The sequence below is a fragment of the Candidatus Marivariicella framensis genome (genome assembly GCF_982709265.1).
The window spans coordinates 1-44862 of record NZ_CEXPNT010000008.1; the positions used below are offsets into that span (position 1 = coordinate 1).

39 protein-coding genes are annotated in these 44862 nt (G+C 30.9%); 15 read left to right on the top strand and 24 right to left on the bottom strand.

Annotated elements, in window-relative coordinates:
* Positions 1-179 precede the first annotated feature (179 nt).
* The 3 genes from AC34EU_RS04130 to AC34EU_RS04140 all read right to left on the bottom strand — a co-directional run bounded on the left by AC34EU_RS04130 (position 180) and on the right by AC34EU_RS04140 (position 4468).
* Positions 180-2618, bottom strand: coding sequence for a ribonucleoside-diphosphate reductase subunit alpha (locus AC34EU_RS04130; protein WP_489696077.1), 2439 nt, complete (start codon positions 2616-2618; stop codon positions 180-182).
* 80 nt (positions 2619-2698) lie between these two features.
* Complete coding sequence (locus AC34EU_RS04135) at positions 2699-3676, bottom strand: ribonucleotide-diphosphate reductase subunit beta (RefSeq protein ID WP_487533823.1); 978 nt, start codon at positions 3674-3676, stop codon at positions 2699-2701.
* Between the two features lie 210 nt (positions 3677-3886).
* A complete protein-coding gene (locus AC34EU_RS04140; RefSeq protein ID WP_487533824.1) occupies positions 3887-4468 on the bottom strand; it encodes a DUF3109 family protein in 582 nt (193 codons plus the stop codon).
* Between the two features lie 83 nt (positions 4469-4551).
* On the opposite strand from AC34EU_RS04140, the gene AC34EU_RS04145 reads away from it, so the two are divergent.
* Both AC34EU_RS04145 and AC34EU_RS04150 read left to right on the top strand, forming a co-directional pair.
* The gene (locus AC34EU_RS04145; RefSeq protein WP_487533825.1) at positions 4552-5127 is read left to right on the top strand and encodes a MarC family protein; all 576 of its coding nucleotides are present in this window, start codon (positions 4552-4554) and stop codon (positions 5125-5127) included.
* Positions 5128-5131: 4 nt separating this feature from the next.
* The gene (locus tag AC34EU_RS04150; protein WP_487533826.1) at positions 5132-5326 is read left to right on the top strand and encodes a hypothetical protein; all 195 of its coding nucleotides are present in this window, start codon (positions 5132-5134) and stop codon (positions 5324-5326) included.
* A 4-nt stretch (positions 5327-5330) separates the two neighbouring features.
* Here AC34EU_RS04150 and AC34EU_RS04155 read toward each other — a convergent pair whose 3' ends face one another.
* Genes AC34EU_RS04155 through AC34EU_RS04165 form a run of 3 tightly spaced genes read right to left on the bottom strand, consistent with a single transcriptional unit; the run spans position 5331 to position 7089 of the window.
* The gene (locus tag AC34EU_RS04155; RefSeq protein WP_487533827.1) at positions 5331-5750 is read right to left on the bottom strand and encodes a deoxycytidylate deaminase; all 420 of its coding nucleotides are present in this window, start codon (positions 5748-5750) and stop codon (positions 5331-5333) included.
* Between the two features lie 34 nt (positions 5751-5784).
* Positions 5785-6363: a HupE/UreJ family protein gene (locus AC34EU_RS04160; protein WP_487533828.1), complete on the bottom strand. Its 579-nt coding sequence runs from the start codon at positions 6361-6363 to the stop codon at positions 5785-5787.
* A 3-nt stretch (positions 6364-6366) separates the two neighbouring features.
* Positions 6367-7089, bottom strand: a complete 723-nt coding sequence (locus AC34EU_RS04165; RefSeq protein ID WP_487533829.1) for a TerB family tellurite resistance protein — start codon at positions 7087-7089, stop codon at positions 6367-6369.
* 71 nt (positions 7090-7160) lie between these two features.
* Between AC34EU_RS04165 and AC34EU_RS04170 the strand changes: the two genes are divergently transcribed.
* The gene (locus AC34EU_RS04170; RefSeq protein WP_487533830.1) at positions 7161-7571 is read left to right on the top strand and encodes a BrxA/BrxB family bacilliredoxin; all 411 of its coding nucleotides are present in this window, start codon (positions 7161-7163) and stop codon (positions 7569-7571) included.
* On the opposite strand, the gene AC34EU_RS04175 is transcribed toward AC34EU_RS04170, so the two are convergent.
* The 6 genes from AC34EU_RS04175 to AC34EU_RS04200 all read right to left on the bottom strand — a co-directional run bounded on the left by AC34EU_RS04175 (position 7572) and on the right by AC34EU_RS04200 (position 16051).
* Positions 7572-9041, bottom strand: a complete 1470-nt coding sequence (locus AC34EU_RS04175; RefSeq protein ID WP_487533831.1) for a sensor histidine kinase — start codon at positions 9039-9041, stop codon at positions 7572-7574.
* On the bottom strand, positions 9028-9582 hold the full coding sequence (locus AC34EU_RS04180) for a CopD family protein (protein ID WP_487533832.1): 555 nt from the start codon (positions 9580-9582) through the stop codon (positions 9028-9030). Before AC34EU_RS04180 ends, AC34EU_RS04175 begins: the two co-directional genes overlap by 14 nt.
* 4 nt (positions 9583-9586) lie before the next feature.
* Complete coding sequence (locus AC34EU_RS04185) at positions 9587-12718, bottom strand: WD40/YVTN/BNR-like repeat-containing protein (RefSeq protein WP_487533833.1); 3132 nt, start codon at positions 12716-12718, stop codon at positions 9587-9589.
* Positions 12719-12786: 68 nt separating this feature from the next.
* The gene (locus AC34EU_RS04190) at positions 12787-14127 is read right to left on the bottom strand and encodes an MATE family efflux transporter (protein WP_487533834.1); all 1341 of its coding nucleotides are present in this window, start codon (positions 14125-14127) and stop codon (positions 12787-12789) included.
* Between the two features lies 1 nt (position 14128).
* Positions 14129-15160, bottom strand: coding sequence for a ferrochelatase (gene hemH / locus AC34EU_RS04195; protein WP_489666582.1), 1032 nt, complete (start codon positions 15158-15160; stop codon positions 14129-14131).
* A gap of 9 nt (positions 15161-15169) precedes the next feature.
* Positions 15170-16051, bottom strand: a complete 882-nt coding sequence (locus AC34EU_RS04200; RefSeq protein WP_489696078.1) for a helix-turn-helix domain-containing protein — start codon at positions 16049-16051, stop codon at positions 15170-15172.
* Between the two features lie 190 nt (positions 16052-16241).
* Between AC34EU_RS04200 and hemA the strand changes: the two genes are divergently transcribed.
* The 8 genes from hemA to AC34EU_RS04240 are packed head-to-tail and all read left to right on the top strand — an operon-like array spanning position 16242 to position 24373.
* Positions 16242-17429, top strand: coding sequence for a glutamyl-tRNA reductase (hemA, locus tag AC34EU_RS04205; RefSeq protein WP_487533837.1), 1188 nt, complete (start codon positions 16242-16244; stop codon positions 17427-17429).
* Positions 17416-18330 (top strand): hydroxymethylbilane synthase, encoded by a 915-nt coding sequence (gene hemC / locus AC34EU_RS04210; protein ID WP_487533838.1) that lies wholly within the window; start codon positions 17416-17418, stop codon positions 18328-18330. Before hemA ends, hemC begins: the two co-directional genes overlap by 14 nt.
* The gene (locus tag AC34EU_RS04215) at positions 18330-18986 is read left to right on the top strand and encodes a uroporphyrinogen-III synthase (RefSeq protein ID WP_487533839.1); all 657 of its coding nucleotides are present in this window, start codon (positions 18330-18332) and stop codon (positions 18984-18986) included. The genes hemC and AC34EU_RS04215 overlap by 1 nt, the downstream gene beginning before the upstream one ends.
* Positions 18987-20015 carry a uroporphyrinogen decarboxylase gene (gene hemE / locus AC34EU_RS04220; RefSeq protein ID WP_487533840.1) on the top strand — a complete coding sequence of 343 codons (1029 nt, stop codon included), beginning with the start codon at positions 18987-18989 and terminating at the stop codon, positions 20013-20015.
* Positions 20015-20920 carry an oxygen-dependent coproporphyrinogen oxidase gene (hemF, locus tag AC34EU_RS04225; RefSeq protein WP_487533841.1) on the top strand — a complete coding sequence of 302 codons (906 nt, stop codon included), beginning with the start codon at positions 20015-20017 and terminating at the stop codon, positions 20918-20920. The genes hemE and hemF overlap by 1 nt, the downstream gene beginning before the upstream one ends.
* A gap of 37 nt (positions 20921-20957) precedes the next feature.
* Positions 20958-22241, top strand: coding sequence for a cation:proton antiporter domain-containing protein (locus tag AC34EU_RS04230; RefSeq protein ID WP_487533842.1), 1284 nt, complete (start codon positions 20958-20960; stop codon positions 22239-22241).
* 3 nt (positions 22242-22244) lie between these two features.
* Positions 22245-23225, top strand: a complete 981-nt coding sequence (gene hemB, locus AC34EU_RS04235) for a porphobilinogen synthase (RefSeq protein WP_487533843.1) — start codon at positions 22245-22247, stop codon at positions 23223-23225.
* Positions 23225-24373: a serine hydrolase domain-containing protein gene (locus AC34EU_RS04240; protein ID WP_487533844.1), complete on the top strand. Its 1149-nt coding sequence runs from the start codon at positions 23225-23227 to the stop codon at positions 24371-24373. The genes hemB and AC34EU_RS04240 overlap by 1 nt, the downstream gene beginning before the upstream one ends.
* A gap of 6 nt (positions 24374-24379) precedes the next feature.
* Here the strand turns inward: AC34EU_RS04240 and AC34EU_RS04245 are convergent, their stop codons facing one another.
* The 4 genes from AC34EU_RS04245 to AC34EU_RS04260 form a co-directional block, all read right to left on the bottom strand.
* Positions 24380-25417: an aldo/keto reductase gene (locus tag AC34EU_RS04245; protein ID WP_487533845.1), complete on the bottom strand. Its 1038-nt coding sequence runs from the start codon at positions 25415-25417 to the stop codon at positions 24380-24382.
* A gap of 8 nt (positions 25418-25425) precedes the next feature.
* Positions 25426-26322, bottom strand: coding sequence for an OmpA/MotB family protein (locus tag AC34EU_RS04250; protein WP_487533846.1), 897 nt, complete (start codon positions 26320-26322; stop codon positions 25426-25428).
* 9 nt (positions 26323-26331) lie between these two features.
* A complete protein-coding gene (locus tag AC34EU_RS04255; protein WP_487533847.1) occupies positions 26332-27093 on the bottom strand; it encodes an exodeoxyribonuclease III in 762 nt (253 codons plus the stop codon).
* A gap of 103 nt (positions 27094-27196) precedes the next feature.
* Positions 27197-28738, bottom strand: a complete 1542-nt coding sequence (locus tag AC34EU_RS04260; RefSeq protein WP_487533848.1) for a glycine--tRNA ligase — start codon at positions 28736-28738, stop codon at positions 27197-27199.
* Between the two features lie 124 nt (positions 28739-28862).
* Between AC34EU_RS04260 and AC34EU_RS04265 the strand changes: the two genes are divergently transcribed.
* Complete coding sequence (locus AC34EU_RS04265) at positions 28863-30473, top strand: Ig-like domain-containing protein (RefSeq protein WP_487533849.1); 1611 nt, start codon at positions 28863-28865, stop codon at positions 30471-30473.
* On the opposite strand, the gene AC34EU_RS04270 is transcribed toward AC34EU_RS04265, so the two are convergent.
* The gene (locus AC34EU_RS04270; protein ID WP_487533850.1) at positions 30460-31236 is read right to left on the bottom strand and encodes a nitrilase family protein; all 777 of its coding nucleotides are present in this window, start codon (positions 31234-31236) and stop codon (positions 30460-30462) included. The genes AC34EU_RS04265 and AC34EU_RS04270 overlap by 14 nt on opposite strands.
* 31 nt (positions 31237-31267) lie before the next feature.
* Here AC34EU_RS04270 and AC34EU_RS04275 point away from each other — a divergent pair, with 31 nt between their 5' ends.
* Entirely contained in the window at positions 31268-32413 is a 1146-nt protein-coding gene (locus tag AC34EU_RS04275; RefSeq protein WP_487533851.1) for a serine hydrolase domain-containing protein, read from the top strand.
* 7 nt (positions 32414-32420) lie between these two features.
* Here the strand turns inward: AC34EU_RS04275 and AC34EU_RS04280 are convergent, their stop codons facing one another.
* The 4 genes from AC34EU_RS04280 to AC34EU_RS04295 form a co-directional block, all read right to left on the bottom strand.
* Entirely contained in the window at positions 32421-33167 is a 747-nt protein-coding gene (locus AC34EU_RS04280) for a succinate dehydrogenase/fumarate reductase iron-sulfur subunit (RefSeq protein WP_487533852.1), read from the bottom strand.
* 3 nt (positions 33168-33170) lie between these two features.
* Positions 33171-35174 carry a fumarate reductase/succinate dehydrogenase flavoprotein subunit gene (locus AC34EU_RS04285; protein WP_487533853.1) on the bottom strand — a complete coding sequence of 668 codons (2004 nt, stop codon included), beginning with the start codon at positions 35172-35174 and terminating at the stop codon, positions 33171-33173.
* A 3-nt stretch (positions 35175-35177) separates the two neighbouring features.
* Complete coding sequence (locus AC34EU_RS04290) at positions 35178-35828, bottom strand: succinate dehydrogenase cytochrome b subunit (protein WP_487533854.1); 651 nt, start codon at positions 35826-35828, stop codon at positions 35178-35180.
* Positions 35829-35957: 129 nt separating this feature from the next.
* Positions 35958-38786 (bottom strand): glycosyl hydrolase, encoded by a 2829-nt coding sequence (locus AC34EU_RS04295; RefSeq protein WP_487533855.1) that lies wholly within the window; start codon positions 38784-38786, stop codon positions 35958-35960.
* A gap of 92 nt (positions 38787-38878) precedes the next feature.
* Here AC34EU_RS04295 and AC34EU_RS04300 point away from each other — a divergent pair, with 92 nt between their 5' ends.
* Positions 38879-40174 carry an aminopeptidase P family protein gene (locus AC34EU_RS04300; RefSeq protein ID WP_487533856.1) on the top strand — a complete coding sequence of 432 codons (1296 nt, stop codon included), beginning with the start codon at positions 38879-38881 and terminating at the stop codon, positions 40172-40174.
* Positions 40175-40295: 121 nt separating this feature from the next.
* On the opposite strand, the gene feoB is transcribed toward AC34EU_RS04300, so the two are convergent.
* From feoB to AC34EU_RS04315, 3 genes are read right to left on the bottom strand one after another with little or no spacing between them, the layout of a single operon-like run.
* Positions 40296-42392, bottom strand: a complete 2097-nt coding sequence (feoB, locus tag AC34EU_RS04305; protein WP_487533857.1) for a ferrous iron transport protein B — start codon at positions 42390-42392, stop codon at positions 40296-40298.
* Positions 42385-42621, bottom strand: coding sequence for a FeoA family protein (locus AC34EU_RS04310; RefSeq protein ID WP_487533858.1), 237 nt, complete (start codon positions 42619-42621; stop codon positions 42385-42387). The genes feoB and AC34EU_RS04310 overlap by 8 nt, the downstream gene beginning before the upstream one ends.
* Before the next feature lie 56 nt (positions 42622-42677).
* Positions 42678-43355 (bottom strand): SCO family protein, encoded by a 678-nt coding sequence (locus AC34EU_RS04315; protein WP_487533859.1) that lies wholly within the window; start codon positions 43353-43355, stop codon positions 42678-42680.
* A gap of 127 nt (positions 43356-43482) precedes the next feature.
* On the opposite strand from AC34EU_RS04315, the gene rseP reads away from it, so the two are divergent.
* Positions 43483-44802 carry an RIP metalloprotease RseP gene (gene rseP / locus AC34EU_RS04320; protein ID WP_489696079.1) on the top strand — a complete coding sequence of 440 codons (1320 nt, stop codon included), beginning with the start codon at positions 43483-43485 and terminating at the stop codon, positions 44800-44802.
* Positions 44803-44862 lie beyond the last annotated feature (60 nt).

Sequence of the window (44862 nt, forward strand, 5' to 3'; positions counted from 1 at the left end):
ATACTCCTTAAATCAAAAGATATATATAAAATAAAAGTAAACTTAATCGAAGAGTTTTATAACACATACAAACAAATAAACAATCTATAACTGCATTTGTAATGGTTTAATTAGCGAATAGCTGGGCCTATAATTAGTTTATCACATATAAGATCAGCTCACTTTATGTATAAAGTGAGCTATGAACCACACATTAGGCAGTCGTCATCTTCAGAAGATTTAGATTGTGCAAGCATTTGTTTCAATTCTTCAGGAGATAAAGGTTCAACAGGAACAGGGTTCTTTCCGTCTACAGATATTGTAGCTTCAGTTGTTGGCAATTCAACTTTAACAGTTTCTACTTTTTTCTGTTTATTATCCAAAGTAAATTTAATTGCATCTACTGCTGATTTAGTCCTTAAATAATACATTCCTGTTTTTAAACCTGATTTCCATGCATAGAAATGCATTGATGTCAATTTAGCCATTGTAGCTCCTTCCATGAATAGGTTTAAAGACTGTGATTGATCTATGAAATATCCTCTATGACGAGACATATCAATAATATCTTTCATACTCATTTCCCAAACAGTTTTATATAATTCCTTTAAATCATCTGAAATACCTTCTATATTTTGAATTGAACCATTAGCTCTCATAAGTTCTTGTTTCATATCTTCATTCCATAAACCTCTATCTACAAGATCTTCTAATAAATGTTTATTTACAACAATGAATTCTCCAGACAATACTCTTCTTGTGTAAATATTTGAAGTGTAAGGCTCAAAACATTCATTATTTCCTAAAATTTGAGATGTAGAAGCTGTGGGCATTGGAGCTACTAATAGAGAGTTACGCACTCCATGTTTTGCAACTTGCTTACGAAGTTTTCCCCAATCCCATCTTCCACTAAGCTCCTTGTCCTTTATACCCCAAAGGTTATATTGAAACTCACCTTCTGAAATCGGAGAGCCTTTATAAGTTTCATAAGGACCATCTTTTTTTGCCTCTTCCATTGAAGCAGTAACAGCTGCAAAATATAATGTTTCAAATATTTCTTGATTTAATTGTTTAGCTTCTTCACAAGTAAAAGGTAGGCGAAGTTTAATAAAAGCATCTGCAAGACCTTGAACACCTATACCAATTGGCCTATGTCTGAAATTAGAGTTTTGAGCTTCTATAACAGGATAATAATTTCTATCAATAACTCTATTCAAGTTTTTTGTAACATGCTTAGTGACTTCAAAAAGATTTTCATGATCAAATGAGTTGTCTTTTATGAACATCGGAAGTGCAATAGATGCAAGATTACAAACTGCTATTTCGTCACTTGATGTGTATTCAATAATCTCTGTACATAAATTTGAAGACCTAATAGTACCTAAGTTTTTTTGATTAGACTTTCTATTAGCCGCATCTTTATATAGCATGTAGGGGGTTCCTGTTTCTATTTGAGATTCAAGTATTTTCTCCCATAGTTCGCGTGCTTTAATAGTTTTTCTTCCTTTACCCTCTTTTTCATATTTCAGATATAGTTTGTCAAACTCTTCGCCATGACAGTCATGAAGTCCAGGGCATTCACTTGGACACATTAGAGTCCACTTGGCATTATCCTCAACACGCTTTAAAAATAAATCTGGGTTCCACATTGCATAGAATAAATCTCGAGCACGCATTTCTTCTTTTCCATGATTTTTCTTTAAATCAAGAAAGTCAAAAATATCAGCATGCCAAGGCTCAACATAAATAGCAAAAGAGCCTTTTCTTTTACCTCCTCCTTGGTCAACATATCTAGCTGTACCATCAAATACTCTTAGCATAGGAACAATTCCATTTGAAGTTCCATTTGTTCCAGCAATATAAGATCCAGTTGCTCGAACATTATGTATTGAAAGACCTATTCCTCCAGCTGACTGAGAGATTTTAGCTGTATTTTTTAAAGTATCATAAATTCCATCTATACTATCCTCTTTCATACTTAATAAAAAACAAGAAGACATTTGAGGCTTGGGAGTTCCTGAATTAAAAAGAGTTGGTGTAGCGTGGGTGAAGAACTTTTTAGACATCAAATCATAAGTCTTTAAAGCAGAAGCAATATCATTCATATGGATACCAATCGAAACTCTCATAAGCATATGTTGAGGACGTTCTGCTATTTGACCGCTCAGCTTTAGCAGGTAAGAACGCTCTAAAGTTTTAAAACCGAAATAATCATAGTCAAAATCTCTGTTGTATAAAAGACTTGAGTCTAGTAAATCAGCATTTTTATTAATAATTTCATATACTTCATCAGATAGCAAAGGTGCCTTTTTACTGTTTCTAGGATTTACATATTCATATAAGTCTTTCATTGTCTCACTGAATGACTTTTTTGTGTTTTTGTGTAAATTAGAAACAGAGATTCTAGCTGCCAGTTGAGCATAATCCGGGTGGGTAGTAGTCATGGTTGCAGCAATTTCAGCAGCTAAATTATCTAATTCTGAAGTTGTTACACCATCATAAAGACCTTCAATTACTCTCATGGCAACTCTTACAGGATCCACTAATCCGTTTAATCCATAACAAAGTTGACTTATTCTTGAAGTAATTTTATCAAAAATTACAGGTTCTTTACGGCCGTTTCTTTTAACTACATCCATTTGTTTTTATGTTTATTTAAGTGCTTAGCTAAGCATTTACACTGGTTCTTAAATAGTTATCTATTATTCTAAAACAACAACTAGAAATCAGCGTCAAAGCTAATTTTAGTATCATCTTCTTTTGTTAAAACACCTGCTTTTTGATATTCAGAAACTCTTTTTTCAAAAAAATTAGTTTTTCCTTGTAAAGAAATCATATCCATAAAATCAAAAGGGTTAGTAACGTCAAACTGTTTTCCACAGTTGAGCTCAACCAATAAACGATCTGTTACAAACTCTAAATATTGAGTCATCAGTTTAGCATTCATTCCAATAAGACTTACAGGTAATGACTCAGTAACAAATTCTCTCTCAATATTAAGTGCGTCTAAAAGTATTTCTTCAATTCTTTCTTTGGAAACTTTATTTACAAGGTGCTTGTTGTGAAGATGAACTGCAAAATCACAATGTACTCCTTCATCTCTTGAGATAAGTTCATTAGAAAATGCTAAACCAGGCATCAAACCTCTTTTCTTTAGCCAAAAAATTGAACAAAATGCGCCAGAGAAAAAGATACCTTCAACTGCAGCAAAAGCAATTAACCTCTCTGCAAATGAATCAGAATCAATCCATTTAAGAGCCCAGTCTGCCTTCTTTTTAATTGCAGGAAATACTTCAATAGCTTTAAATAATCTATCCTTTTCAACTTCATCTTTTACGTAGGTATCTATTAATAATGAATATGTTTCGGAATGAATGTTTTCCATCATAATTTGAAAACCATAGAAAAATTTTGCTTCAGAATACTGTACCTCATTAACGAAATTTTCTGCTAAATTTTCATTAACAATGCCATCAGATGCAGCAAAAAATGCTAAAATATGTTTAACGAAATACCTTTCATCATCAGAAAGCTTATTATTCCAATCAGCAAGATCTTCACTTAAATCTATTTCTTCAGCAGTCCAGAAACTAGCCTCCATTTTTTTATACCATTCCCATATATCATGGTGTTGAATTGGAAATATTACAAATCTATTTGCATTTTCTTGGAGTATAGGTTCAATCGCTTTCGTCATTTTCTGCTTTTTAATAAATTAATTTTACTTTTCTTTTGCTTCTAACAAAGATTTAAAAATGTAATAACAATTGAAAGGGGTACTTATTCACAAAGAGGCTTAGTTTTTAACAAAAAGGATGATAAATCTTGTTTTGAATAAAAATCAATAAAGTTTTAAATACATGATCTTCAGTGTTTTAAAAATTAATTTCTCTGTTAAACCCCTTCTTTACTGAGAGCGCGACTTAAGCCATTTTTTGGCAGTTACTGATAATTTTCTGTACCAAGATTCTCCAAATTTTCTAATTAATGCGTTTTTAACAAACTTATAAACTGGAACCTTTAGCTCTGAACCCAAGCTACAAGCCGAATCACAAATAGACCATTCATGATAATTTACTGCTGTAAATTCAGAATAATTTTGAATTCTAATTGGATATAAGTGACACGAGATTGGCTTATACCAGTTGATAGCTCCAGCACTATAAGCTTTCTCAATTCCACATTGAGCTTGACCTCTAACATCAAAAACAGTATATGCACATTCTTTTCCCTCTATTAATGGAGTTTCCCACTCACCATCATCCCCTTTTACATAATTCCCTTGTTTTATTAATGACTTTCTACCCTTATCTGACAAAAAAGGAAGAATTTTTTCGTTTAAATCATCCAAAATTTTAGTCTCTTCTTTTTCAAGTGGAGCACCTGCAGACCCTGCAACGCAACACTCTCCTTTGCACTTTGCTATATTACAAACAAAGTCTTCAGAAATAATAGATTCTGAAACTATAGTGTTTTCTATCTGAAACATTTATAAAATTTCATTGTTTGAGGCTAAATTAACTATTATTATCTCTTTCAAATATTATTAAGTTGAGTACTTTTAAAAAAAAAATGAATTTTGATTCTAAAGAAATTTTCACGGCCAGTCTTGTTCTCTTTGCTGTAATTAATATGATTGGAAACATTCCAATAATTATTTCTCTCAGAGAGAAAGTAGGCCATATACAATCAGAAAAGGCATCGATAGTGGCTGGTGTGATAATGATTGGATTTTTATTTGTTGGTAAAAATATTTTAAATCTAATCGGTATTGATGTTAATTCATTTGCTGTAGCTGGTTCATTAATAATTTTCTTTATTGCGCTAGAGATGATAATGGGAATATCTATATATAAAAATGATGTTCCAGAAACAGCATCAATTGTTCCAATTGCATTTCCAATTATTGCTGGGCCTGGAAGTTTAACAACCTTACTTTCATTGAGAGCTGAGTTTGAACTTATCAATATAATTATGGCAGTAATATGTAATATTATAGTAGTTTATCTAATACTCAAGTCTACTAACTTAATGTCAAAAATTTTAGGAAAATCAGGGATTGCTGTTATCCAAAAAGTGTTTGGAATAATACTATTATCAATAGCCGTTAAGCTTTTTGCTACTAATGTTGGGCAAATAATTAATTGATATTATGAAAAAATCTATTTTAGTGTTTTTGGTATTAGCAATCAGCAGTATGCTTTTTAATTTATATAAAATTGATTGGAACAAGTCATTATTTGACGAAAACTCAATTGCACTAATAGGTGTTTTAGCATCAGGGTGTGCAATTTTACTCATCGTTATTTTAAGACTTTCTGTTAAAATTTCAGAAAAAGAAAAATGATTTTTTATGGAAGAAAATCTACCTGGACTCCTGCTCTTTTTAAAAAATTAACACCAGAAATATCTTTATATTCGACAGAATAAACTACTCTAACAATTCCCGATTGGTGTATAAGCTTACTACACTCTTTACATGGAGAAAGTGTTATGTATAAAGTTGAGCCTTTACATGACTGTGTTGATGAGGCAACTTTAAGAATTGCATTTGCTTCTGCATGTAACACATACCATTTTGTATAGTGTTCTTCATCTTCACAAATATTTTCAAAACCAGATGGAGTCCCATTGTATCCATCGGAAATGATCATTCTGTCTTTAACAATCAAAGCCCCAACTTGCTTTCTTTTACAATGAGACAATCTACCCCATCTATTCGCCATGTCTAGATAGGCCTCATCATATGTTTTTTGTTTTTTTTCTGTCATATTTAACGAAACTACAAAAATCTTAATCTAACACCTAAAGTCTTTCAAAAACCATTTTTAATGATAAAATTAAAATTATAAAAGAGCCTCCATAGATCCAAATTTTAAATTTATTGTTAAAAAATTTTATGATTAAAGCATTGAAAATTAGAACAGCAGAAACTATTGTCAATTGAGCAAATTCAATGCCAAAAGCAAACCCTAATAAAGAAATTAATGATGAGTCCTCTTGAACTATTAAACTAAAATATCTGCCAAATCCCATTCCATGAATTAAGCCAAAAAGAAAAGTTAATAGTGAGAAATATTTAAAAATATTTTGTTTCCAATTTCCATATTTCTTGAAAAAAAGCACCACACAACTATATACTATGGTTAGAGGAATTAATATTTCAATCCAATAATAGTCGACGGATAGTTTAAAATAATAATTTATAAAAAGTGTTAAACAATGTCCTAAGGTAAAAAGTGTTACCCATTTTAATAGCTTCAACCATTTGTCAAAAGTAAAAGGTAAGGCTATGGTAATAAAAAAATAAAAATGATCTAATCCATTAAAATCTAGAACGTGACGGGTACCTAATTCCAGAAAGAATAAAAATGTTTCTAGCATTAATCAAAATTTATGTTTGTTTTTCAAAGTCTCGTATGCATTCTGGACTTGTATAAACTTTTCTTCAGCTCCTTTTAAAAGATAAGGATCTTTAGTTTGAAGTTTATCAGGGTGGTATTTTTTCACCATTATACGGTATGCTTTTTTTATGTCTTCAATAGATGATTTTGGGCCTATCTCAAGTATTTTATAAGCACTGTTTTCTTCTTTAACAAACATAGCTTGAATACTTTCAAAATCGACAGAGTTGATTTTTAAGTTTGAAGCTATTTGACTTATTTTAATTAATTCTGGTTTAGATATACTGCCATCAGCTTTTGCAATACCAAATAAAAAGTGAATTAACTGAAGTCTTGTTTCGTATCTAGAATTTAGGGAGAAAGACCTAGTTATTTCTTCTAAAGATTGATTTTGATTTTTAATTTCTTTATTAAATATTTTAAAAATCTCATCAGACTGATGCTTTCCATAATGACTTATAAAAAACCGTCTAACATACTCAAGCTCCTTAGAATCAACTTTTCCGTCAGCTTTGATAACTATTGCTGCTAGTGTCAGTAATTTAACCTGCATTACGTTTTTATTAGAATAGGTGAATTTGTTTTGGCCATTAAAATTTGACTTATAAAAAACATTCTCTAAAAGTTTACCAATAACAAATCCTAAAATTGCTCCTGGAAAACGAAAATAACTAAAGCCAATAAAAGCAGAAATCCATTTTATCATAAAAGTTAAATTTGAGATCAAATATAACGATGTCAATAAGAGTTTCTTTATTATCTTTATAAAAAAATAGTATGTATCCAAAAGAAATTTATGAGCCTATGAAGGCCGAGTTAACTGTATTAGGCTTTGATGATTTAGCAACTACTTCTGATGTTGAAGATGCTTTAAAAAAAAGTGGCACAACTTTAGTGGTTGTAAATTCAGTCTGTGGGTGTGCGGCTGCGAATGCTAGGCCTGCAGTTCGTATATCATTATTAAATGAGGTAAAACCTAATAATTTAGTTACTGTTTTTGCAGGAGTAGACAATGAAGCCACAGATTTAGCTAGATCCCATATGGTGCCATTCCCACCGTCTTCTCCCAGTATTGCTCTTTTTAAAGATGGAAAATTAATCCATATGATCGAAAGACATCATATTGAAGGAAGACCTGCAGATGTTATCGCAGACAATCTTGTCTCGGCTTACAATGAATATTGCTAATCAAGTTTTATATTTTTTTAATTTCAACTCTATAATAAAAGTAGTTCCAAACTTATTGTCTGTTTGATAAGTTATCTTCCCTTTATGAGATTCAATTATATTTTTTACTATTCCCAAGCCTAATCCCATACCTTTAGTTTTAGTGGTGAATTTTGGTTCAAATATTTTTTCTTTCAAATTCGGTTCAACCCCTTGACCATTATCTTTGACAGATATAATTATTTTGTTGGAATCAGCTTTTAAATTGACTTCTATTTTAGCTTGTTTTTTTGAATTAACAGATTGTAATCCATTTTGAATAAGATTTGTCATCACACGAATCCACTGAGTTCTATCTAAAGGATATAAAATCTTATTTTTATTTGAAGAGAAACTTATATTCTCATATTTAAATATTTCTAAAGCTTTTTTAGTAGCGTCTACAATATCTGATGAAATTAATTGAGCTTTTGGAAGAGTTGCAAAATCTGAAAAAGCGCTTGCGACATTGCTCATTATATCTATTTGCTCAATTAATAATTTAGAAAATTCTTCAATCTTATTCTTGTTGTTTTCATCTAAAGGATCATATCTTCTTTGAAAATTTTGAATAGAAAGCCTCATGGGTGTTAAAGGATTTTTAATCTCATGAGCTACCTGCCTGGCCATTTCTTGCCAAGCCTGTTCACGTTCGGTTTTAGCAAGCTTCTGAGCGCTTTTTTCTAAGTCATCTATCATTTTATTATATGAATTAACCAAGCTATCAATTTCTCTTGAAGGATTTTTTAGATGAATTCTTTTATTACGCTTAAGCAATCCAGTTGAATTGATTTGAAGCCTCAAGGCCTCTAAGGATCTTGTTACATATTTAGAGATGAAATAAGCAATGCCAATTGATATGACAAGCATTAAAAGGTATACTTGATAAAGGCTCTGTAAAAAGGTGTTTAATTCGTTTTCAGAAAAGGAAACATCCTCAAAATATGGAAAAAATAAAATTGCATATTCTAAGCCTGATGAATCCACAAGATATCTATACGAAGATTGAAACTTTCCTATTTCATCAATATTATTCTCCACAAAACGATTTGAACTATTTAATTTTATGTTTTGAATAGTTTGTTTGTCAATTTTATAGTTATTAGCAATAATTTTTAATGGTAAAAAATTTATATATAAAGAGTTTCCTTCCAAGTCAAAAACAGAATAATCAACACTAAGAATAGTTCTTACTGCTTCAAAATCATTTTTAAAACTCATCCATTTTTCTTGAGAGGGAGCATTCAAATCATTTTTAGAAACCAAGTAATTTATCTGAGAAAGCAACTGTTTTTCTTTTCTTTGCATTCTGAATTGATTGTATGATTCAGATTCCGCATCATATTGAAAGTATGTTGCTCCTAAAATCATTAAACAAGCTGTAAACACTAAAAGGACCATGGCCAAGAAAAGCCGTGTTCTTAATGAGATTTTACCTTTAATTATTTGCATCGTTTTTATTATTTATATTTTTATAAAAACGTATTCCCAATACTAAAAGGATACCCAGTCCAACCAAGCCTAATACACCAAAAATCCAATTAAAACTATTTTTGATTGACACTAAAAAAACTATTGAAAAAAGAATTAAAGTAGCTCCCTCATTCCAGAATCGCATAAAAGTACCTGAGTAATTATATATTTCATTTTTAAAATCAACATACATTGAATGAGTTTTGAAATGATAAATTAATAATAATCCTGCAAAAATAATTTTCACAACCATCCACTGCTGAGTTAACCAGATGGGAACAAGAAAAATCAAAATTAGTGCAAAAAAAATGGCAAGAATCGCAGAAGGCCATGTAATAATGTACCATAATCTTTTTGTCATTATATTAAGCTGAGTAGTTAGGATTTTTTTTTCAATTTCTGACTTTTTTTGAGCTTCGATAATATATATAAATAGTCTTGGAATGTAAAACAAACCAGCAAACCATGTGATTATAAAAATCAAATGTAAAGCTTTAAAATAATCGTAATATTCTATCAAAATATTAATCTAGTTTTAAATAATCCAATTCAAGTTTTGCAAACTCTTTGTTGAAATCTTTAACATCATTTTTTATTAAAAAACTAAAAGTTTTTAATTGGGTTTCTACTTTCTCTGTAAGTTCTAATTTAACAACTTTATCCTGATCAGTTGGAGGAAAATCATTTAGTGTAACAAGTCTATTTAAATGTCCCAACTTATTGGTGAGCTTAATTGGAAAATTAAGTGGATCTTGATTACTTTGGTTTTGGGTTTGATATAATGTTTTTTCTATATTAGATAATTTCTCTCTAAGTCTTTTTGATTTTAAAATAAGATCAGCAACTAAATTCAATTTACTAAAGTTTGACTCAAATTCGTTTAGTTTTGAATTTATTGTTCTAATTTCTTTTATTGTTTTGTGAGCATCATCTACTGTCTTATTAATTGAATTAACAAAATCTAATTGCTTTTGAATATCTAATGCGTCAACCTCAGATCTAGGATCAATTAAAATTTTAAATGGCTTACTGCTTTTAATTCCGTTTTTACTTAATGTTACTTTATATTTTCCAGGGACAGATTTTGCTCCAGAAAACGAAGCCGACCAAAAAATCATTCCATCCAACACCTCTGCTCCATCATATTTTGTATCCCAGACAAATTTATTGCTTCCTTCTTTAGCTAATAAATTATTATTTTTGTCATTATTACTAAAGGTTTTAATTATTTTTCCATCTATATCTGAAAAACTAATTGAAATGGAATCTTTTGACGAATCATAATTTTTTAAATTGTAATAAACTATAACTCCATTTTCAATATTAGTCCCTTCAGTTTTACTTGTATTCCCGCCGTAACCCCTTGTTCTATAACTGTCTTTTGGTGAAAATAGGTTTACTTCATCATTTATATTTTCAGAGTTTAATTGATGTAATACTGTTAAATCATCAATCATCCAAATGCCTCTTCCTTGAGTAGCTACAATTAAGCTATTATCTTTAATTGTAATATCAGTGACCGGAACTATTGGTAAGTTTTTCTGAAATGAATTCCAAGAATCACCGTCATCATAAGAAATATAAATACCTGATTCAGTTCCAGCATAAAGCAATCCATCTTTAGCAGGATCTGACCTCAACACCCTGGTGAAATGTTCAGGCTTAATTCCGTTTACTATTTTTTTCCATGATTTCCCATAATCATTTGTTTTATAAAGATATGGATTAAAATCACCTGTCTTATATGAAGTTCCAGCTATATATGCTTTTCCAGAAACAAAATATGCTGTCTCTATACTGTTTATCATAAGTGACTTAGGTGCTTGAATTGGAGTTATATCATCCCAACTATCTCCACCATTTTTAGTTAAATGAACTAGCCCATCATCACTACCGACCCAAATCTCGCCATCACTTAGTTTTGATTCACTGGCTGCAAAAAGCGTACTATAGTATTCAACTCCTGTATTGTCTTGAGTAATTGGACCTCCTGAAGACTTTAATTTTTTAGGATCGTTTCTAGTTAGGTCTGGGCTTATAATTTTCCATGACTGACCTTCATTTTCCGAAACATGAACATGATTCGATAATGTAAATAATTTTTTAGTATTATGATGACTAAAGAAAATAGGAAAGTTCCATTGAAATCTATATTTCATTCCCTCAGCTCCATACCCCATTGGGTTATCTGGCCATACATTTATACCCCTTACACTTCCTGTTTTGTGATTAACTCTGGTTAAAAAGCCGCCATAACTTCCTCCATAAACTATATCATTATTTTCTGGATCTACAGCAATATGAGCAGATTCTCCTCCTGCCGTTGACTCCCAGTCATCTTCAGTAATGAACCTTCCGTCTGATCTATGTTTAACCCTGATGGTTGAGTTATCCTGCTGTGCTACATATATCCGATAAGGAAATGAATTGTCAGTAGTTACTCTATAAAACTGAGCAGTTGGTTGATTGTAATATGTACTCCAATCTAACCCTCCATTATTGCTAATTTGGGCTCCTCCATCATCAGCAATTATCATTCGTTGGTTATTTTCTGTAGCTATCCATAAATCATGGTGATCTCCATGGGGCGCTCTATTACTCTTAAATGTTTTTCCTCCATCAATTGATTTGTGATATGAAACGTTCATTATATAAACAATATCTTGATTTTGAGTGTCAGCATAAATTTTAGAATAGTACCATGCTCGTTGTCTTAAAGCTCTACTTGAGTTAACATATTTCCATGTTTTTCCTCCATCGTCAGACCTGTAAACACCACCTTTTTCTTTATTTTCAACAATCGCAAAAACTCTCTCAGGGTTAACAGGAGATACTGTAACACCAATAATTCCCAACACACCTTTAGCAAAACCTTTATTATCAGATATTTTGGACCAAGTATTTCCGCTATCTGTACTTTTCCACAACAAAGAGCCTGGACCGCCACTAACAAGACTATATGGGGTTCTTTTCAAATTCCAAGTTGAAGCATATAAAATTCTTGAATTCTTTGGATCCATTTGTAACTCAACAGCTCCAGATTGCTCATTAACAAATAATACTTTCTTCCATGTTTTTCCACCATTAATAGATTTATAAACTCCCCTTTCTTTTGTAGGCTTGTAAATATTCCCTAATACAGCAGCATAGACTATATTAGAGTTTTTTGAATCTATAACAATTCTTGGTACATGTCTTGATTCAGGAAGTCCTGAAAAACTCCATGTCTTTCCAGCATCAACCGATTTCCATATACCACTTCCAGAAGAAACATTTCCTCTAACTGTAACTTCTCCTCCTCCAACATATATAACATTAGAATCATTTGGAGCAATTGCTATAGAGCCTATGCTTCCTCCAAAATATCCATCTGAAATATTTTCATATGTTTTACCTGCATCTTCAGTCTTCCAAACTCCACCTCCAGTTGCTCCAAAATAATATAAATTGGGATTGTCTTTAACACCAGTTACAGCAGCTGACCGACCACCCCTAAAAGGTCCAATTTCTCGAAATTTAAGACTTTCGTGTATACTTGGGTTGTATGAAACTGTTCTTGAGTGTTGTTTTTTTCTCTGACCAAAAATATTTGCAACCAAAAGAAATATAAAAACCTGACTAATCCCTCTTAATATTAAATAACTAAAATTTTTCATTTATTATATTTTATTAGAACAAATTACAAAACAAATTTTGATCCTTCAAAATCAAAATTTATAATCGTTTAAATAATATCTTTTTTTAAGTTTTTAAATAAAAAGTATCCTGTAACTATTGTTGAAATTAGTTCTCCTAATGGGAATGCAATCCAAACTCCTATTACACCCATTTTATTTGATAAAATAAATAAAAAAGGAATGAAGAAAAACCCTTGACGTGTAAGAGTTAAAAGCAAAGCCGGTAATGCTTTACCAATAGCTTGAAAATATGCAGCTCCAATAAATTGAATTCCAATAATTGGAGTTGCTGCAAAAACCCACCTAAGAGCAATTGGGGTTTGGTTTAAAATATACAAATCGTTTGTAAAGACTTTAACGATATCTTCAGAGAAAATAAATATTAGAGCAAAAACAATACTCGCTAAAACAGTAGAAAATATAATTGCCTTAACAACTACATCATAAACTCTACCAGGATTATTAGCGCCATAATTAAATGCTGCAATTGGAATAAACCCTTGTGTTATTCCTATAACAGGAAAAAGAGCAAACATTAACATTCTGCTAATTATAGCATAAACAGCTACCGTCATTTCTCCTGCTGCACTAAATAAAATATTATTGACTAATAAGACAACAACACTAACCATTGCTTGTCTAGCAAGTGTAACTGAGCCTAAAGAAGATATTTCTTTAACCAAGGAGAATGATAAATAAAAATCATTTATTTTAAGCTTAAACTCTGATTTACTAGATGTAAAATAATATAAAATATAAATTGCTGTAACAGCATAAGAAATAGTAGTTGCCCATGCAGCTCCATACATGCCATAGTCTAAATAAAAAATTAAAATATAATCTAAAAACAAGTTAGTAATTGAGGGTATCATCATTGCATACATAGCATATTCCGGCTTTCCTTCAGCTCTCATTGTGTTGTTTCCCATCATACAAAAACCTAAAAGAGGAACCCCATAAAGAACTATTTCATAATATATTTTAGCTAATTCATATAAATCTCCTTTACCGCCAAATGCAGGTATTAAATATTCTAAAAATAATAGTCCTAAAAATACTAGAGATAATGTTACAATAAATGTTAGGGTAATTTGATTTCCAAAAGTTTGATTTGCTTTAGAAATATTTTTATCGCCAAGAGCTCTTGAAATAATTGAACCTCCGCCAATACCAATAGCCATTCCAAGAGCTGCAATGAAAAAAGAGACTGGTAATACAACATTTATTGCTGCAATTGCATTTGGACCAATCCATTGGCCAACAAAAACAGTGTCAATTAGGATATTCAAAGACATAACTAAGATTCCAATTGATGCAGGGACTCCCTGTCGAATTAGTAGTCTAAATATCGGGTCAGTACCTAAACGCCCAGATATATTGTTTCTCATATTATATTTCAACAGCAGTTAAAGCCCATTCATCAATCCACCTACTTAAAACTTTAACCCAATCATCACGATCATTTATACATGGAATCACATGAAGTTTTTTTCCTCCTTTTTCTTCAAAATCTTCAGCAGCTTCCATTCCGATTTCTTCTAAAGTTTCCAAACAGTCTGAAATAAAAGCTGGAGTTGCAATTGCAAGTTCTTTAGTTCCCTTTTTGGCAAAAGAAGAAACTGTCTTATCAGTATAAGGTTTTAGCCAAGATCCTATTATAGAAACCCTTGACTGAAAAGATGTAGAGTAGGTGCCTTTTTTTAAATCTAAATATTCTGCAACTTTTATAGAAGTAATTTCGCATTGATGTCTATAACAATATTGATGTGCAGGTGATTTTGTAAAACAGCATTTACCATCAATTTTACAATGTGATTTTGTTATATCTGATTTTCGAATATGTCTTTCTGGAACACCGTGATAGGAAAACAAAAGATGTTCCCAATTTTTTCCCTGCAAAGATTCTTGAATAGAATTTCCAAGAACTCTTATATAGTCTGGATGACCATAAAATGATGGTAGTGACGTAAATTTCATTTTAGGGAAAAAATTAATTCTTATTTTTTCAGCCAAAACCAAAATAGTTTCGGTGGTAGCCATAGCAAATTGAGGATACAGCGGAACAATTAAAACTTCACTGACCCCTTTTTTATTTAATAATTCAAGTCCACTTTTAATAGAGGGGTTTCCATATCGCATTGCAAGTACTATTGGTACAGATACATTTGTTTGTACTTTATCTTTTAATTTTTGAGAAAGAACAATTAAAGGTGAACCTTCTTTCCACCAGATTTTTTTATATGCTTCTGCAGATTTTTTTGGCCTCGTGTTTAAAATGATTCCTTTCACTAAAAACGTTCTAAGCCATTTAGGTAAATCAATTACTCTTTCGTCCATTAAAAACTGATCTAAATAACTCCTAACATCTTTAGTTTTTGGACTTTCAGGAGAGCCCAAATTAACTAAAAGTACACCCTTCATTATTTTTTTTTACGAAGATACTGACATTAAATATTTTTTTGGGGTTGTCCCATATTTCTTTTTAAAGGCAACTATAAAATGACTAGCTGTACTATAACCCAGTCTAAGTCCAACTTCATTTACATTATAACTTTTTGACTCTAGCATTCTTTGGGCTTCTGTCATTTTATGCTCAAGTAAATATCCATAAACAGTATCCCCATATAATTGTTTAAAGCCCTCTTTTAATTTCTTTAAACTTAAACCAATTTCTTGTGATAATTCATGTAAAGTTGGGGGTTCAGACATTCTTTCTAAAATAATTTCTTTAGCATGTCTAATTTTTCTTACATTTTCTTCGTCAACCAAAAAAGGACATTGCTCAAGGTCAGTATCATCACTTTTATTAAAATACAGACTGAGCAATTCGTATACCTTACCCTTAAAATAAAGGGCCCTCATGCTATCGTGAACTTTAGCTTGAAGAATTTGGCTTAAAACAACAGCTATATTAGGGGGGAAAATATTGTCATCATAAAACTTTCTTTTGCTGTTTTCTGGATTTAAAAAGAAAATATGATCAGCATCATTAGAAAATAAACTATGAAATTTAGAAATTGAAATTATAACACTTACAATCCAACTATTTGGCTCCAAATTTAAGTTAAGAGGAAGGTCCTGAGTTGGGTTATATAAAAGTACTGCATGTTCTTCTTTAATTTGAAATTCATAATTACCATTATTGAATAAAAGCTTTCCAGCTCCCTTTAAACAAAAATGAAATTGAATATATTCTCTAGTTATTAACATTTTTTTTTGTAAAACTTTTTTATTTTCGTTTTCATAACGAAGAACCATGAAGCCTTGTTCTATTAATGTGTTTTCCTTTGAACTTTTATCGATGTTTTCCATATTAATAATTGTGTTGTTATTTAGATAAGTTCTAAATTATAAAATCTTTTAAGCTCCCTAAAATTAATACATTTAATTAAAATAAAAATAAAATAAAATAAAAAACCGAAGTCGGTATTAATAATTCGTCTATCGTTATTTTTTCACTTTTCTCAAAATTACTTTTGCGTCAAAGTTTAGATACTCAAGTTTGGATTCAAAAAAATTTTTTACTGTAGGTGTTAGTCATAAAAAAGCCTTGCTTTCTGTAAGAGAGGCTTTCAGCCTTTCTTTACATTCTACCGAAGCATTATTAAATGATGCTAAAAAAAATGGTATCTCTGAGTTACTTGTAAATAGTACTTGTAATAGGACTGAGTTATATGGATTAGCTGAAAATTCAAATGATTTTATCAAGCTACTTTGTAAGTTTTCAAAAGGAAAAATAAATACATTTAATAAAATTGGATACACTTTAGAAGGCAAGAAAGCGATTAATCATATTTTCAGAGTTGGTGCAGGTCTTGAAAGTCAAATTCTTGGAGATTTTGAAATAATTGGACAATTAAAGAAATCATTTTACCAATCAAAAAAATTAGAGATGGCAAATGGATTTTTAGAAAGGCTAATTAACAATGTAATACAAGCAAGCAAACGTGTTAAAACTGAAACTAGAATTTCTTCTGGGGCAACATCAGTTTCGTATGCAGCTGTTCAATTTATTATTAAGAATGTTAAAAACATCTCTGACAAGAATATTCTTCTATTTGGAGCTGGTAAAATTGGTAAAAACACCTGTGAAAACCTTATTAAACATACCAAAAATGATCATATTGTTTTAATAAATCGCACAAAGGAAAGAGCTGAAAAAATTGCAGGTAAATTTAAAGTTAAAGTAAAACCTCATAGTGAACTTAATACTGAAATTAGAAAGGCAGATGTTTTAATTGTTGCTACTGGAGCTGAGCATCCAACAATCAACAAAGAACTTATCCACTGTTCAAGTCCTCTTTTAATTATAGATCTCTCATTACCAAGAAATGTAGTTCCTGAAGTAATTGAAATCGATCAAGTTTCACTTGTTCATTTAGATGAATTGTCAAAAATGACTGATGAGAATCTAATGAAAAGAAAAAAATATATAGGTAAGGCCCAAGAGATAATCAATGAGGTTGCTTCAGATTTTAACACATGGCTGTATCAAAGAAAATATGCCCCATTTTTAAATGCAATTAAAACACATCTTGAGAAACCAATTTCAGGCTCAGAAGAAACAGCATCAAAATTTACCGGTCAAATAGCTAGCTACCTAAAAGATAATCCTAAAAATGCGTCTGCTACAATGAATTTATTAGTAGATCTTTTTGAAATTGAATTAGAAGAAGATGTCAAAGCGTGATATTCGAATTGGGACCAGGAAAAGCAAGCTAGCGCTATGGCAAGCAAAAACTGTTGCAGATAAACTAAACAAAATAGGATATAACACTTCAATTGTTCCAATTAAAAGTGAAGGCGATATGAACCTAAATCAGCCTATTTATTCGATTGGTATTCAAGGAGTTTTTACAAGAACACTTGATACTGCTCTTTTAAATAAAAAAATTGATATAGCTGTACATAGCCTTAAAGACGTTCCAACAAAACTCCCTAAAGGAATTATTTTAAAGTCGACCATAGAAAGAGGTAACCCATATGATCTATTATTATTTGATGATAAAACTAAATTAATTAATGTGGGTAAAATTGGTACAGGAAGTCTAAGAAGAAGAGCTCAATGGTTAAAAAAATATCCGCAAGATGAAACTGAAGTAATTAGAGGAAATATTCAAACTCGTTTAGAAAAACTAAAAACCTCAAATTTAAAGGGAGTGATTTTAGCAAAAGCAGGAATAGATCGTCTCGGAATTATAAATCTAAAATTTGAAGTTTTAAAATGGATGATTCCAGCTCCAGCTCAAGGGGCAATTGGAATTACATCGCTAGAAGAAGATGAATCAATTAAAAAAATTTTATCACAAATAAATTGTTGTAAAACATTTTATTGCACAACTCTTGAAAGAGAGTTTTTAAAAATATTAGAGGGGGGTTGTTCTGCCCCTATAGGAGGCCTGGCTAGAATTAATGATGATTTTGTTGATTTCAAAGGAGGTCTTTTTAGCTTAACCGGAAAAGACTCTATTGTAAGTGATTACAGGTTTTCTTGTAATGAAGACCCTGTTTATTTAGGAAAAAAAATAGCCTTAGAGTTTTTAAATAAAGGCGGTAAGAGCATTATTGAAACAATAAAAAATAAGTTATAATGCATCTATTATCTACAAAGAAATTAAATTCAAAAATTAAATTAGCTTTATATCAAAGTGGAATATACACTTTTGAAGCTCCAATGATAAAAACAAGAATAATTGATTTTCAATGGCCAAAGATTGAGTACGGAGTAATCATTACAAGCTCAACAGCTTTAAAATCGATTTTAAAAAATAGTCAATATAAAAGTATAATTAAACTTCCATTTTTTTGTGTAGGAACTACTACTAAAATTAGATTAATTGAATTAGGCTTAAATGTTGTTGAATGTGAAAACTCTGCTAAAGATTTAGCAAATAAGATAATACAAAAATATTCCAATAAAACTTTCAACTATTTTTGCGGAAAACAAAGACTGAATATTACTGAGAATTTATTTAAAAAAAATAATGTGAATTTATTTTTATCTGAAGTATACGAAACAAAAGAAGCTTCAAAAAAAGTCGAAGACAATTTTGAGGGAGTTTTGTTTTTTAGTCCTTCTGCAGTAAAAAGTTATGCGCTAAACAACTCCTTTAATTCAAAAAAATGTTTTTCTTGGGGTCACACTACTGCAAAAGAAATTGCAAAACATACCGATAATTATTTTATTTCAAAAAAACCTGAAATAAAGTCACTGATTTTATTACTTAAAAAACATATTAAAAAATAGATGCTTAAAAATGATCTTTTCTTACGCGCACTAAAAGGTGAAATTGTTTCTAGACCTCCTGTATGGATGATGAGACAAGCTGGAAGATATCTTCCAGATTTTATGAAATTAAAAAATAAATATGATTTTTTCACAAGATGTCAAACTCCTGAACTTGCTACTGAAATCACATTAATGCCAATAAATCAGTTAGGTCCAGATGCGGCTATTTTATTTAGTGACATCTTAGTCGTTCTACAGGCAATGAATATTAATGTTGAAATGAAGGATGGAGTAGGTCCCTGGATTCCAAACCCAGTTAAAAATAAAAAAGATTTATCTAATATAGTCGTTCCAAATATTCATGAAAAACTAGGGTATGTTTTAGATGCTATAAAAATGACTCAAAAAGAATTAAACAGCAGCATTCCATTAATAGGTTTTGCCGGCTCTCCATGGACACTTCTTTGCTATGCTATTCAAGGTCAGGGTTCAAAAACGTTTGATAAAGCAAAAGCATTTTGTTTTGAACATCCTGAGCTAGCTCATGAATTTCTTCAAAAAATAACTGATACAACAATTTTATACTTAAAAGAAAAGGTGGCTTCAGGAGTAAACGCAGTTCAATTATTTGATTCATGGGGCGGGTTACTATCGCCTAAGGATTATGATGAATTTTCTTGGCAATATTTACAGCAAATTATATCAGAATTAAAAAAAATTAGCCCTGTTATTGTTTTCGGAAAAGGATGCTGGTTTGCATTAAGTAAAATGAGTAAATCTGGAGCATCTGCCCTGGGAGTAGACTGGACATGTTCTGCTCAAAATTCACGATATTTAAGTGGTGGAAATATAACCCTTCAAGGTAATTTTGACCCCTCAAGATTACTTTCATCTATTCCAGAAATAAAAAAACAAGTAACACAGATGATAAATGAGTTTGGGAAGGATAGGTATATCGTTAATCTAGGTCATGGAATTTTACCAAATATTCCTGTGAGTCATGCTCAAGCTTTCATTGACAGTGTAAAACAATATGAAAATATATAATGAAAAAGGCTTTTCTAGATTATATTCATAAACTTCAAGAAAAAATAACAACTTCCATTGAAGATATTGATGGAGGGGCAAGGTTCAAAGAGGATGTTTGGAAAAGACCTGAAGGTGGTGGAGGTAAATCAAGAATTCTGGAGAATGGTAAGGTTTTTGAAAAAGCTGGAGTGAATACTTCAGCGGTAAGCGGGGTTTTACCTAAAAGTCTAGAGGGTTACTTTAATGTTAAAGATTCAAAATTCTTTGCTTGTGGGCTGAGTTTAGTGTTTCATCCAAAAAACCCCATGATTCCAACTGTTCATGCGAATTATAGATACTTTGAACTTTATACTTCAGACGGAGATTTAAAAGATCAATGGTTTGGAGGAGGTCAAGATCTTACTCCTTTTTATTTAATTGAGGAAGATGCTAAACACTTTCATGAAGTATGTAAATCCGTTTGTGATAAACATTCCTCAAATTTGTATAAGGTTTATAAAGAAAAATGTGACTCATATTTCTGGAATCATCATAGAAATGAGTCGCGTGGAATTGGTGGTTTGTTTTTTGATTATTTAAAGTCAAACAATAATTATAAAATTGAAGACTGGTTTTCATTTGTTACAGATGTAGGTAATAGTTTTTTAAAAGCATATCTGCCAATTGTCAAAAATAGAAAAGATTATAAATACAGTTTAAATCAAAAAAACTGGCAAGAAATCAGAAGGGGTCGCTATGTTGAATTTAATTTAGTTCATGATAAAGGGACTCTATTTGGACTTAAAACCAATGGGAGAATTGAAAGTGTTTTGATGAGTCTTCCTCCCAAGGTTCAATGGGTTTACAATTATATTGCAAAAAAAAACTCAGAAGAAGAGAGGCTAATCAAAGTATTACAAAACCCTAGGGACTGGACTACATAATGTATTTTTGTACCTTTAAAAAACTCAAAGTTTTTTTATGAATACTGGATCTATTTTAATCCTACTACCTCTATTAATCATTTTTTCATATTTATTTGATTTAATAGCAAAGAAAACAAAGTTTCCTTCTGTCATTTTACTCATGATTACAGGAATTATCGCTCGAACTATTGCAAATAGTTATGGGTTTGATAATACTGTTTTGTTAAACTCATTAATTCCTGTTCTAGGAACCATTGGTTTAGTCCTTATTGTATTGGAAGGCGCACTTGAATTAGATATAAGAAAAGAAAAGCTAGGTCTAATTTTATCTGGTTTTTTTGCAGCTTTTATTGTCTTAACACTTAATATAATATTACTTAAAGTTTTTTTTACAACAATTTTGAAAATTCCAAATGATCCTGCTACGTTATATGCTATTCCTCTTTCTATAATAAGTAGTGCTGTAGTTATACCCTCAGCAAGTGGACTATTAACTAAAGATAAAGAGTTTGTAATTTATGAATCTACGTTTTCAGATATTTTAGGAGTTGTAATTTTTAATTATAGTATCCAACAAGTAGGTTTAAATGAGTCTTTGATTAGTTTGACACCGATAATTCAATTAGGCATACAAATTTTAGGTATAATTTTCCTTTCATTAGTGATAACTTACCTTCTGGCTAGACTAATTCAGGGTATTGATCATCATGTGAAATTTTTTCTAATTCTTGCTCTTTTGATTTTAGTCTATGCTATTGGAAAGTATTTTCATTTCCCATCTCTTTTAACAATTTTTATTTTTGGGATATTCCTCGGTAATGGAGGTGATTTATTACCAAATTTTATGACAAAATCTATAAATGCAGAAAAAACAAAAAAGAGCCTTCATGAATTTCACGTTTTGACATCCGAATCTACTTTTTTGGTCCGCACTTTTTTCTTTTTATTTTTTGGATTCTCAATTTCATTAAACAGTTTCATGTCGCCTGAACCATATTTCTATGCTATTACTGTTTTATTAATTATGTTTGGAGCAAGATATTTATATCTTTCATTTAGCACTTTCAGTTTTAATACCGCTCCTTTATTATATATGTCTCCCAGAGGGTTAATTAGTATTTTGCTTTTTCTTCAGCTTGGAACTTTAAAGGATCCTAGTCTTAAAACTAATATCATAGATGAAAGAGTTTTACTATTAGTTATTTTAATCTCAATGCTTGTTATGCTATTTGGAACTCTTAAAAATAATAAAATTAAAGAAAATATTCCTTTTGAAATTGAAATACCCAGAAATGAAGAAATTGATTCTGATTTTTCAAATAAAAAAATAAATGATTAATATATGTATCCATTAAATCGTAACCGTCGATTAAGAAGTTGCTCAGCTATTCGAGATCTTGTTAGAGAAAATCAACTTTCTAATAATGATTTCATAGTGCCTCTTTTTGTTGTTGAAGGCAAAAATATTAAGAAAGAAATTGTTTCAATGCCTAATTATTACCAATGGAGTCTAGACTTACTTGAAAAAGAAGTAAAAGAACTTTGGAAAATTGGATTAAAAGCAGTTTTAATTTTTACAAAAGTTGATGACAATCTTAAAGACAACAGGGGAACAGAGGCTTTGAATAAAGATGGTCTTATGCAAAGAGCAATTAAAACAATAAAAAATAGTGTGCCTGAAATGTTAGTCATGACTGATATAGCACTTGATCCTTATTCATCTTTTGGACATGATGGAATTGTAGAAAATTTTAAAATTTTAAATGATGCCACAATAGATGTGTTATCTGAAATGGCTGTTTCTCATGCAACGGCTGGGGCAAATTTTGTTGCTCCAAGTGACATGATGGATGGAAGGGTTTTGAAAATACGAGAGGCATTAGAAATTGAAGGGTTTTTTGAAACTGGAATAATGAGTTATAGTGTTAAGTATGCTTCATCATTTTATGGGCCATTTAGAAACGCCTTAGATTCAGCTCCAGGGTTTGGAGATAAAAAAACCTATCAAATGGACTTTGCAAACCAAAAAGAAGCTATTAATGAGGCAATGAAAGATCTTGAAGAAGGTGCTGATATAATAATGGTAAAACCTGGAATTACATACTTAGATATAATTAATTCATTGTCTAATAAAATTAATTCTCCTATAGCCGCTTATCAAGTCAGTGGAGAATATTCTATGTTAAAAATTGCTGAAGAAAAAGGATTTTTAGACTACAATCAGGTGATGATAGAACAACTATTTGCTTTTAAGCGAGCTGGAGCTTCTATGATAGCTAGTTATCATGCTAAAGAAGCTGTTAAGCTTTTAAATCAATATTAATGAAAAAAATATTAAAAATATTAATCTTTATAATTTTTGTAATCTTTGGAGGTATATATGTTTCCAATTATAGCTGGTTTTTAGAGGGAGTTGCTAAAATTTATTTTACTGGACATACAACAAGTTATTTATCGGATTATAAAGTTTTTGATAATAATGAAATTCCAGTATCCTCAAACCCACAACCTTGGCCAATTCATAAAAAATATAACACAACTAGTCCCTCAAGTTTTCTTGAATCACATAATAAAAAAAATAAAACAGTTGCTTATTTAGTTATAAAAAATGACAGTTTATACTATGAAAAGTATTATGATGGTTATGGATTAGACTCGAAAAGCAACTCTTTTTCCATGTCAAAAAGCATTGTGTCTGCCCTTTTAGGTAAAGCCATTATGGATGGTTATATTGAAAGTCTAGATCAACCTGTTTATCAATTCTTGCCAGAGATAAAAGGGTCTTATTCTAAAATAGTAACATTAGGGGATTTGTCTAGTATGTCTTCTGGATTAGACTGGCAGGAAGAATATTATTCTCCTGTTTCAATAACTGCTTCTTCTTACTTTATAAATGATCTTAAAAGTTTAATCTTAAATCAAGAAATTATTAATGAGCCGGGTAAAAGTTATAGTTATCTAAGTGGTGCAACTCAATTACTTGGAATGTCAATAGTAAATGCAACAGGACAAAGTCTCAGTGAATACTTATATAAAAGTTTTTGGGATCCTATGGGAGCTGAAAATTCTGCACTTTGGCAATTGGATAGTAAAAAGAATAATATTGAAAAAGCATTTTGCTGTATTGCTTCTAACGCAAGAGACTTTGCTAGGTTTGGAAAGCTCTATAAGGATTTTGGTCAATGGAATGGAAAAACTTTAATTGACTCAGCATTTGTAGTTAAATCTATTTCTCCACGTTTTCAAAAAAGTCCAGAATATGGATATTCATGGTGGTTAGAAAACTTCAACGGTCATAAAGTGTTTTTAATGAGAGGGCATCTGGGTCAATATGTTATTGTTTTACCTGACGAGAATATAATAGTTGTAAGACTTGGTCATTTAAAAGGCAAATCAACTCCAAATAACCCCAGGAGCGATGTTCATATCTATTTGGATGAGGCAATTAAAATGATTAATAATACTGATTAAATATTTTTATACTGCTGGGTTTGGAATTTTATTATGAATCTCATCAATTTCAGATAATATTTCTTTCGAAAGTTTCACTTTATGAGTTTCAATATTTTCCTTTAATTGTTCTAGTGAGGTTGCTCCAATAATATTACTTGTGACAAAACTTCTTTCACTGACAAAAGAAAGTGATAATTGCGTTAACGTTAGACCGTTATCTATTGCAAGTTGATGATAAAGTTTTGTTGCCTTTGCGCATTCATTACTTGTGTATCTTTTGTAATTCGGCATAACCTCTAATCTAGAACCCTTAGGTATTATACCATTCATGTATTTTCCAGTCAAGACACCAAAACCAAGAGGCGAATAGGCTAAAAGCCCTATGTTTTCACGATGACAAATTTCGGAATGACCTGTTTCAAATTCTCTACATAATAGAGAATATGCATTCTGAATTGACACCATTCTTGGGCGATTTGAATTTGATGCATTTAAAAATTTCATCATACCCCATGGATTTTCATTTGAAATTCCGACATGTCTAATTTTTCCAGAATTAATATGACCCTGTAAAACATCTAATACACTTTCAAAGTTTTCTAACCATGGATCGTCAGGCGCAAAGGTAAAACCTCTTTTTCCAAATTTATTTGTTTTTCTTTCTGGCCAATGGAGCTGGTACAGATCTATATAATCTGTTTTTAAACGCCTTAAACTGCTGTGTAAGGCTTCATCAATGTTGGTCTTGTCGAAGCTCATATTAGTTCTTATGTGAGAGCTAAATGCTTCAGGTCCAGCAATTTTTGAGGCTAATATGATTTGATCACGTTTTCCATTTTTACTAAACCAATTGCCTATAATTTCTTCTGTTGACCCATGGGTTTTTGATTCAGCTGGAACTGGATATAATTCTGCAGTATCCCAAAAATTAACTCCTTGATCTAAAGCATAATTCATTTGTTCTTGACCTTCAAAATCAGTGTTTTGTTTTCCCCAAGTCATTGTTCCCAGGCATATTTTACTTACATCCAAATCAGTATTTGGAAGCCTTTTATATTCCATTAATTTATTTAATTTAAATTCTCTAATAGCTCAGTAATAGCATCAAGCTGGGGAGTTAAAATAACTTCAATTCTTCTATTGGAAGATTTTCCTTTTTCGTTACTGTTTGGTCCAACTGGCAGAAACTCTCCTCTGCCTGCAGCAGTAATATTTTGAGGTAAAATTTGTTTGTTATTTAATAATAATTGAACTATAGAAGTTGCTCTTTTAGTTGAGAGATCCCAATTGTTTTTGATTGGCCCATCTCCTGAATAAGGCACGTTATCAGTATGACCTTCTATTAATACATTAATTTCAGGATTTTCAGCTAAAACATTAGACAATTGATTAATTGCTTTTTTTCCTTCATTACCCACTGTCCAGCTTCCTGATTTAAATAAAAGTTTGTTTTCCATTGATACATAAACTTTACCATTTCTTTGCTCTACCGTTAATCCTTTTCCTTTAAAACTTAAAAGAGCATCTGATAAGTTTTTTTTAAGAAGACTTAGGTTTTGTTCTTTTTCTATTACAAGTCTTTCTAACTCTCCTACTCGTTCAAGCCCTTTACTTAGTTCATATTGTTTAAGTGCTAAACTATCTAACAGCCCATTATTTTCATTAATTCTAGCCTTAATATCTGAATCACTTTTAGAAGATAAAAAAGTGTAATCATTTTGTAATTTTGATAGCTCTGACTTCTTTAAAGTCAAGCTTTCATTAGTTACCTTAAGTAAATTAATTTTTAATTCTAGTCCCTCAGAAAGAGAATCAATCTTAATACTAAGTAATTTGTTTTCATTTTGCGAGGTTCTATATTTCATTTTCTGGCTTGCATAAAGATCTTCAATATCATTAAAAGTTTTAAACGATACACATCCGTTAATTAAAAAGGAAAAAAATACTATTGGAAAAAATGTTTTCATATTATGAAATTAAAATTTTAAAATTAATCCGACTGGACAATGGTCAGAATGATAAGCTTCGGGCATTATAAAAGAATTTATAATATTAGATGATAATTCTTTACTGACTAAGTTATAATCAATTCTCCAACCTTTATTGTTCGACCTGGAGTTTGCCCTATAACTCCACCAGCTATAATTATGTGGTTCTTTATTTAAAAATCTATACGAATCAATAAATCCGTTATTTAAAAAATTATCAAGCCATAATCTTTCTTCAGGTAAAAATCCAGAAATAGTTTTATTTCTAACTGGATCATGAATATCAATTGGCTTGTGACATATATTATAGTCACCAGATATTACAATGCGAGGAAAATCTTTTTTCAATTTATTAATATATTCTTGAAACTCTTTCATGAATTTAAATTTAAAGTCAAGTCTTTCAGTATTTGTTCCAGAAGGAAGATATAGACTGACTACTGAAAGTTCATCAAAATCAAGACGAAGGGTTCTTCCTTCATAATCCATTGATGGTATTCCAGTTCCATAAATTATATTATTTGGTTTTTTTTTTGATAGAATTCCAACACCACTATATCCTTTTTTTTGAGCTGCAAACCAGAAATGGTTATACCCTAAATCTTCAAAAATATTTGTGTCAATCTGATCTTTTTGAGCTTTTATTTCTTGAATACAAACAATATCTGGATTTGAAGACTTTAACCATTGAGCAAAACCTTTTTTCAAAGCTGCTCGAATACCATTTACATTATATGAAATTATTTTCATTGGTTACCAAAATAATAATAACAGCAATTAAATTTACTAAAATTAATAAAAGTTACCATTGATATTTTTAACAGAGCTATCAATTTGTTGGTAAAAGACTAATTTAAATTTTTTGTAGCCAGTTTTTAATATTCAGTTTGTCTTCTAAAAAACCGGAAATCTCTTTAAATGAAATTCGTTCCTGATTCATTGTGTCTCGATCTCTTATAGTTACAGTTTTATCTTCTAAAGACTGATGATCAACTGTAATACAAAATGGAGTTCCTAAAGCATCTTGACGCCTGTACCTTCTTCCAACTGCATCTTTTTCGTCATAAGAAATATTATATTTCCATTTCAAATCCTCTAATATTTTCCTAGCCAATTCAGGTAGACCATCTTTTTTCAATAGAGGTAACACGGCTACTTTATAAGGCGCTAAAATAGCTGGTAGTTTAAGTACAGTTCTTGTGTTTCCTTCTTCAATTAACTCTTCTTTAAGAGCCCAGGAAAAAATAGCTAAAAACATACGATCTAACCCAATAGACGTTTCTACTACGTATGGGGTATAATTTTTATTTTTTTCAGGATCAAAAAATTTAAGTTTTTTTCCTGAAAATTCTTCGTGTTTTGAAAGATCAAAATCAGTTCGGGAATGAATTCCCTCTAACTCTTTAAATCCAAATGGAAATTTAAACTCAATGTCAGTTGCAGCATCTGCATAGTGAGCAAGTTTTTCATGATCATGAAAACGATAATTATCTTGACCCATGCCTAGAGACAAGTGCCAACTTAAACGTGTTTCTTTCCATTTGTTATACCATTTTTTTTGTTCTCCCGGAGAAACAAAAAACTGCATTTCCATCTGCTCAAATTCTCTCATTCTGAAAATAAATTGTCTAGCAACTATTTCATTTCTAAAAGCTTTTCCTGTCTGAGCTATTCCAAAAGGAAGTTTCATTCTCCCTGATTTTTGAACATTTAAAAAATTTACAAAAATACCTTGAGCAGTTTCAGGTCTTAAATATAAATCTATAGATGATTCCGAGGAAGCGCCAAGTTTTGTTCCAAACATTAAATTGAATTGCTTAACATCTGTCCAATTCCTTGATCCAGATTCTGGACAAGCAATTTTCAGCTCTTCAATTAAAGACTTTACATCGGAAAGGTCTTCTGCTTCTAATGATTTATTTAAACGACTGAGTATTAGAGATACCTTGTTTTTATAATCAATTATTCTTGGATTAGTTTCAATAAATTGTTCTTGATTAAATTGTTCTCCAAAACGTTTGGATGCTTTTGTAATTTCTTTTTCAATTTTTAGTTCAATTTTAGCAACATAATCTTCTACTAAAACGTCCGCTCGATAACGTTTATTTGAGTCTTTATTGTCAATTAAAGGGTCACTAAAAGCATCTAAATGTCCAGAGGCTTTCCAAATTGTAGGATGCATAAAAATAGCAGAGTCCAATCCCACAATGTTTTCATTTAATTGAACCATAGATTTCCACCAATATTCACGAATATTATTTTTTAACATCACTCCATTTTGACCATAGTCATATATTGCATTTAAACCGTCATATATTTCACTTGACGAAAAAACAAAACCATACTCTTTTGCATGAGATATAGTTTTTTTAAAATGATCTGATTGATATGTCATAAAGCAAAAATAAGTCTTTTTAATCTCTTTAGTAAATCGGCTAATATTAATTAATTAACAGTCTAGTTTGATTTAATCAAGACTTAATAAATTATTGTATTATTTTTATAGAATAATTTGTATTATGCTTCCTAAACAATTTTTATTTTTATTTCTTTTTGTTTTCCTATTGTTTAGTTGTGCTAAAAGAGGCAACCCTACTGGGGGTTATAAGGATACCATTCCGCCTATAATGGTAAATGCTTCTCCAAAAAATGAAACTACTTTTTTTAAAAGTAAAAAAATCACAATTACCTTTGATGAATATATAAAGCTTAAAGACCTTAATCAACAATTAATTATTTCTCCTCCCATAGAGACTGACGAATATACTGTAGAGCCTCAATCAGCAATATCTAAAAAAATAAAAATTGAGTTTTCTGACAGTTTAAGTCTTGCTCAAGAAACAACATATACATTTAATTTCGGAAGTAGTATCCAGGATAATAATGAAGAAAACATATTACCTTTTTTCTCATACACTCTTTCAACAGGCTCAATAATTGATTCACTTTTTTTAAGAGGGAAAGTTTCTGATGCGTTTGATGATCAAAGTGAAAGTTTTGTTTCATTATATTTATATCCTATTGATAGTACTTATAAAGATTCAACAGTCTATCTTAAGAAACCATTATACGCAACTAGCACTTTAGATACTGTTTTATATCATTTTCAAAATTTAAGAAAAGATAATTATAAATTAATTGCACTAAAAGACTATGGGAAAAACTATTTGTATGATCAAGGTATCGATAAAATAGGTTTTATTGATCAAGTAGTTTCATTGCCGGGTGACACATTATATAATTTTAGGATTTTTAAGGAAAAGACACAGTTTTTTTGGGATCCTCCAAAATACGTTAATGATCACCATATAATTTTTGGATATTATGGGGTTCCTGAGGACAATCCAATTGAATTAATTACTCCAGTCCCTTCTGGGTTTAAAACATTTATAACTCAAGAAAGGGGAAAAGACAGTTTAAACTTTTGGTTTCCTGAAATTGAAGCTGACTCTCTTCAATTTGCTCTCAAAACAAAAGACAGCACATATGCCTTAAGTGTTAAGTTTTATAAACCAGAGTTAGATTCACTAGTTGTTTTACCAGAACAAAATGGAGGTATTGATTTAAACGATACTCTTAGATTTAAAAGCTCACTGCCCATAACTGAATTGAATAAAGAATTTATAACCATTAGGAATAACGATTCCATTTCACTTCCATTTGATTTAATATTAGATAGAAATAAAGATTTTATTCAGGTCTACTTTGATCTTGAGCCAAACGATAAATACTCAGTATCAATTCTTCCAAACGCGTTTAAAGATTTCTGGGGAGAAACAAATGACACAATTAATTTAAGTCTTCCGACTAAGTCATTTGACTCATATGGTGAAATTACCTTAAGATTAAATTGGGAAATTAAGGAGCAAGATTTTATTTTAGAACTTTTAAATTTAAAAAACGAAGTTATTAGGAGAAAGTTAAAAGAAAATGACTTGAAAAAATATACTTTTAAACTTCTAAATCCTAAAAATTATAAAGCTCGAATTATTTTGGATGATAATAATAATGGAAAATGGGATACAGGAAGTTATTTAAAGAATATTCAGCCTGAAAGAGTTATATATTTTTCCGATACAATTGAGCTTAGAGCTAACTGGGAAATGAATGAGATTTTTATTCTAAAATAAAACTGTCTTTTTCATCTAAAAATGGCAGAAAAGTTCTTATTTTTTTTAAATGATTTTTATCTAATTCCGTGACATAAACTCCTGCTTTATTCTTTAAGTTTAATATTTTTTTACCCAAAGAATCTATCACAAGTGAATGACCTGGATAACTATTTTTGTTTTCATCTAACCCAATGCGATTAACACCAATACAGTAAGAAACATTTTCTATAGCTCTAGCAATTATTAAATTATCCCAAGCATTAATTCTAGGTGATGGCCAGTTAGCCACATAAATTAATAATTCATAATCATCAACATTTCTTGACCAAACAGGAAAACGAAGGTCGTAGCATATTCTCAATAGTATTTTCCATCCATTATATTCAATTAAACCAAAATTTGAGCCAGAACAATATGATTCTCCTTCTCCTGCCATTTTAAAAGTATGTCGTTTGTCATAAGAACTAATACAACCGTCAGGCTCAACAAAAACAAGTCTGTTATAAAAACATTTTTTCTCTCTGATCACTAAACTTCCGCAAATTGCAGCATTTTTAATTTTTGAAAGTTTTTTTAGCCAAATTATAGAGTCGCCTTGCATCGACTCTGCAACTGTTTTTGGATGCATCGTAAAACCAGAAGTAAACATTTCAGGTAGAATGAATAAATCTATTTTAGATTTTTCATTAAGTATTTTTTTTTCAATTAAACTTCTATTTAATACTGGATTTTCCCAGACTAAATCTGTTTGAACTAAAGCAACAGTTAGTTTATCTTTCATAACTTTATGAATAAATCAATTTTATAAAACTATGAAGAATTTAACTTTTTTATTTTTATTATTAACTTCTACATGTATAAATGCTCAAAATTTTTATTTTCCTGAAAAAAATGTTCAATGGAAAGAGGTTAGTCCCGAGTTATACAAAATTGACAATTTAAAAATACGTAATGCAATTGATTTTGCTACTTCTAATGAGTATTCTGGAGATCCTGATCTAAGAATAGCTATATTAAAAGGGTTTTCTAGAGAACCATTTCACAAAATTTTAGGCCCAACAAAAAAAAGAGGAGGACCTGCTGGGGTTATTTTAAAGAACGGATATATTATAGGCAAGTGGGGAGATCTCAAAAGAGTAGACATGACTTTTAGCGTAACAAAAAGTTATCTTTCAACAGTTGCTGGAATAGCTTATGATAAAGGCTTGATCCCTAATCTAGATGAAAAATTAAGTGAAAGAGTCTGGGATAAAACCTTTAAAGGAAATCATAATAATAAAATTACATGGACTCACTTGTTAAATCAGTCATCTGATTGGTCTGGCGAATTGTGGGAGACATTTGATTGGGGAGACAGACCAATTTCAAAATCCATTGATAGTATGCGATACAGAAAGCTCCATAAACCTGGTTCTCATTATAAATATAACGATGTAAGAGTAAATGTCTTAGCGTATTCCTTATTGAATGTTTTTAGAGAGCCTTTACCAAAAATTCTCAGGAACAATATTATGGATCAAATTGGAGCATCGAGTTCATGGAGATGGTATGGCTACGACAATTCATGGGTGAATATTGATGGACAATGGCTACAGTCTGTATCTGGAGGAGGTCATTCTGGTGGCGGAATGTTTATTAACACTCTTGACCATGCTCGTTTTGGCTTATTGTTTTTATCCAATGGTAATTGGAATGGTAAGCAACTTATTAGTGAAGAATGGATTAAAAAAGCTACTTCTCCATCTGAAGCAAATCCAAGTTATGGATATATGTGGTGGCTAAACAACCCTAAAGGAAAACGTTTTTGGAAAAAAATTCCTTCAAATATATACTATGCTTCAGGCTTTGGTGGTAACTATATAATTATAATACCTGATGAAAAAATAGTAGTTGTAGCAAGGTGGTTGGAACCAAAAAAATTATATGAATTCATGGAACATCTTTTTAAGGCTCTTTAATAAGAAATTAGCTCTTAAAAAGGGTTGATATGTATTCCCTGTTCATTCTAGCAATGTTTTCTAAAGAAATACCTTTGGGGCACTCAACCTCACAAGCTCCAGTATTTGTACAGTTCCCAAAACCTTCTTCATCCATTTGTTTGACCATATTTCTTACCCGATCTGTAGCTTCTATTTTTCCCTGAGGTAATAAGGAAAATTGAGAAACCTTAGCTGCAACAAAAAGCATTGCAGATGCATTTTTACAACTAGCCACACAAGCGCCACAGCCTATACAGGTAGCAGCATCAAATGCACGATCAGCATCATACTTTTCAATTGGAATTGAATTTGCATCTTGTGTGTTTCCAGAAGTGTTTACGCTAACAAAACCTCCTGCTTGTTGAATTCTATCAAATGAAGACCTATCTACCACCAAATCTTTAATTACAGGGAAAGCATTTGCTCTAAATGGTTCAATTGTTATTGTTTCACCATCCTTAAACTTTCTCATATGCAATTGACAGGTGGTTACTAGTCTATCTGGACCGTGTGCTTCTCCATTTATAAACATAGAGCACATACCACATATCCCTTCTCTACAGTCATGATCAAAAGCAACAGGCTCTTCACCTTTATTTATAAGTCGGCCATTTAAAAAATCCATCATTTCTAGAAAGGACATATCAGGAGAAACATCAGAGATAGGATACTCTACCATCTTTCCCTTTGATTCAGAATTTGATTGACGCCAAATTTTTAATGTTAAATTCATGTTTTATTTATATGATCGTGTTTTAACTTCTATCTCTTCATAATAAAGCATCTCTTTTCTTAATGTGGCATCTGAAGGTTCACCTTTATATTCCCATGCAGAAACAAAATTAAAAAATTTATCATCACGTAGTGCTTCTCCTTCAGGTGTTTGAGACTCTTCTCTGAAGTGTCCTCCGCAAGACTCGGTTCTCTCTAAAGCATCTTTAGCAAACAACTCTCCTAACTCTAAAAAATCAGCAACTCTTCCAGCTTTTGCTAATTCTTCATTAAACTCATCTAAACCTCCAGGAACTCTTACGTTTTCATAAAAATCTTTTCGCAAAATTTTAATTTCACTCATTGCTTCTTTTAATTCTTTTGCATTTCTAGACATTCCACATTTATCCCACATTATCTTACCTAATTTTCTGTGATAATAGTCTACAGAATTTTCTCCTTTATTATAAATAAACTTTGCCAGACGAACTCTTACTTCTTCCTCAGCCTTAATAAATTCCGGAGTGTCAATTGAAATTTTTCCAGTACGAATATCTTCAGATAAATAATCTCCAATAGTATAAGGCAAAACAAAATATCCGTCTGCCAAGCCTTGCATTAATGCTGAAGCTCCCAATCTATTAGCTCCATGATCAGAAAAATTAGCTTCACCAATGGCATAACAACCAGGAATCGAAGTCATTAAATTGTAGTCTACCCATACACCTCCCATAGTATAATGGACTGCTGGATAAATCATCATAGGGGTTTCATATGGATCTTGATCTACTATTTTCTCGTACATCTGAAATAAGTTGCCATATTTAGATCTGATAATTTTTTGACCTAATTTATTAATTAAAGGCTTATCTTCTTCATTTAAACCCTTGACATGTGCTTCTTCTTTTCCATATCTTTCTATTGCGGAAGAAAAATCAAGGTAAACAGCTTCACCTGTTTTATTAACTCCATAACCTTCATCACATCTTTCTTTTGCAGCTCTCGATGCAACATCTCTAGGAACCAGATTTCCAAAAGCAGGATAGCGTCTTTCTAAATAATAATCTCTATTTTCCTCATTAATATGAGTAGGGTTTAAACTACCTTCTCTTATAGACTTAACATCTTCTATGTTCTTTGGAACCCATATTCTACCATCATTTCTGAGAGATTCAGACATTAAGGTAAGCTTTGATTGATGATCTCCAGAAACAGGAATGCACGTTGGGTGTATCTGAGTAAAACATGGATTTGCAAAATGAGCTCCTTTTTTGTGGATTTTCCAGGCTGCAGTTACATTTGACCCCATGGCATTTGTAGATAAGAAAAAAACATTTCCATATCCACCAGAGGCAATTACAACTGCATGCGCGCTATGTCTTTCTAATTTTCCGTTCACAAGATTTCTTGTGATGATTCCTCTTGCTTTTCCATTTACAAGAACCAAATCCATCATCTCATGACGATTATACATTTTTATTTTTCCTCTTCCTATTTGACGATTCATTGCAGAATAGGCCCCTAATAATAACTGTTGCCCAGTTTGGCCTTTAGCATAAAAAGTTCTTGACACTAACACCCCACCAAATGATCTATTATCAAGCAATCCTCCATAATCTCTGGCAAATGGAACTCCCTGAGCAACACATTGATCAATTATGTTGGCTGAAACTTCAGCTAATCGATGCACATTTCCTTCTCTAGAGCGATAGTCACCTCCCTTGATAGTGTCATAGAAAAGACGATGTGTCGAATCTCCATCACCCTGATAATTTTTTGCAGCATTAATGCCTCCCTGAGCTGCAATTGAATGAGCTCTTCTTGGAGAATCTTGAAAACAAAATGTCTTAACATTATATCCCAATTCTGCAAGTGTAGCAGACGCTGAAGCTCCTGCTAACCCAGTTCCAACAACAATTACATCAATTAATCTTTTATTTGCAGGACTAACAAGATTTATATTGCTTTTATGATTAGTCCACTTTTCTGAAAGAGACCCTTTAGGTGTTTTTGAATCCATTTGTGCCATAGTTTATCCGTTTAAATGATGAAATATTGCAATAAAAACAAATCCTAACGGAATTATAAAAGAAAAAGCTATTGTAAACTTTTTCACTCCTATCATGAATTTATTATTGAAGCCAACTGATTGAAAAGCAGAACTAAATCCATGAAATAAGTGAAGGGCTAAAAAAACAAAAGAAATTGAATAAAAGACAACTCTATAAGGGCTTTGAAATTTATGAACCAGTTCTCCATAATAACGATTTGGATCATCTGGAAGAACTTCTATATATTTATAATTCATTTCTGGAACCCAAAAATCATAAAAATGTAAAACTAAAAACGACAGAATAGCTAGGCCAGAAAAAATCATATTTCTTGACATCCAATTTGCATTTTCAGAACCTTTATAGGATTCATAATTATTAGTTCTTGCTTTATTGTTTTTTATTTCTAAAATAAAACCCATCACAAAGTGAAACACTACTCCAAAAATCAAGACAGGCTGCAAAATAAATTGAACAAGAGGGTTTGTTCCCATAAAATGAGATATTGAGTTAAACATCTCTTCGCTGAAAACAGAAGTAAGATTTATAGTAAAGTGTTGAGCAAGAAAAAAAACTAAAAACAAACCAGAAAGTGCCATGGCAACCTTTCTTGCTATCGATGATAAAGTCATACAGAAAATTACATTAAACTCTTCAAAACAAAATTAAGCCACAATCACTAGACGACCAACCTTGTTTTGCTATTTTTAATGAATCTTTATAAGGTAAAAGCTAATAATTTTAATACGATAGTAAATGTTTTAATTTACGCTAAAGAATTTGCTTTGTGTTTTACCTTGTTTTTTGACATTCAAACTATACCTTCCAATGGGTAAATAATATGTTCCATCATCTCCTAAATGGAAATTATTATTATTTGATTTTACTTCTTTATCGATTGATAAATTATATTCAACTTCATTAAATCCAATATCTAAAATTACTTCCTTTTCATAAACAAGAATTCCCTTATTTGACCTTATACTTACTAAAGATTTTCCTGCTAATTTTGACCAAATAGCGAATCTAAAAAATGGCTTATAGGTGTCTGACCATACAGCCCTTCTTGATCCCCATCTTTTGGAAAACTTTAGAGGTTTAATTTCAAATAAATGAATTGGTTTATTTAATATTTCTGGAGTAAGTGATTGAACTAATTCTATATTGCTTTTAAAAATTGATCTTCCGTGTGTTCCTATTATTAAATCATTTGCCTCAGATTGAACTACTAAGTCGTGAACAGCTGCAGTTGTTAGTCCCTTTTGAAATGCTTCCCAATTTTTTCCATTATTTAATGATATATATGTCCCAATATCATTTCCTAAATATAAAATATTGGACTTTTTTGGGTCTTCATAAATTATATTTACTGGGCTATCTGGTAATCCCATTATTATTGAGACCCATGTTTTTCCATAATCATTACTTACATATACATATGATTTAAAATCATCACTCCTGTATCCGTTAAAAGTTAAATACACACGGCTTTTAATGTGAGAAGATGCAACCACCCTGCTAACCCATAAATCTTTGGGTAAGTTTTCAGCAATAATATCCCAAGTTACTCCACCATTAAGAGTCAAAGACACCTTTCCATCATCACTTCCAGTGTATAAAAGACCAAATTTAAACGGTGATTCTGAAATTGTTGTTATTGTTCCGTAAGCTACATTTCCCTTTTTACCTCCGAATGTAAGATCCCCTGAAATTAGATTCCATGAATCTCCTTTATTAAATGATTGATGTAGTTTATTACTTCCAAAGTAAACTATGTCTTGATTGTGTTTAGATAAGAGGATTGGTGTTTGCCAATTATAACGATAAGGAGATTCTCCTAATTCATGTTTAGGCTTTATTGATTTTCTGTATGGACTTTCTCCATCACCTAAGTTTAGTCTAAAGTAATTTCCAAATTGATAACCTGTATAAACGATATTTGAATTTCTTTTGTCAATCTGCACTTGCATTCCATCTCCTCCTAAAATCCTTTGCCAAGGGTTTTTTCCAGTAGCTTGCCATCTTGAATCTTCAATCGAATTGTTTGCACCTTTCCATACACCATTATCTTGAAGACCTCCATATACATTGTATGGTGTTTCATAATCTACATTCACAGAATAAAACTGACCTACGTTTGTTGAATTATTTTTAACCCAATTAACACCATCATCATAAGTGATATTAACCCCTCCGTCATTTCCATTAATTAAATGTCCTGGTTTTTCCGGATTGATCCATAAAGCATGATGATCTGAATGCACATTGTTTTTTCCAATAGAATAAAATGTCTCTCCCCCATCATCAGAAGTTAAAAGTGGAACCCCATAGATATATATTTTTTTTTTATTTTTAGGAGCAACATGAATATGGCCAAAATAATACCCGTAACTATTGTAAACTCCATCCAGAAATTCTTTATGAGTTTTTTTCCAAGTTAAGCCTCCATTTTCACTTTTATATACTTCAGGACCTATAACTGGAGTGTCAAAAAGCTGAGTATTTGCATCTTCCAAATACATTGATAAATCTAAAGGATTTAAACTTCCATTTTGAATCATTTTTTTCAAACTTTTAGCTGTATGTTTTTTTGGAAAACCCTTGTTTTTTAAGAATTTGTTTAATAGGTCGTTGTCCATTGATAAAAAGTTTGATTTATTCATGATTTTGAAATCATCTTTTGATAATGAATTGCTAGAATCTTGATTAATTTCTCTTCTAAATTGACTGTCATGTATAGCATAAATAACATCCTTATCATATACAGCTAAGCCTATTCTACCAACTCCCTTTCCATTTGGAAAACCACTATTAGGTTTACTTACTAATCGCCAGGTCTCACCAAAATCTAAACTTTTATATATTCCAGAAGAAGAACCATTACCCTTAAAATTCCATGCTTTTCGATCTTTTTCCCAAGAGGTTGCAAAAATTATTAATGGATTTTTTAGAGATTGAGCCATATCAATTATACCAGTTTGGTTGTTGATATACAGGGTTTTTTTCCAATTAACACCTTCATCTTTTGAAACATATATTCCGCGTGCTTCACTCAAAGAATATAGAGGGCCTGTCGATCCAACCACTATGTGTTTTGGATCATCGGGATTTATTATTATTTTTCCTATATGATGGGTGTTAGATAAACCGTGATGAGTCCATGTTTTACCATTATCTTTAGTTCTCAAGATTCCAATTCCTGCATATGAGGATCTAGAGGAGTTGTTTTCTCCTGTTCCAACCCATAATGTATTTGAAGGCCAGTGCATTGAAATCTCTCCAACATTTTGTGTTGGAGCATTATTCATTATTGGAGTAAAACTAATTCCATTATCTTTTGTGTGCCATATCCCTCCAGATGCATACGCTACATAAAACTCCGAGGATTCTTTAGGATTAACATCTAAAGCAACAACTCTACCGCTCATAATTGCAGGACCTATAGCTGCAAAGTGTATATTTTTAAATCTTGAATCTTTTTGATTTAATAAATGAAATTTACTTGATTCATATGTGTCTAATGCAATAGGTTTGACTTGGGAGAACAGTAAACCACTTAAGAGCGAAATGAAAATAATTTTTTTTATCATAATTGTAATTTCTATTATTTGTTAAATTAGTAAAAAAATGACTGGTAAATGTTTATTTAAAACCCATTATCTTCGTTAATAAATAATTATAAATGCGCTACACCCCTATTTCATCATCCGTTTATAAAAAAAATAGAGCTAATTTTTCAAATAATCTTGATTCTCTTGGACTTGCAGTTTTTAACTCTAATGATATCTATCCAATTAGTGCAGACAGCACTCTTCCCTTTGCTCAGCATAGAGATCTTTTTTATCTAACTGGTATTGATCAAGAAGAAACAATTTTATTGCTTTTTCCAGAAGCAAAAAATCCAAGACACAGAGAAATACTATTCATTAAGGAGACCAATGATCATATTGCCGTTTGGGAAGGTGAAAAATTATCTAAAACACAAGCAAATAAGTTATCTGGTATTGAAACAATTTTATGGATTTCAGATTTTGAGAATATGTTTTTTAAATTGACCACTCAATCTGAATTATTTTACTTTAACACCAATGAACATTACAGGGCTTCTGTTGAAACTCAAACAAGAGAAGATAGATTTATAGAATGGGCGAAAAAAAAATATCCTGCCCATAATGTCGCGAAAAGTAATCCTATTTTACAGAAATTAAGATCTGTGAAGTCAGCTGAAGAAATTAAACAAATTCAAATAGCCTGTAATATTACAGAAAAAGGCATAAGAAGGTTATTTAGTTTTATTAAACCAGGAATTTGGGAGTATGAAATTGAGGCTGAATTGGCTCATGAGTTTATGAAAAATAAATCTAAGGGGTTTGCATATACGCCAATAATTGCCTCAGGTAAAAACGCAAATATCCTTCATTATATTAAAAATAACAACCAGTGTGAAGATGGAGAATTAATTCTTTTAGATGTTGCAGCTGAATATGGTAATTACTCAAGTGATTTAACCCGAACATTGCCAGTGTCAGGAAAGTTCAATGATCGTCAAAAAGCAGTTTATAATTCGGTTTTAACTGTTAAGAAAAAGGCAACTAAATTATTAATTCCTGGAGCATATTGGGAGGAGTATCATGTTGAGGTTGGAGAAATCATGACAGCTGAACTACTAAAACTTGGTTTGCTTGATAAAGCTGATCTTCAAAATCAAGAGTCTGACTTACCGGCATATAAAAGATATTTTATGCACGGAACCTCACATCATATCGGCCTTGACACTCATGATTATGGCCTTTTACAAGACCCTCTTAAAGCAAATATGGTTTTTACAGTTGAACCCGGAATTTATATCCCTGAAGAGGGATTTGGTGTAAGACTAGAAGACGATGTTGTTGTTCAGGAAAATGGTGAACCTAAAAATTTAATGGAAAAAATTCCTATAGAAATTGAAGAGATTGAAGATTTAATGAATAAAAATTAGTGACATCCACAATCTGGGCCACAGTCCTTATCATTTTTTGATCTATAAAAAAGACTTTTTATAACATATCTTAATGAAAAAAAACCAGCTATCAAGACCATAAAACCCTGAAAATATACCATTATGATAATGTTTGATAAGCTATTAATGCAGCAAGGTAGGCAATTAAAGTCATCGACACCAATTGTAATAATGGCCATTTCCATGAATTTGTCTCTCTGCGAACAATAGCTAATGTGCTCATACATTGCATTGCAAATGCATAAAAAAGAAGTAATGAAATTCCAGTAGGTAAATCAAACATTGGTTGACCATTTGATTTTAATTCACTTCTCATTTTTTCTTTAATTGTCATTTCATTTTCTTGGCCAACACTATAAATCGTAGCTAAGGTTCCAACAAAAACTTCACGCGCAGCAAATGAAGTTATAAGTGCTATTCCAATTTTCCAATCGTAACCTAATGGACTTATGATTGGAGTTATAGATTTTCCCATAATTCCAATGTAAGAATGTTCAAGTTTATATGATCCAATTTGATAGTCTAAAGCCTCTGAAGACCATTCTGATGATCGAGGATTCGATTTCACAATTTCTTCAGCATTTTTAAAATTCTCTCCAGGCCCAAAAGAAGCCAATCCCCATAAGATAATTGAAATTGACAAAATAATTTTTCCAGCTTCAAAAACAAATGCTTTAACTTTTTCTAAAACGTTAATAAACACATTTCCTAGCAAAGGCATTTTATAATCTGGAAGCTCAACAACAAAATAAGTTTTGTGATTTATCTTAAGAACCTTTGTCAAAATAGAAGAAGAAACAAGTGCTGTTAAAAACCCTAACAAATATAAACCCATTAGAGTTATTCCTTGTATGTTCATACCCATCCACCTCTGATCAGGAATAACTAATGCTATGATAATTAGATACACTGGGAGTCTTGCTGCACAGGTTGTAAATGGAGTAACTAGTATTGTTATAAGCCTTTCTTTCCAGTTTTCTATATTTCTTGTTGCCATTACAGCAGGAATAGCACAAGCTGTTCCAGAAATTAATGGAATTACACTTTTACCGCTTAAACCGAACTTTCTGAGACCTCTATCCATAAGAAACACGACTCTACTCATATAGCCCGATTCTTCTAGGATAGATATAAAAAAAAATAAAAAAGAAATTTGTGGAATAAAAATAACAATACCTCCAATTCCAGTAATAATTCCCTCAGAGATCAGATTAGTGAATAATCCCGGAGGAAAATTTTTCTTAACACTATCACTTAAGGACGCGAAGGTTGAATCAATAAAATCCATTGGATAGCTACTCCAATCGTATATAGATTGAAATATTAATAATAACAAAAAAAAGAAAATAACATAACCCCAAAATTTATGAATCAATACTCTATCTATACGGCTTCTTAAATCAGTCGCATTGTTAATATTTACAGAATAGGTTGATTTTAAAATACTATTAATTACCTGATATCTTTTTATAGTTTCCCGTTGTTGAAGTCTTTTAATTATTTGATCAGAATAGGTTGAAAAACCATTAAAGTTTTTAATTTCATTTCTATCTATATCCCCAAAATTAGTGTCTTGAGTAATTACTAACCAAAGTTTGTATAATTGCTCATTAGGAAATACTTTTTGAAGATTTTTAAAATATTCCTTATCAATATTTTTAAGGTCTAAAAAATTTGACTTTGATAATCTTCTATAATTAATCAATAATTCTTTGAGTGTTTCAAAACCTTTATTTTCTCTAACACTAATTAAAGCAACTTTAGTGTCCAGCTTTTTTTCTAATAAATCAATGTCAATTTTTATACCCTTTCGAATCATTCGATCAGACATATTTATAGCTAAGATTGCTGGTATGTTTAAATCCTTAACCTGAGTAAATAATAATAGATTTCTTTTTAAATTTTCTACATCTGTAATGACAACAGCAACATCTGGATAATCACGATTGTTTTTATTCATTAATAATTCAAGAACAATGCTTTCGTCTATTGATGAAGCATTTACACTATATGTTCCTGGAAGATCTATTAAATGTGCTTTAGTCATTCTATCTAAAGTGCAATAGCCTTCTTTTTTCTCGACAGTTATTCCAGGATAATTTCCAACCTTTTGATTAAGACCTGTCAATTTATTAAACACAGAAGTTTTGCCCGTATTTGGATTTCCAATTAAAGCAACATTTATAGACTTAATCATATTCTTTAATTGAATCAATAAAAATTTGACACGCTAAGTCTTTTCTTATAGCAATATGAGTTCCATCAACTTTAAGATACAATGGGTCATTGAATGGAGCTAGGTAAAGTAATTCAACCTCATTCCCGGGAAGGCATCCCATTTCTATCAACTTCAAAGGCAAATTGGCAGTTTCAAATTGAATTATTACACCCTTTTCTCCAGGCACCAATTTGTCTAAAGATTTCATTTTTTTTTAAGTTTCAAGGAAACAAAAATAGTTATTTTTATTTCTTAAGTATGAATTTAATTAATTGAATATTCGGCTTTTAGGTTAAGTATGTCATTTTGTATTTCTTTCATATCCTCCTTTACTGTGCCATCATAAAATCCTCTAATTCTTTTATCTGGGTCTATTAAAATAAAATTTTCTGTATGGATCATATCATATAAGTTACCATCAACATTTGTTTTAACAGCTAGATAAGATTGTCGAGCCAAATCATAAATTTCTTTTTTTGGGCCTGTTACTAAATGCCATTTCTCATCAATGATTCCCTTTTCTAATGCATATTTTTTTAATTGAGCTACTGAATCTATTTTAGGAGTAACGGAGTGTGATAAAAGTAGAACTGAAGAATCATTTTTAAAAGTATTTTGAATAACCGACATGTTTTCTGTCATTATCGGACATATTGAGGGACATGTAGTGAAGAAAAAATCAGCTACGTAAATCTTATTTTCAAATGTATTTTGAGTTACCCATTTATTATTTTGATTTTTAAGTTTAAAGTCAGCTATTCTATGAAATTTTTTTACATGCTGCATACTACTATCTACAAGCTCAAAATTAACCATTGCAGGGCTATAGATTGGTAAAATTCTTTTTGGTTTTAATGCATCATAAAACAACATCAAAATTATTATACATATAAATGAAAATACAGATAAGAAGACTTTGTATTTTAAAAAAAAACTTTTCAATTTTTATGAATTAATCTTAATGATTACAAAGATACATAAAAGCAATATCGATAAACTATTATTTAAGAGATATGAGATTTTTGTGGTCAATTAAAAAACACTAATTTTGGGCCCAAATTAATTTTACATGAGTTTATTTTTTATTAAAGGGTCTCAACTACTTTTAAGTCTATCGATACTTATCGTTTTACATGAGTTAGGGCATTTTATACCAGCAAAATTATTCAAGACCCGAGTAGAGAAATTTTATTTATTTTTTGATATTAAATTCTCATTGTTTAAGAAAAAAATTGGGGAAACTGAATACGGTATTGGTTGGCTTCCTTTAGGTGGCTATGTTAAAATAGCGGGAATGATAGATGAAAGTATGGACACCGAACATTTAAATAAAGATCCTGAACCATGGGAATTTAGATCAAAGCCAGCTTGGCAGCGATTAATTATAATGCTAGGTGGGGTTACCGTTAATCTTATTCTTGGATTTTTAATTTATATGATGGTTGCTTTCATTTGGGGAAAAACTATAATAACAAATGAAGATTTACCCGGAGGCTATGAAGTAGCTGAAATTATGAAACCATACGGGTTTAAAGATGGAGATAAAATTTTAGAGGTAAATGGGAATGATCTTGAAAACATAGCTGATATTTCTAAATATTTGTTTTTAAGAAATGTTTCAAGTGTTAAGGTTGAGCACTTTGATGGAAAAAATGAAATTTTAACTATTCCTGAGAATATAGGAGTTCAAATGTTTGAGACAGGAAATATGTTACCTTTTACTGCTTTAGTTCAACCTATTATTGATTCGATTGAACCAAATTCTCCAGCACAAAAAGCAAATTTAATTTCAGAAGATTTGATTTTATCAGTAAATGGAACATCAATCATTAAATGGCAAGATTTTACAAAATTAGTTAAAGAAAGTAGTTCAAAATCAGTGGTTCTCGACGTTAAAAGAAAAGGTAGGGTTATTTCAAAAACAATAAGCTTAAGAGATGACAATACGATTGGGGTAGGTCTTAAGATTCCTGTTATTACTCCCACTCAACTAAGCTTCACAATGTCAGAAAGTATTTCTAGAGGCTATCAAAAAGCTTATTGGACTCTTTTAGACTATGTTTCACAATTTAAATATGTGTTTTCCAAAAAAGGAGCATCACAACTTGGAGGATTTGCTTCAATTGGGGGGCTATTTCCTCCAACATGGGACTGGCGGGGTTTCTGGGAAAGTACAGCACTAATTTCTATCATATTGGCATTTATGAATCTATTACCAATTCCAGCTCTTGATGGAGGACATGTTATGTTTTTACTTTATGAGCTAGTCTCAGGCAGAAAGCCAAATGATAAATTCATGGAATATGCACAAGTATTTGGATTTTTCTTATTGATGTCTTTAGTTTTATATGCAAATGGAAATGATGTTTATCGTGCAATTTTCGGGTAAAAGATTATTTAAATCCAATTAATCCTCTCTTAGTTTAAATAAAAAATAAACTTGTTTTTT

Excerpts from the sequence above, each read along its gene's own strand:
- AC34EU_RS04130 (WP_489696077.1), bottom strand. The coding sequence starts at position 2,618 with ATGGATGTAGTTAAAAGAAACGGCCGTAAAGAACCTGTAATTTTTGAT.
- AC34EU_RS04135 (WP_487533823.1), bottom strand. The coding sequence starts at position 3,676 with ATGACGAAAGCGATTGAACCTATACTCCAAGAAAATGCAAATAGATTT.
- AC34EU_RS04140 (WP_487533824.1), bottom strand. The coding sequence starts at position 4,468 with ATGTTTCAGATAGAAAACACTATAGTTTCAGAATCTATTATTTCTGAA.
- AC34EU_RS04145 (WP_487533825.1), top strand. The coding sequence starts at position 4,552 with ATGAATTTTGATTCTAAAGAAATTTTCACGGCCAGTCTTGTTCTCTTT.
- AC34EU_RS04150 (WP_487533826.1), top strand. The coding sequence starts at position 5,132 with ATGAAAAAATCTATTTTAGTGTTTTTGGTATTAGCAATCAGCAGTATG.
- AC34EU_RS04155 (WP_487533827.1), bottom strand. The coding sequence starts at position 5,750 with ATGACAGAAAAAAAACAAAAAACATATGATGAGGCCTATCTAGACATG.
- AC34EU_RS04160 (WP_487533828.1), bottom strand. The coding sequence starts at position 6,363 with ATGCTAGAAACATTTTTATTCTTTCTGGAATTAGGTACCCGTCACGTT.
- AC34EU_RS04165 (WP_487533829.1), bottom strand. The coding sequence starts at position 7,089 with ATGATAAAATGGATTTCTGCTTTTATTGGCTTTAGTTATTTTCGTTTT.
- AC34EU_RS04170 (WP_487533830.1), top strand. The coding sequence starts at position 7,161 with ATGTATCCAAAAGAAATTTATGAGCCTATGAAGGCCGAGTTAACTGTA.
- AC34EU_RS04175 (WP_487533831.1), bottom strand. The coding sequence starts at position 9,041 with ATGCAAATAATTAAAGGTAAAATCTCATTAAGAACACGGCTTTTCTTG.
- AC34EU_RS04185 (WP_487533833.1), bottom strand. The coding sequence starts at position 12,718 with ATGAAAAATTTTAGTTATTTAATATTAAGAGGGATTAGTCAGGTTTTT.
- AC34EU_RS04190 (WP_487533834.1), bottom strand. The coding sequence starts at position 14,127 with ATGAGAAACAATATATCTGGGCGTTTAGGTACTGACCCGATATTTAGA.
- hemH (WP_489666582.1), bottom strand. The coding sequence starts at position 15,160 with ATGAAGGGTGTACTTTTAGTTAATTTGGGCTCTCCTGAAAGTCCAAAA.
- AC34EU_RS04200 (WP_489696078.1), bottom strand. The coding sequence starts at position 16,051 with ATGGAAAACATCGATAAAAGTTCAAAGGAAAACACATTAATAGAACAA.
- hemC (WP_487533838.1), top strand. The coding sequence starts at position 17,416 with ATGTCAAAGCGTGATATTCGAATTGGGACCAGGAAAAGCAAGCTAGCG.
- AC34EU_RS04215 (WP_487533839.1), top strand. The coding sequence starts at position 18,330 with ATGCATCTATTATCTACAAAGAAATTAAATTCAAAAATTAAATTAGCT.
- hemE (WP_487533840.1), top strand. The coding sequence starts at position 18,987 with ATGCTTAAAAATGATCTTTTCTTACGCGCACTAAAAGGTGAAATTGTT.
- hemF (WP_487533841.1), top strand. The coding sequence starts at position 20,015 with ATGAAAAAGGCTTTTCTAGATTATATTCATAAACTTCAAGAAAAAATA.
- AC34EU_RS04230 (WP_487533842.1), top strand. The coding sequence starts at position 20,958 with ATGAATACTGGATCTATTTTAATCCTACTACCTCTATTAATCATTTTT.
- hemB (WP_487533843.1), top strand. The coding sequence starts at position 22,245 with ATGTATCCATTAAATCGTAACCGTCGATTAAGAAGTTGCTCAGCTATT.
- AC34EU_RS04240 (WP_487533844.1), top strand. The coding sequence starts at position 23,225 with ATGAAAAAAATATTAAAAATATTAATCTTTATAATTTTTGTAATCTTT.
- AC34EU_RS04245 (WP_487533845.1), bottom strand. The coding sequence starts at position 25,417 with ATGGAATATAAAAGGCTTCCAAATACTGATTTGGATGTAAGTAAAATA.
- AC34EU_RS04250 (WP_487533846.1), bottom strand. The coding sequence starts at position 26,322 with ATGAAAACATTTTTTCCAATAGTATTTTTTTCCTTTTTAATTAACGGA.
- AC34EU_RS04255 (WP_487533847.1), bottom strand. The coding sequence starts at position 27,093 with ATGAAAATAATTTCATATAATGTAAATGGTATTCGAGCAGCTTTGAAA.
- AC34EU_RS04260 (WP_487533848.1), bottom strand. The coding sequence starts at position 28,738 with ATGACATATCAATCAGATCATTTTAAAAAAACTATATCTCATGCAAAA.
- AC34EU_RS04265 (WP_487533849.1), top strand. The coding sequence starts at position 28,863 with ATGCTTCCTAAACAATTTTTATTTTTATTTCTTTTTGTTTTCCTATTG.
- AC34EU_RS04270 (WP_487533850.1), bottom strand. The coding sequence starts at position 31,236 with ATGAAAGATAAACTAACTGTTGCTTTAGTTCAAACAGATTTAGTCTGG.
- AC34EU_RS04275 (WP_487533851.1), top strand. The coding sequence starts at position 31,268 with ATGAAGAATTTAACTTTTTTATTTTTATTATTAACTTCTACATGTATA.
- AC34EU_RS04280 (WP_487533852.1), bottom strand. The coding sequence starts at position 33,167 with ATGAATTTAACATTAAAAATTTGGCGTCAATCAAATTCTGAATCAAAG.
- AC34EU_RS04285 (WP_487533853.1), bottom strand. The coding sequence starts at position 35,174 with ATGGCACAAATGGATTCAAAAACACCTAAAGGGTCTCTTTCAGAAAAG.
- AC34EU_RS04290 (WP_487533854.1), bottom strand. The coding sequence starts at position 35,828 with ATGACTTTATCATCGATAGCAAGAAAGGTTGCCATGGCACTTTCTGGT.
- AC34EU_RS04295 (WP_487533855.1), bottom strand. The coding sequence starts at position 38,786 with ATGATAAAAAAAATTATTTTCATTTCGCTCTTAAGTGGTTTACTGTTC.
- AC34EU_RS04300 (WP_487533856.1), top strand. The coding sequence starts at position 38,879 with ATGCGCTACACCCCTATTTCATCATCCGTTTATAAAAAAAATAGAGCT.
- feoB (WP_487533857.1), bottom strand. The coding sequence starts at position 42,392 with ATGATTAAGTCTATAAATGTTGCTTTAATTGGAAATCCAAATACGGGC.
- AC34EU_RS04310 (WP_487533858.1), bottom strand. The coding sequence starts at position 42,621 with ATGAAATCTTTAGACAAATTGGTGCCTGGAGAAAAGGGTGTAATAATT.
- rseP (WP_489696079.1), top strand. The coding sequence starts at position 43,483 with ATGAGTTTATTTTTTATTAAAGGGTCTCAACTACTTTTAAGTCTATCG.